Below are 56,224 nucleotides of genomic sequence, written 5' to 3'. Positions count from 1 at the left end.
GTTCGACATCCAGAAGCGGACCCAGCGCGCCCTGGTCGATCAGGCCGAGGCGAACGTCCATGGGCTGGAGGCCGAGGCATGGCGGGCGCGGCTGGAGGAAGCCCGGCAGCGTTCGCTGTCCGAACAGGGGGTGGCCGGAACGCTCCAGGCGCTGCAACAGGCCCAGGCGACCTCCCGCCGCGCCCAGGCGGCGCTGGAGGCCGGACAGGCCCAGGTCGACCAGCAGAAGGCGACGCTCGACGGCATCGACGTGCAGGTCCGTCAGGCCCGGGCCACCCGGCTGCAGCGGCAGGCCGACCTGGACCTCGCCCGCATCACGCTCGACCGCACGACGATCCGCGCGCCGGCCGACGGCATGGTCGGCCAGCGCCAGGTCCGCCCTGGCCAGTATGTCGGGCTGGGCAGCCAGATCGTTACGCTGGTGCCGCTGCCGGCGGTGTGGGTGATCGCCAATTTCAAGGAAACCCAGATGACCCGGATGCGGCCGGGCCTGCCGGCGACGGTCCGGGTCGACAGCTTTCCCGACGTGACGCTGACCGGCAGGGTCGCCGCCCAATCGCCGGCCAGCGGCAGCCAGTTCGCCCTGCTTCCGCCGGACAACGCCACCGGCAACTTCACCAAGATCGTCCAGCGCATCCCGGTGAAGATCGTCCTCGACGGCCCCAACCCGTTGCAGGACCGCTTGAGGCCGGGCATGTCCGTCGTCGTTTCCGTCGATACCGAGGGTGAAATCCAGGGGAGCGGGGAGGGAGGGCCGTGAGCGTCGGGCTGGCCGGCGGACGGCTGTCCCGGATCCCCTTGCTCCTGCGCGGTCCGGCCCAGCCGATCCTCACCCATCACCCGCTCATCGGCCTGCTCGGCGTCATGCTGGGGGCGCTGATCTCCACCCTGACCTCGCGGATCACCACCTTCGGGCTGGCCGATATCCGCGGCGCCATCGGCGCCGGCTTCGACGAGGGAGCCTGGATCACCACCGCCTACACGGTGGCGCAGATGCTGGTCGCCCCGGCCGCCGCCTTTCTCGGCGTTGTGTTCGGGCCGCGCCGCGTGCTGCTGGTGTCCTCCCTGACCTACGGGCTGGCGATGCTGGCCCTGCCGCTGACCGGCACGCTGACCGGGGTGCTGGCCTTCCAACTGCTGGCCGGCCTGTCGTCGGGCACCTTCATCCCGCTGACCATCGGCTTCATCGTCCGCAACCTGCCGCCGCGCTATGTCGTCTACGGCATCGCCGTCTACGCGATGAACGTGGAGCTGTCGCTGAACTTCGCCGCCTCGGTCGAAGGCTGGGTGATCGAGCATCTCGACTGGCGCTGGCTGTTTTGGGACACGGCGCTGCTGGCGCCGCTGATGGCGCTGTGCGTCCATTTCGGCATGCCGGCCGAGCCGGTCCGCCGCGACCTGCTGAAGGACGGCGACTGGTGGGGCATCGCCTATGCCAGCCTCGGCTTCGCCCTGCTCTATGCCGGGCTCGACCAGGGCAACCGGCTGGACTGGTTCAATTCCGGGCTGATCACCGGGCTGTTCCTGGCCGGCGGCCTGCTGGTCGCCGCCTTCGTCGTGCAGGAGCTGATCTGCCCCAAGCCCTGGATCACCTTCAGCGCGCTCTTCCGCGGCAACATCCCGCTGCTCTGCCTGCTGCTGGTGCTGCTGCGGCTGATCATGCTGTCCACCGCCTATCTCGTCCCGCAATTCCTCGTCACGGTGAACAATTACCGGGCGCTGGAGGTGGGGGACACGCTGCTGCTGATCGCGCTGCCGCAATTCCTGCTGGCGCCGTTGGTCGGCACCCTGCTGCGCCATGCCGATCCGCGGGTGGTGATGGCGGCCGGCTTCGCCGCGGTGGGGGGCGCCTGCTGGCTGGCCTCGCATTTGACGGCGGACTGGGTCGGCGCCGATTTCCTGCCGTCGCAGATGCTCCAGGCCTTCGGCCAGTCCTTCGCCATGACTTCGCTGATCTATTTCAACATCAAGAACCTGTCCCAGGCCCACATCCTGGCGCTGGGCGCCCTGTTGCAGACCTCGCGGCTGCTCGGCGGCGAGCTGGGCGCCGCCTTCATGCAGACCTTCGTCCGCATCCGCGAGCAGTTCCACAGCTTCCGGCTGGTGTCCGACGTGGTGGCGGGCGACACCGACACCGTCCGGCGGGTGGCCGGCACCGTCGCGCGGGTCGCCGCCCAGTCGACCGGGGTCGAGGAGGCGACGGGTCGCGCCCTGTCGCTGCTGTCGGCCGCGGTGCGCAAGCAGGCCTATGTGCTGGCCTATATCGACGGCTTCGTCGTCATCGCCTGGTTCATCGTCGTCGGCCTGCTGCTGATCGCCCTGCTTCGCCCGGCGCCGAAACAATAAGGGGTGGTCAGAATCTGACCACCCGGTTCGACGCTCAGGGCCGCAGCGACTTCAGCACCAGCTCCACCATATGGTCCAGCCGCTCCGTCTTCGCCGGCTCCGCCAGCAGGTCGCGGCCGAAGATGACCGACAGGGTGTGGACGTTGGACAGGTAGAAGTAGGACAGCCCGGCGATGGAGATGTAGAGCTGCACCGCGTCGACCCCGGCCCGGAACACCCCGTCCTTCACCCCGCGGGCCAGCACGTCGCCGATCATCTGCACGAAGGGGGAATGCATCGACTGGACTTGGCCGGAGGTCTTCAGCAGTTCGGCCCGGTGGAGGTTCTCGATGTTCAGCAGGGCCATGAATTCGGGACGGTCGATGAAATACTGCCAAGTGAAGCCGATCAGCCGGGCGATGGCCTCGGGCGGCGCCAGCTTGTCGAGGTTCAGCGTGCGTTCGGTCTCGCGGATATGGGCATAGGCATCCTCCAGCACCGCCAGATACAGCTCCTCCTTGTTGCCGACATGGTAATAGAGCATGCGCTTGTTGGTGCCCGCCTGTTCGGCGATGCGGTCGACGCGGGCGCCGCCCAGGCCGTAGCGCGCGAACTCTTCCGTCGCGGCGGCCATGATGCGGGCCCGTGTCCCTTCCGGGTCGCGGGTCGCCTTGACCGGCGCCGCGGCGCCTCTGGCGGGTGCGGGGGCGGGCGGCGCCGGTTCGGGCGTGTCGGTCAGGCTGTCCATGCGGGAAGCCGGCTCCTGCGGTCCGGGGGAGGGGGCTTGTTCTCCCCCATGGTAGAAGCGTCCGCCAGCGATTTCAAACCACGCTGCGGTGCCGCTCGATGCAGGTGTCCAGCACCTCGCCCATCGGCTTTTCCCACCAAGTGCTTTGCGAGAAGATCTCCACCTCCGAATAGCCGGCGAAGCCGCACTCCTCGACCCAGCCGCGGATGCGCGGGATGTCGATGACGCCGTCGCCCATCATGCCGCGGTCGAGCAGCAGGTCGCTGGTCGGCACCAGCCAGTCGCAGACATGGAAGGCCATCAGCCGCTCACTACCGGCGCGCGCGATCTGCGCCTCCAGATCCGGGTCCCACCAGACATGGTAGACGTCGACCGCCACCCCCAGCGATCCCGTCCGGCCCGGATCCAGCCGGTCGCAGAGGTCGAGCGCGTGGGCCATCGTGTTCACGCAGGCGCGGTCGGCGGCATACATCGGGTGCAGCGGCTCGATCGCCAGAGGCATGCCGGCGTTGCGGGCATAATCCAGCAGCTCGGCGATGCCGTCCTCGACCTGCGAGCGGGCCAGCGCGATGTCCTTGCTGGCGGCCGAGCCGGGCCGGGAGAATTGCGGCAGCCCGCCGACCACCAGCACCAGGCAGGCGGCCCCCAGCGCCGCCGCCTCGTCCACCGCGCGGCGATTGTCGTCGCGCACCTCCGCCGCCCTGGACGGATCGGCCGGGAACATGCCGCCGCGGCAATAGCCGGACAGCTCGAGCTCTCCCGCCCGCACCGCCCGCACCGCGGCGTCGAGTCCGACCGTCGCCACCTGGTCGCGCCAGGGCGCGACGGCACGGATGCCGCGGCGGGCGCAGGCGTCGAGGATCTCCACCAGATCGCCCTGCTTGCGCACCGTGGCGGTGTTGATCGACAGCCAGCGGTGGTCCGTGGAGAAGTCGCGCATCACGAAATCCCCCGCACCGCCATCACCGTCGCCATCCGCTGGGCCGCGCGGTCCGGATCGGACAGCAGCCCGGCCTTGTCGGCCAGCTGGAACAGCTCGGCCAGATGCAGGGTGGAGCGCGTGCTCTCCTGCCCGCCGACCATGGTGAAATGGTCCTGGTGGCCGTTCAGGTAGGCCATGAAGACGACGCCGGTCTTGTAGAAGCGGGTCGGCGCCTTGAAGATGTGGCGCGACAGCGGCACGGTCGGCGCCAGGATGTCGTGGAACCCCGCCTCGTCGCCCTCGGCCAGATGGGCCAGCGCGGCCGCTGCGGCCGGCGCGATGGCGTCGAAGATGCCGAGCAGCGCGTCGGACTTGTGCTGCCCGTCGCCGGCGATCAGCTCGGCGTAATTGAAGTCGTCGCCGGTGTACATGCGCACGCCGTCCGGAAGACGCCGCCGCATGACGATCTCCTTGTCCTTGTCGAGCAGCGAGATCTTGATGCCGTCCACCTTGGCGGCGTAGTCGCCGATGATCGACAGCGCGGTGTCCATCGCCGCATCGACGTCGGCCGTGCCCCAATAGCCGGCCAGCGCCGGGTCGAACATGTCGCCCAGCCAGTGCAGGATGACCGGCTGTTTCACCTGCGACAGGATGCGGCCATAGACGCGGACATAATCCTCCGGCCCCGTGGCGACGCGGGCCAGCGCGCGCGACGCCATCAGGATGATGCGGCCGTCGAGAGCCTCGATGGCCTCGATCTGCTCCTCATAGGCGCGGATGACGTCGTCGACGCTGCGGGCGTTCTCCGGCGCCAGATGGTCGGTGCCGGCGCCGCAGGCGATCACCCCGCCGCGCGCCTTGGCCGCCGACTGCGACCGCCGGATCAGCTCCAGCGAGGTCGGCCAGTCCAGCCCCATGCCGCGCTGCGCCGTGTCCATCGCCTCGGCGACGCCGAGGCCGAGGTCCCACAGATGCTCGCGGAAGGCGATGCTGCGGTCCCAGTCGATGGCCGGGGCCAGCCACGGATCGCACTCGGCCAACGGGTCGGCGACCATATGGGCGGCGGCGAAGGCGATGCGGGTCAGCGGCCGTTCGGTGCGGGCGGGAAAGCCGCGCGGCGGGGCCAGCGTGTAGCTTTCGATGCTGCGGTCGGCGCGGGGGAGGCGGATGGTCGGCATGGGCGGAGTTCCTGGAAAAGTCGTTGCCGCCTGCCCCCACCCCAACCCTCCCCCGCTCTCGGCGGACCGAAGGTCCGTCCGATCCGGGGGAGGGGGTAGGTGCTTGTTCGGGAGAGCAGCGGCAGTCCCTCCCCCGCTCAGCGGGGGAGGTTAGGTGGGGGCAATCGACGTCGACGCCTCAGCCCTCGATGGCCGGCACGTCGACCCAGCGGCGTTCGCGCCAGCTCTGCATCGCGCATTCCACCAGCTGGACGCCCTTGGCGCCTTCGATCAGGCCGTGATTGTAGGGGGTGTCCTCGACCACATGGCGGATGAAGGACTCCCACTGCACCTTGAAGCCGTTGTCGAACACGGCGTTGTCGGGCACCGGCTGCCAGGTGTCGTAGAAGTCGATGGTCTGCTTCTGGTCCGGGTTCCACACCGGGCGCGGCGTGCCCTGGCGCGGCTGGATCACGCAGTCGGTCAATCCTGCGACCGCCGAGCCGTTGGTGCCGTCGACATGGAAGGTCACCAGATCGTCGCGGTAGACGCGGGTGCACCAGGACGAGTTGATGGTGGCGATCACCCCGCCCTCAAGCTCGAACATCGCATAGGCGGCATCGTCGGCGGTCGCCTTGTAGGGCTTGCCCGTCTCGTCCCAGCGTTCCGGGATGTGGGTGGCGCCCAGGCAGGAGATGCTCTTCACCGTGCCGAACAGGTTGTCGAGCACATAGCGCCAGTGGCAGATCATGTCGAGGATGATGCCGCCGCCATCCTCTTCCCGATAATTCCACGAGGGACGCTGCGCCGGCTGCCAGTCGCCCTCGAACACCCAGTAGCCGAACTCGCCGCGCACCGACAGCATGCGGCCGAAGAAACCGCTGTCGCGCAGCATGCGCAGCTTCTCCAGGCCCGGCAGGAACAGCTTGTCCTGCACCGTGCCGTTCTTCACCCCGGCCTCGGCGGCCAGCCGGACGACGCGCAGCGCCTCGTCCAGGTTGGTGGCGATGGGCTTCTCGCAATAGACGTGCTTGCCGGCGCGGATCGCCTTTTCCAGCAGCGTCGGGCGCATCTGGGTGGTGCCGGCGTCGAAGAAGATCACGTCGTCCGGGTTTTCCAGCGCGGCGTCGATGTTGTCGCTCCAGCGCTCGATGCCGTGGCGGCGGGCCAGCTCCTGCATCTTCTCGGCGTTGCGGCCGACGATGATCGGGTCGGGCATGACGCGCGAGCCGTCCGACAGGGTGACGCCGCCCTGGGCGCGGATCGCCAGGATCGAGCGGATCAGGTGCTGGTTCATGCCCATCCGCCCGGTGACGCCGTGCATGATGAGGCCGAGGCGCTTGGTGCTCATGGGTGGACTCCTTCGGAATGCGCTGATGTCGGGTTTGAAAGGGGGGACAGGCCGGCCCAGTCGGGGTCGGAAAGATGTGCGTAGCCCGGTGCCGACAGCGGGGCGGTCGGCAGCCGGCCGGTGCCGGTGGCGAGCCGGACCGTCCCGTCGGCGTCGCGGGCGTAGAAGCCGGGATGGGCGGCGAGGAAGGCCGCGCCCTCCGCCGCGCTGCCGAAGCCGCCGCCATACTGGTGGCCGTTGCGCTCGGCATGCGGGATGCCGAGGAAGGCGACCAGGGCAGTGTCCTGCTGCACCGACAGCCCGGCCTGACAGGTCAGATCCTCGGCGGAGATGAAGTGCGGCGGCCCCCACGCCGCGCAGCGCGCGCGGTTGACCATCGCCTTGTACAGGCCCTTGCAGGATTTCGACGACACCCCGCGATAGCCCATCGCGCGGGCGCGCGGAAAGGCATCGTAGCCGTCGTCGGATTCGTCGATGATCACCGGCACCCGCTCCGCCACCGCGCCCAGCGGCCGGGCGAGCGCCGCCTCCCGCGTGATCGGCTGTTCCAGATAGGCCAGCGCCTTGCGGAAGCCGGCAAGGGTAGGGGAGGCGTCGATCCGGTCGAGCAGCTCGGCGACATGGCCGGCGTCGCGGTACTGTTCGTTGCCGTCCAGCGTGGCGCGGTAGCCGGGGGCGGCGGTTTCCAGCACGCCGGCCAGTTCCGCCAGCCGGTCGGCATCGGCGGCCACGTCGCCGCCCAGCTTGATCTTGAACCAACGCAGCGGCGAGCACTCCAGCAGGGCGCGCAAATCTTCCGCCTTGTCGAGCAGCCCGACGGTGTGGCGCAGCTCCACCTCGGCGAGCGGGGAAAGCCCGCGCAGGAACCCGTCCAGATCGAAGCCGCCGAGGTCGGGCGCCAGCCGCGCATCCAGCCCGCCGACATTGCCGCCCAGCCCGTCGAACGCGTTCAGGCCCAGCACCCGCAGAAGCCCGTCGAACACCGCCTTGTCGATCTGCGCCGGCCCGAAGGCGGCGGCCAGCTTCGGCTCCAGCGCCGGGCTGTAGGCGGCGTGATGGCCGAAGGCGGTGTCGAGCCGGCCGTCGGACAGATAGGCGTCGCGCGCTTCGATCAGCGAGCGGCGCAGCCCGTCCACCGTCTGGGCCGGGCTGCGGTCCGGGCGCTTGTCGAACCATTTCGGCATCATCATCTCGGCCGTCGCCCCCCAGGCCTCCCCCTGTCCCTCGACCGCGACCAGGGCGCGGACGAAGGATTGCGGGGCAGCCTCCACCGTCACCGCGCCGAAGCGGAACGGCTTCACGAAACGGACGGGCCGCTCGTACAGCTCGATGGCGCGGATGCGGAGACGGGGGGCGGACATGGTGAAATTCCTTCGAGTATTGCCCCCACCCTTCCCATGCTGACGCATGGGCCCCTTCCCTCCCCCGCTGGGCAGGGGAGGGAGACAGGAGCTTTGCAGAAGGGCTGCGGCAGTTCCCTCCCCCGCCCAGCGGGGGAGGGTTAGGGTGGGGGTCTAACGTTGCCGCTTAATCCAGATGCCCCTGCGCCGCGAAATGCTTGCGGATGGTCTGGGTCAGCTGGATGAAGACCGGATCGCCCATGACGTCCAGCGTCCGCGGGCGCGGCAGCGGGACCTCGTAGGTGGCGGCGATGGTGCCGGGCCGTTCCGACATCACCATCACCCGGTCGGCCAGGAACACCGCCTCGGGGATCGAGTGGGTGATCAGGATCACCGTCTTGCCGGTCTCGTGCTGGATGCGCTGCAGCTCGACATTCATCCGTTCCCGCGTCATGGCGTCGAGCGCGCCGAACGGCTCGTCCATCAGCAGGATCTTCGGGTCGTGCACCAGCGCCCGGCACAGGGCGGCGCGCTGCTGCATGCCGCCCGACAGCTGCCAGGGATATTTGTTCTCGAACCCCTTCAGCCCGGTCATCTCGACCAGCTTGTGGGCACGCTCCAGATAGCGCTCGCGCGGCAGCCGGCGGATTTCCACCGGCAGCATGATGTTGCGCAGAACCGAGCGCCAGGCCAGCAGGGTCGGGCTCTGGAAGACGATGCCGGTGTCGTCGTGCGGCTCGGTGACCGTGTCGCCTTCGATTTTGATGGTCCCGCTGCTGACCGGCAGCAGGCCGGCCAGCATCTTCAGCAGGGTGGACTTGCCGCAGCCGGACGGACCGACCACCACCAGGAACTCGCCCGGCCGCACGTCGAAGGTGATCGGGCGGAGCGACGGCACCTCGCCGTCGCGGGTGCGATAGGTCTTGGTCACGCCGTCGATGCGGATCAGCGGCTCGCCGGACAGGCGCTGCGTCGCCGCCTCGCCGACCAGTTTCAACTGAGGCTGTGCCATGCTCTCCTCGTCGCTCCCTGCTGTGGGCTGGGCGGTGGGTCGGTCGGTCACGTCTGGCTCGCGCTTACTTGGCGGCGGCGTTCATCGCCTGGGCGGCGGGGTCGGGCGGCAGGAACTCGCGGGTGTAGAAGCGCTTGGGGTTCTCCTTGGCCGCCGCGTCCAGCCCGCCATACTCGACCAGCAGATCGACCGTCTCCTTCATGTTGGCGTCGGTGACCTGGAAGGGCCGCATCTTCTCCGTCTCCTTGGTGCGGTAGAGCGGGATGGTCAGCTCGAAGCCTTCCTGCAGCGTGTCCGGCTTGCCGCCCTTCGGGTTGGCCTTCAGGATGGCGGCGGCTGCGTCCTTCGGCGCCTTCTCCGCCTCTTCCACCGCCTTGGTGGTGGCGGCCATGAAGCGGCGGACGAGGTCCGGGTTGCTCTTCATCACGTCGGTGTTGGCGATGATGCCGGAGGAGACCATGTTGACGCCGTAGTCGGCGAAGCGGATCGGCGTCACCGACTTGCCGGTGGCGTCCTTGATCTTCATGCTCTGGTCCATGACGTAGCCCAGCAGCAGGTCGGCCTGACCGTTGATGACGGCGTTCAGCTTGGTCTGCGCGTCGCCCGACACCACCTCGAAGTCGCGCTCCTTCAGGCCGGTCTTCTTCAGGAACAGCGGCCAGATCTGGGACATGCTGTCGCCCGGCGTCATGGCGACGATGCGGTTCTTGATGTCCTCCGGCTTGCGGATGTTCTTCTCGGTGAAGCCCATCGCCGACATCGGGCTGGTCTGCAGCAGCACGCCCGGCGAGGTCACCGGCGCGCCCTTCATGGCGGCCTTGATCATGGTCGGCACGTCGACATAGCCGAAGGTGACGCCCTTGCTGGCGACCAGCTGCGTCGTCACCGCCGAGCCGCGGCCTTCCTGGATTTCCAGGTCGATGCCCTCGGCCTCGTACAGCCCCTTGTCCTTGCCGTAGTAGAAGGGCGCATGCTCGCCGTAGACGTACCAGTTCAGCATCAGCGTCACCTTGTCGGCGGCCTGCGCCGGCAAGGTGGAGGCGGCAAAGGCGCAGAGCGCGGCGACGATGGTTTTCTTCATCACGACCGGTGACCTCCCATGGGTGGTGGATCGCCCCGTCGGCCGCATCATCGCGGCGTCGGGGTTCTTGTCGGCGAATTGAGGTTTTGACCGTAGGGCAGGCGACGGCGCGTCAGGCGCCGAGGCCGGCCTTGTGGCGCTGGCTGGCGTGCCAGGGAATGGTGTAGCGCTCGACCACGTCGATGACCCAGAACAGCACGACGCCCATCAGCGCCAGCACGGTCAGCGCCGCGAACATCAAGGGCAGTTCGAAATTGCCGATGGAGCGTTGCAGGACGAAGCCGATGCCGGAGTTGGAGCCGACGAATTCGCCGACCACCGCCCCGACCACGGCCAGGGTGATCGAAACCTTCAGCCCGGCGAAGATCGCCGGCAGCGCATGCGGCAGGCTGACCATCTGGAAGGTCTGGAGGCGCGACGCCTTCATCGAGCGGGCGAGATCCATCATCTCGTTGTCGACCGACTTGAAGCCCTGCACCGCCGACACCACGACCGGGAAGAAGCCCAGCAGGAAGGCGGCGATCACCTTCGGCATCAGGCCGAAGCCGAACCACACCACGAACAGCGGCGCGATGGCGACCTTGGGGATCGACTGCGAGAAGACCAGCAGCGGGTAGACATAGGCCTCGACCACGCGCGATCCGGCGATCAGCATCGCGATGGGAATGCCGAACAGCACCGACAGCGCGAAGCCGCCGAGCGTGGCCGTGAAGGTCGGGACGGATTCGGCCAGCAGGCGCGGCCATTCGTCGATCATCGCCAGCACGACGTCGCCGGGCTTCGGCACGAGATAGGCTGGAACGCCAAACACCCGGACCGACAGATCCCACAGAACCAGCAGGATGACCATCAGCAGGATGGGGCGGACCCAGTCGGAATTGAGCAGGCGCAATGCTGCGCCCGAGCGAGAGCGGGGTTCCATGCGTCTCCTCCGGCCGGCGGGCTCGGGGCGACCAGTGTGGCGGTCGCTATGTTTTAACCGGCTGGTTAAAAGTACGTCCGCATGCCCCCTGCGGTCAACACAGAAAATGGCGTGAACAGATAGTTTCATCTGTGAACGATGTGTCGTGCCTCCGAACGCCGAAGAGCCGCGTCTCCGGAGGGACGCGGCTCTTCGGTGTGGCGGGAAGGGGTGTGGGCGCGCTTATGCGGCCTTGCGAGGCCGGCCGCGCTTCTGCACCGGCTTATAGTGGGCCTGGAAAAGCACCGGGTCCTTTTCGATGGCCCGGCACGCGATCTTGACGACCGGCGGGATCGGCGCGCTGCCGTTCTTGTAGGTGTGGAAGGTGCTGACCCCCACGCCGAGCAGAGCGGCGGCAGCTTGGTTGGACAGGCCCATCCTCGATTGCCACGCGACAAGCTCGTCCGGTCCGAATGGCCTTTGCTCTGCGGCGATCAGCCTGAGGTGATGGTGGTCGATGCCGATGTCTCCGGACTCGTCCCATGCGACCACGGTTCCCCAATGGGCGACATGCGGTTTCGCCAGCACCTCCGGATCCTTCAGGATGTCAGCCTCCGCCGGGGCGGGGGTGGCGAGCCAACCGGCGATGTCGATGTCGTCGACGGTGCCGTCCTGCCATCCGACGGTCAGCACGGTGCCATCGATGGACACCGTTTCGATCCGGGGCGGGCTAGTCATTGGAGTCCTCCTGTGCCCTGAGCGTGTACTGGTGGGCCGGATTGCACCGGTTCCATTCGGCGACCATGGTCTGGCGGTTCTTTTCCGCCCAGGCCCTGACATCCTTCTCCACGGCGCGGGGCATGTCGCCGACGATGATCTCCAGGGTCTCGACATCGACCTGTGCCTCGAAGTCCTTGCCGATCACATGAAAATGGCAGGGAAAATGCTTTCGGATGCGCACTTCGAGAAACCAGTTAGGACCCGCCAGCAGTTTGCCCATCGTTGTCCCCCAGCGCGCATAAATATATCCAATTTCTGGATAGGCGACAATGGGAAACGCCATCCCGCCTCGGGACCGAATGCCAAAAAAATACCCCGCACCGGGGAGGTGCGGGGCAGTTCAGGGAGGAAACCAGAAGACGCTTGGCCGCGTCAGTCGCGGCCCTTGCCGACCAGCAGCCGTTCCAGCCCATAGACGCGGTCGAGCACCAGCATGGCGGCCACCGTCAGGAAGATCAGCACCGCCGACACCGCGGCGACCAGCGGGTCGATGTTGTCCTGGATGTAGAGGAACAGGCGGACGGGAAGGGTGGTGGTCTCCGGCGAGGCGATGAAGACGGTCATCGTCACCTCGTCGAAGCTGTTGATGAAGGCCAGCACCCAGCCGCTCGCCACGCCCGGCAGGATCAGCGGCAGCGTCACCCGGCGGAAGCAGGTCCAGGACGAGGCGCCCAGCGACGCGGCGGCATTCTCCACCGCGCGGTCCATGCCGGTGGATGCCGCCAGGATCAGCCGCAGCGCGAAGGGCAGGATGATGATGACGTGGCTCAGCACCAGCCCGGCGAAGGTGCCGCCCAGCCCGATCATGGTGAAGAAGCGCAGGAAGGCGATGCCCAGCACGATGTGCGGCACCATCAGCGGCGACAGGAACAGCGCCTGGATCGCCTCGCGCCCGAAGAACTGGTGGCGCGCGATGGCCAGCGCCGCCGGCACCGCCACCAGGATCGCCAGGGTCGACGACACCGCCCCTAGCAGCAGGCTGTCCTTGAAGGCGCGGATGAATTCCGGATTGTCGCCGATGGCGCGGAACCAGCGCAGCGACAGCCCCTCGGTCGGCAGCGACAGATAGCCCTGCGAGGTGAAGGCGACCGCGCAGACGATCAGGATCGGCGCCAGCAGGAAGCCTAAGAACAGGACGTGGAAGATCAGCGCGATCGGGCCGTTGCGGTTCATTCGAACACCTGTTTGTAGCGACGTTCGACCAGCCGGTTGCAGCCGACGATGATGACGACGTTGGCGATCAGCAGCAGCACCGCCACCGTGGCGCCCAACGGCCAGTTCAGCGTGTTCAGGAACTCGTCATAGGCGAGCGTCGCCGCCACCTTCAGCCGCCGTCCGCCGATGATCGCCGGGGTGGCGAAGGCGCTGGCCGCCAGCGCGAAGACGATGATCGACCCCGACAGGATGCCCGGCACGATCTGCGGCAGCACCACCCGGCGCATCACCGTCAGCGGCCCGGCGCCCAGCGACAGCGCCGCATTCTCCACCTGCGGGTCGAGCCGCTGGAGCGAGGCCCACACCGACAGCACCATGAAGGGCACCAGCACATGGGTCAGCGCGATGATGACGCCGGTCTCGGTGTACATGAACTCGATGGGCGTCGCGATCAGACCCAGCGCCATCAGCCCCTGGTTGACCAGCCCGGTCGAGCCGAACAGCAGTGCCCAGCCCAGCGTGCGCGACACCACCGAGATCAGCAGCGGCCCCAGCACGATCAGCAGGCAAAGCCCGCGCCACGGCGACTTCATCCGGCGCAGGATGTAGGCCTCCGGCGCGCCGAACACCGCACACAGCAGCGTCACCACCGCGGCGATGCGGAAGGTGCGCAGGAAGACCTCGTGGAAATAGCTGTCGGCGATGATGTCGGTGTAGTTGCCGAGCTGCCAGACATTCTCGATGCCGCCATAGAAGCTGAAGCTGTTCAGCGACAACAGGAAGGTCATCGCCAGCGGCACCAGCAGCAGCACTGCGAACAGGGCCAGTCCCGGCGCGCTCAGCAGATAGGGCGCCCAGTGCCGGCGGCGCGGCCTGCGTGGCGGCGGTGCGGCGGCAGAGGGTGCGGCGGACGCCTGCACTTGGGTATCGGTGGAGGCCGCCATGCTCATGCCGCCTCCCGGGACAGAGAAGTGGCCTCCGGGTCGGCGGGCATCACCGCCATGTCCTCGGCCCGCCAGCCGACCATCACCCGCTCGCGCTCCGCCGGCAGGGGCGAGCCGTCATGCTGGCGGATCACCATCAGCCGGCCGGCGGCGGTCTCGATCTCGAACAGCCACTGCGTGCCCTGGAAGACGCGGGCGAGCACGGTGCCGCTCAGACCTCCACCCGGGCCCCCGGCATCGACGAAGCCGATCTTCTCCGGCCGCACGGCCAGCGCCCCCGGCCCCGCCGCCATCGGCTGCGCCACCGGCCAGACGCTGTCCGCCACGGTGATGACCGTCCCCGCCGCACCGCTGCCCACCATGCCCGGCAGCAGATTGGTGCGGCCCAGGAAATTGGCGACGAAGGCGTTGGCCGGGTGGTCGTAGGCCTCCTGCGGGGTGGCGACCTGCTGGATGCGGCCCTTGTTCATCACCACCACGCGGTCGGACAGCGCCATCGCCTCCGACTGGTCGTGGGTGACCAGGATCATGGTGGTGCCGACGGTGCGCTGGATGCGGCGCAGCTCGATCTGCATCTCCTCGCGCATCTTGGCGTCCAGGTTCGACAGCGGCTCGTCCAGCAGCAGCAGGCTCGGCTTGATCACCAGCGCGCGCGCCAGCGCCACGCGCTGCTGCTGGCCGCCCGACATCCGGCGGGGGTGGCGGTCGCCATACTGCTCCAGCCCGACCAGCTTCAGCGCATCGGCGACCATGCGGTCGCGGTCGGCGCGGGCGATCTTGCGCATTTCCAGACCGAAGGCGACGTTCTCCGCCGCCGTCATGTGCGGGAACAGGGCATAGCTCTGGAAGACGATGCCGAGCCCGCGCTCGTTCGGCTTCTTCGCCAGCAAATCCTGGCCGTCCAGCATCACCCGGCCGCCGTCGGCGTCGAGGAAGCCGGCGATCATCTGCAAGGTGGTGGTCTTGCCGCAGCCCGACGGCCCCAGCAGCGAAATCAGCTCGCCCTTCTCGACGGTCAGCGAGACGTTGTCGACCGCCGTCCAGTTTCCGAAGCGCTTGGTCAGTTGGTCGAGAACCAGATAAGCCATGCCGTCGTCTCCCTTTCCCTTAAACTCCCTCTCCCGCCCCGGGAGAGGGAAGGGTGAGGGGTGGTGCAAGGATCAGAAATCCATGTCCGGAAAGCCCCTCACCCTCCCCACGTCGTGGGTCCCCTCCCTCTCCCGGGACGGGAGAGGGCATTTACTTCCTCAGCGCTCGATCTCGCGGGTCCAGCGCTTGTTCCACACTTCGCGGTTCTTGTTGATGGTGTCCCAATCCACCACCAGCAGCTTGCCGACCTGTTCCGGACCGTAGGGGATGCCGACCTGCTTCTCGGCGGGCAGTTCGACCGTCTTGTTCACCGGGCCGAAGCCGGCGCTGACGGCCAGCGCGGTCTGCGCCTCGACCCCCAGCATGTGCTGGATGAACTTCTGCGCCTCCGGGGCATTCTTGCTGCCGGCGACCTGGCAGGCGGCGGAACCCAGCACGATGCCGCCTTCCTTGGGATAGACGAAGGTGGCGGGGAAGCCGGTGTCGGCCAGCGCCTTGGCCCGGCCAGACCCCCAGACGGCGATGACGGCCTGGTTGCTCTGGAACAGCTCGGTCATCTTGCCCGGCGACGGCTCGTAGGCCAGCACGTTCGGGTTGATCTTGTCCTTGAACTCCTTGAAGCCCGGCTCGATGTTGGTCTCGCCGCCGCCGTTCAGCCGGGCCATCATCACCAGCGCGTGCAGGCCGTAGCTGTTGTTGATCGGCGGGATCGCCAGCTTCTTCTTGAAGCGCGGATCCTCGATGTCCTTCCACGAAGTCGGGGCCGGGATCTTGTTCTCGTCAAAATAGGCCTTGTTGTAGAGGATGCCGGTGCCGACGGCGCCGAAGTTGATCGCCTTGCCCGACGGCATCTTCGCCAGATCATAGAGCTGGTCGTAGACCGGCGCCTTCTCCAGGTCGGCGCAGAAATTCAGCGCCACCGCCTGGTACATCGGGCCGTCGTCGAGGATGACGACGTCGATCTGCTGGTTGCCCCGCTGGGCCTGCAGCTTGGCGAGGTTGTCGGTGGAATTGCCGGCGACATACTCGACCTTCACCCCGTTCGCCTTCTCGAAGGCCGGGATGATGTCCTTGCGCATGGTCTGCTCGAAGGAGCCGCCATAGGCGGCGACATAGAGCGTCTTTTCCTGGGCCTGGGCCGTCTGGACCGCGGCCATGCCGCACCACAGGGCTGCCGTCGCCATCAACCCGCACATCACGGAGCGCATCGTCATTCTCCTCTAGAGCCTTGATCCCTGTTGGCAGGGCCCTGTTGATCGGGTCCCTGTTTACGGCCTGTATGTTCATCTGGGGCTGATCTTCGGACCGCGTCTCGAACACGGGTCCGGATCGCCGCTATTACCGTCCGTCACCTTGCCGGCCGCCCTTTTGCGGGCTGTTCTTCCTGAAGGTTGGCAGCCAGGACATGGATCAAGGGTGATGGCGCAGTCACATAACCGTCAAATCGAATTCCCGCCACCATTCATCCGCTAATGTTATAATTCCGTGCTACGAACGAGTCCGCCGCCATTTGCGGTGCCGAAAAAATTGTCTCGGAAGCGTGTCGCCTCCTCCAGGAAGCCGGCGAGGAAATCCTCGGCGATCATCGACAGCGGCACCTGGGCGGAGCGCAGGATGGCGATGTCGAAGCCGATGCGCGGTTCGAACGGGCGGACGACCAGCCCGTGCGGGACATAGTCCTGCGCGGTGAAGGGATCGACGATCGACATGCCGTGGCCGGCCGCCACCATGGCGCAGGCGTTCATGGTCAGCTGGGTTTCCACCCGCATCACCCGCGTCACGTCATGGTCGGCGAAGATGGTGTCGATGCGGTAGCGCAGCAGGGTCGGCGGGGTGGTGGAGATGAAGCTCTCCCCCTCGAAATCCTTCGGGACCAGCACGTCCTTTGCCGCCAGCGGATGGCCCGGCGGCAGGATGGCGACGGCGGGAAGCCCGTGGATCTTCTCGGTCAGCACCGCCGCATGGTCGATCGGCGTGTGGGCGAATCCCAGCTCGCACTGGCCGGTCGCCACCCAGTCCAGGATGATCGGCGAGGTGCTGCCACGCAGGGCGATGTCCACCCGCGGCCGTTCGCCGAGGAAACGCGCGACGTAGCGCGGCAGGAACCCCACCCCCAGCGCCGGCATCGCCGCCACCCGCAAGGTGCCGCTGCGCCGCGAGGTCAGGTCGCGCGCCGTCTGTTCGATCAGCTCCAGCCCGACGAAGGCACGGTCGACCACCTGATAGAGCGAGATCGCCTCGCTGGTCGGCGCGATGCGGGGGCCGCGCCGTTCGAACAGGGTCAGCTTCAGCGCATATTGCAGGTCGCCGATCAGGCGGCTGACCGCCGGCTGCGAGATGTTCAGCAACTCCGCCGCCGCCGTGATGCCGCCGGTCAGCATCACGGCGCGGAAGGCCTCGATCTGGCGCGGATTGATCATGGCGCCCGCCCCATGGCCCAGATCGGCCGTAATCCCCTCTCCCCCCCGGGGAGAGGGTTAGGGTGAGGGGGACGCACAGCGAGGATTCTCTGGATAGCCACGCCATGCCTCCCCCTCACCCCGCCCCTCTCCCCGCTTTCGGCGGACCAAGGGTCCGCCTGTCGCGTCAGCGCAAACGAAGTTTGCGCGTGAGCGGGGGGGAGAGGGAGATCTCCGGGATGACCGCCTAAGATGCCTCTCCCAAACCGACCACCCCCACCCGAATCATAACATTCAGTCATGAAACACCCCTTCGATCTGATTTGACAGTTATAGGTTGGCTGCCGATGCTGTCGCAAGGATCACGGAATGGTCGGGTGTCGCCGGATGAAATCCCGTGATGCTTGGCAAAGAAAACACCGCAGTTTGCAATACATCCATGTGTAACGCCGGCAGATCCGGCGCGCTTTCAAAGATATGACGTGCATCGGCAAATATTCGACAATGTATACGGGTGTCGGATGCCGGAATACACGCCTCACGATAACGGCGGCGGCCGGCGCGCACGGAGCGTGCGGTTCCGGCAGCGGGAGTGGAGACGATGACGCAGCCCAGGCGGGGCGGAGAATACGACGTCGCCGTGATCGGCGGCGGGCTGGTCGGATCGGCGCTGGCCTGGGGCCTCGCCCGGTCGGGCCAGACGGTCGCGATGCTGGACGAGGGCGACATCGCCGTGCGCCCGTCGCGCGGCAACTTTGCCCTGGTCTGGGTCCAGGGCAAGGGTTTGGGCATGTCGGATTATGCCGGCTGGACCAAGAAATCCTCCGACGACTGGGGCGGTTTCGCCGACCTGCTGTACCAGCAGACCGGTCTGGACGTCGCCTATCGCCGCCCCGGCGGCTTCATGCCGATGCTGTCGGAAGAGGATCTGCAGGCCCGCGCCAATGCCATGATGCGCCTGCACAACCAGCCGGACATGATCCCCTACCCTTACGAGGTGATGGACCGCGAGACCCTGCGCAAGGAGTTGCCCTTCATCGGGCCCGAGGTGGTCGGCGGCACCTACTGCCCGCTGGACGGCCATTGCAACTCGCTGCGGCTGCTGCGCACCCTGCACAAGGGCATCGGCATGCTGGGCGTCGACTACCGCCCCAACCATCGGGTGGAGCGGATCGAGCATCGCGACGGCGGCTTCCGCATGGCGATAGCAGGCAATGGGGCCGGCGGCGAAATCCGCGCCGGCAAGGTCGTGATCGCCGCCGGCCATGACGGCGCCCGGCTGGCGCCGATGGTCGGGCTGTCGGCTCCCGTCCGCCCGCAGCGCGGCCATGTCATCGTCACCGAGAAGACCGCCCCTTTCCTGCACCATCCCACCGTCTACATCCGCCAGACCGACGAGGGTGGGGTGATGATCGGCGACAGCTTCGAGGAGGCCGGCTTCGACACCACGCTGCAGCCCGGCGTGTCGTCGGCCATCGCCGAGCGCGCTATCCGCTTCTTCCCGTTGCTGGGCAAGCTGAACGTGGTGCGGAGCTGGGCGGCGTTGCGCGTGCTGACGCCGGACGGCTTCCCGATCTACGAGGAATCGAAGACGGCGCCCGGCGCCTTCGTCGCCACCTGCCACAGCGGCGTCACTCTTGCCGCCAACCATGCGCTGACGCTGGCGCCGCTGATCGCGGCCGGCGGCCTCGGCGACCGCTTTACGCCCTTCAGCGCCCGGAGGTTCCATGTTCCGCAGGCTGCCTGAGATCGAAACCGCACTCAACGCCGCTGCCGAAGCGGTCGCCTTCACCATCGACGGCCGTCCGGCCAAGGCGCGGGCCGGCGACAGCGTCGCCGCCGCCTTGCTGGCGAATGGCGTCACCGCCTGCCGCAACACCCCCGTCAGCGGCGCGGCGCGCGGCCCCTACTGCATGATGGGCATCTGTTTCGACTGCCTCGTCACCATCGACGGCACCGGCAACCGCCAGGGCTGTCAGGTGCGGGTGTCTCCCGGCATGGCGGTGGAAACCCAGAACGGCAAGCGCGAGGTGGAGCGATGAGCAAGTTCGATTTCGAAATCGCCGTCGTCGGTGCCGGTCCGGCCGGCCTCGCCGCCGCCGCGCTGGCCGCGTCGAAGGGCGCCTCGGTCGTCCTGCTCGACGAACAGGCGGAACCGGGCGGCCAGATCTACCGTGCCGTCACCGAGACGCCGGTGCGCGACCGCAAGGTGCTGGGTCCCGACTATTGGCACGGCGCCGAGCTGATGGGGCCGCTGCGCGACAGCGGTGCCGCCCACTGGCCGGGTACCACGGTGTGGAGCGTCGCCCGCCCGCGCGAAGATGCGGCCGACGGACACCGCCCCCTCCAAATCGGCCTGTCGCGCAACGGTGCCGCGGCGATGCTGACCGTGCGCCACGTCATCCTGGCCACCGGCGCCCTGGAACGGCCCTTCCCGATCCCCGGCTGGACCCTGCCGGGCGTGCTGGGCGCCGGTGCGGCGCAGGTCCTGCTGAAGACCTCCGGCCTCGTGCCGTCGGGCGCCACGGTGATGGCGGGCAGCGGCCCGCTGCTTTGGCTGCTCGCCTGGCAGTATCTCCAGGCCGGCGCGCGGATCGACGCCATCCTCGACACCACGCCGAAACAGAACTGGCGCGCCGCCCTGCCGCTGCTGCCCGGTTTCCTGCGCTCGCCCTATCTCGGCAAGGGCATGAAGCTGATGCTCGACGTGCGGCGCAAGCTGACCGTCATCGGCAACGTCACCGCGCTGCGCGCGGAAGGTGCCATCGGGGGGGATAGCGCCTTGAAGAGCGTCGTCTACACCCGCAATGGCGCCGAGCACCGGCTGCCCGCCGATACGCTCCTGCTCCATCAGGGCGTCATCCCCAACCTGAACCTCGCCAACGCCACCGGCTGCGCCCAGCGCTGGGACGAGCAGCAGCGCTGCTGGCGCCCGACCACCGACGCGTGGGGCGCCACCTCGGTCGAGGGCGTGTCGCTGGCCGGCGACGGCGCCGGCATCGGCGGCGCCCGCGCGGCGGAGGAGGCCGGCCGCCTGGCCGCCCTCGACGCCCTGCACCGGCTGGGCCGCATCGGGCGCGAGCAGCGCGATCAGGCCGCCGTTCCGTTCCGCGCCGCGCTCGACCGCGCGCTGACCGGCCGCGCCTTCCTCGACACGCTCTACACCCCAGCGGAAGCCTTCCGCGTGCCGGCCGACGACACCATCGTCTGCCGCTGCGAGGAGATCACCGCCGGCGCGGTGCGCGAGGCGGTGCGGATGGGCTGCTCCGGCCCCAACCAGGCCAAGAGCTTCCTGCGCTGCGGCATGGGTCCCTGCCAGGGCCGGCTCTGCGGCCCGACGGTGACCGAGGTCATCGCGGTGGAGCGCGGCGTCTCCCCGGCGGAGGTCGGTTATTACCGGCTGCGCCCGCCGGTGAAGCCGATCACGCTGGCCGAGCTGGCCGCTTTGCCGAAGACCGACGCCGACATCGACGCCGTCTTCAAGCACTGACCGCAGGCGCCCGATGACCGCGACCGCCTCCTTCAAACCGGCCTCCCTTTGCCCCGACGTCATCGTCATCGGCGGCGGCCTGCACGGCTGCTCCGCCGCGCTGCACCTGTCGATGCGCGGCGTCCGCGTCCTGGTTCTGGAGAAGGACCATGTCGCCCGCCACGCCTCCGGCGTCAATGCGGGCGGGGTGCGCCAGCTCGGCCGCCATGTCGCCGAGGTGCCGCTCTCCGTCGCCTCGATGGCGCTGTGGCACCGCATCCAGGATCTGGTGGACGATGATTGCGGCTTCGAAAGCCACGGCCAGATCAAGGTGGCGGAGTCCGAGGCCGAGTTGGCCACCTCGCACGCCCGCGTCGCCGAGCTGAACGCGCTGGGCTTCACCCATGAGGAGGTGGTCGGACGGGACGAGCTGCGGTCGCTGGTGCCGGCCATCGCCGACCATTGCGTCGGCGCCCTGGTGTCGCGCGGCGACGGGGCGGCGATCCCCTTCCGCACCACCTTCGCCTTCCGCCGCAAGGCCATCGCGCTCGGCACCCGCTTTCAGGAAGGCGGCGCGGTGACGAGGCTGTCCCGCCAGGGCGGCCTGTGGACCGTCGAGACCGCCGATGGAGCCCGCTTCGAGGCCCCGGTGGTGGTGAACGCCGCCGGCGCCTGGGCCGACCGCATCGCGGCGCAGGTGGGGGAGCCGGTGCCGCTGGAGGTCATAGCACCCATGCTGATGATCACCGCCCGCGTCGCCCCCTTCATCAAGCCGGTGGTCGGCGCCACCGGCCGCACCCTGTCCTTCAAGCAGTTCCCCAACGGCACCGTGCTGATCGGCGGCGGTCTGCTCGGCCGGGCGGTGCGCGACGAGAACCGGACGGAGCTGGACTTCTCGCAGGTGTCGGTGAACGCCCGCACGGTGTGGGACTTGTTCCCGTGCATGCGCGGCGCCACCATCGTCCGCTCCTGGGCGGGGATCGAGGCGCGGATGCCGGACCAGATCCCGGTGATCGGCCCCAGCGGCACCGAGCCGGACCTCTACCATTCCTTCGGTTTCTCCGCGCACGGCTTCCAGCTTGGCCCTATTGTCGGGCGCATCACCGCCGACCTGATCACGGGCGGGTCCACCGACCTGCCCATCGCCCCCTTCCATGTCGGCCGCTTCGCCGCCTGACCCTTTGGAGCATCGACCCGTGACCATCCAGCGCTTCCACCTGACCCCGCGCCTCTGCGACATGGTCATCCACAAGGACACCGTCTATCTCGCCGGCCAGATCGTCGACGATGGCTCCACCACGGTCGAGGCGCAGACGCGCGACGTGCTGCGCCAGATCGACACCCTGCTGGCCGAGGCCGGCACGTCCAAGAGCGGCATCCTGACCGCCACGGTCTATCTCGCCGACATCGCCACCTTCCCCGAGATGAACGCCGCCTGGGACGCCTGGGTCGACAAGGCCAACCCGCCCGCCCGCGCGACGGTCGAGGCCCGCCTGGCCGACCCGTCGGTCCTGGTCGAGATCGTGGTCGTCGCGGGGCTCTGACTTAGAGTGTGATCGGTTCAAGCGGAATCGCTTGAAGCGTGAATCACACGGAAAACCAAAAGCTAAGAGTCTGTTCGGTGCTTACAGAAGCACCGAACAGACTCTGAACCTTCTTCGCCATTTCCGGAGTCTGCCATGAAGCGCCTCGTCACGGGCGTTGCCGCCCTCCTCTTGCTTGCGTCCGGCGGCGTCGCCGCTGCGCAGGAGATCCGCATCGCCACCGAAGGCGCCTATCCGCCCTTCAACTTCACCCAGCCCGACGGCAAGGTGGCGGGGCTGGAGGTCGATCTCGCCAACGCCTTGTGCGAGCGGATGAAGCGTCCCTGCACCGTCGTGGCGCAGGACTGGGACGGCATCATTCCGGGTCTGCTGGCGAAGAAGTACGACGCCATCATGGCGACGATGAACATCACGCCGGAGCGGGCGAAGGCCATCGGCTTCTCCACCCCCTACATGGTGGTGCCGGCCTATTTCGTGGCGCCGGCCAGCTCCGCCATCGACGGCTCGCCGGCCAGCCTGCGCGGCAAGACCATCGGCGCCCAGGTCTCCACCACCCATTCCCGCTATGTCGAGAAGCATCTCGGCAGCGATGCGACGCTGAAGACCTACGACACCGCCTCCAACCTGCTGGCCGACCTGAAGGCCGGGCGGATCGACGCCGCCATCACCACCGGTGCCACCGCGTCCGACTGGGTGAAGGGCGACGGCGGCAAGTCGGTCAAGCTGGTCGGCCAGCCGGTGATCGACGCCGAGGTGTTCGGCCCCGGCATCGGCGTCGGGCTGCGCAAGGAGGACACAAGCCTGAAGCAGTCCTTCGACGAGGCGATCCGCGCCGTCGTGCAGGACGGCACGCTGGCCCGCATCGCCGCCCGCTACGTCGATTTCTCCATCACCCCCTGAGTTCTTTCAAAAACCAAGGAGCAGTTCCCCGTGATCAAGCGCATCGAGAAGACCAAGATCATGCACCGCGTCGTCGTCAACAACGGCACGGCCTATCTCGGCGGCATCATCGCCGACGACGTCGGCGTCGGCATGGGCGGCCAGGTCACGCAGATCTGCGGCAAGCTCGACCAGGTGCTGGCGCTGGCCGGCAGCGACAAGACCAAGCTGCTGTCCGCTCAGCTCTTCATCACCAACATGGGCCTGAAGGACGAGATGAACGACGCGTGGCTGTCCTGGCTGGACGGCAACGACCTGCCGGCCCGCGCCACCATCGGCGTCGCCGATCTCGGCAAGCCGGAAATCCTGATCGAAGTGGTCGTCACCGCCGCGGTGTGATCCGTGATGTGACGCTTAAAACTCTCCCTCTCCCGCCCCGGGAGAGGGAAGGGGCCCAAGCAAAGCTTGGGAAGGGTGAGGGGTCATCCAAGGATAAGGGGATCCATGTCCGGATCGCCCCTCACCCTCCCCACGCCTGCGGCGTGGGTCCCCTCCCTCTCCCGGGGCGGGAGAGGGCTTCACCCCAGCAAGCGTTCGAACAGATCCTCGCCGCCCATCTGCCCGCCCTTCAGCATCAGCTCCAGCCCATCGACCGCCGGATCGTCGGCATGGGTGCGGCTGACGGTGACGCCCGGCGCCAGCGTGCAGCGGTAGGACAAGCCCCAGCACCCCAGCGCTCGCACCGCGAGGCTGGAGGTGTCGCCGCCGGCGATCCCGACCCGGCGCAAAGCCACCCGCCGCAGCATCGCCGCGACGAAATCCGCCGTCGCCGCCGCGACCCGCCCGGCCTGGGCGGTGTCTGCCGTTCCGGCGTCGGCCGGTGCCGTCCAGACCAGCGTGTGGCGCCCGGCCGCCAGCGAGGCCGCCACTTCGCCCAACAGCGTTTCCGCATAGCCGGGATCGCCGCACAGCGCCGCCGCATCGGCCTGGATGCGGGTGTAGGACGCCGCCGCCTCGATCTGCCGCCGCGTCACCGGCGACAGGCTGCCCGCCATCAGGAACACCGGCGAGTCCGCGGCCGCCAGCGCCACCTCATCCGCCGTGGCAGAGCCGGCGTTCCAATGCGCGACCAGCGCCTGGGCCACGCTGCTCGGCCCGACCGCCAGCAACGGCTCGCGCCCGGCCCGCTCCCAAATCAACCGTCCGACGGTGGCGAGATCTTCGGCACGCGCCACATCCAGCAGCAGCGCCGACGGCCCGTCCGCCAAAAGCCGCTCCAGCTGCCCGTCCAGCACATCGCCGTCCAGCCCGTAATCCGGGAAATGCAGCGCCGCCATTCCCTCCAGCCCCTGTGCGGCGAGGTGCCGGCGCAGGTCGGCTTCCGCCATCGGGGTGACGGGATGGACGCTCATCGTCGGGTGGCGGTCGATGCGATGGACCGCGCCGCCGGTGCCGGCTGCGGCGAACAGTGTGCTGAACAGGCAATAGCGCCCGATGTTCGGCTGCCCGCCCACCACCGGGCGGAAGCGGTTGCGGAAATGCGGAGCCAATGTCCGCACCGCTTCCCCGATGCTGCCGACGCCGGGCGCGCTGTCGAAGGTGGAGCAGCATTTGTAATGCATCACCGCCACGCCGAGCGCCGCGAAGAAGCGGCCGACCGGTTCCAGCTCCGCCCGCATGGCGTCGGGCGCCATGCTGCGCGCCGCCCCGGCGATGCCGACCGCATCGAGTGGTCCGGCTTCCCCCAACCGGGCGACGTCCGGCACGTCGAGGAACAGCAGCGCCCGCTGCCCGGCCTTCGCCAAGGCGGCCAGCGTGTCGGTCGCCCCGGTGAAGTCGTCGCCGTACCAGCCCAGTCGGGGAGTCGCCGCCATCGCCTTCAGCCCTTCTTGCCGAAGAAGTCGAGCGACCGCCGCAGCTCCGGCAGGTCCCTCGCCGCGTCATCCAGCGTGCGCCCGGCCCGCACCGCGTCCCAGGCCTGCCGGATGCTCAGCACGCCGGCCGCCGGTCCGTCGGGGTGGGCCATGATGCCGCCGCCGGACATGAACATCAGATCGGCGGTCCCCACCGCCTCCCAGGTGACCGGCACCGTGCCGGCCCATTGCCCGGAGGAGAAGGCCGGCATCACGGCGTCGCTCCTATCCGGCGCATCCTCTGCCAGCGGCGCCAGACAGGCCCGCGCCCCGTCGATCACCTCGTCGTCGGGCTGGGCGAACTTGCCGTTCAGCCCGTGGACATGCATGTGGTCCACCCCGGCCAGCCGCCACAGCGCCTGATAGGCGTCAAAGCCGATGCCCAGCAGCGGATGGCGGGAGAAGGCGCCGAAGCCGTTGCGGTGGCCGTGCAGCACCAGCCCGCTGTGCCGGCGCAGCGTCTGCACCGCCGAATAGCCGCACCAGTTCAGGCTGACCATGATGCAGGACCCGCCCTCGCGCTCCACCAGATCGGCGTGGCGGCGCATGGCGTCGGTCTCGTCGGTGATGTTGAAGGCGACCATCACAGGCTTGCCGGTGCGGTCCTGGTGGCGGCGCACCCGGTCCATCACCGCCGGGATGCGCTGGGCCAGCGGCGCGTCGGCCGGGTCGGCGCAGATCTCGTCGTCCTTGATGAAGTCCAGCCCGGCGGCGCACAGCGTGCCGACCAGCTCGCCGGTCTCTTCGGCCGACAGCCCGACATTCGGCTTGATGATCGAGCCGACCAGCGGCCCGTCCGTCACCCCGGTCAGCCGCCGCGTGCCGGCGACGCCGTGGCGCGGCAGGTCGAACTGCGCGCGGTAGGCCTGCGGGAGGCGCAAGGACTCCAGCCGCAGCCCCGTCACCTCGCCCAGGTCGTAGAGGTTGCCGGCGACCGTCGCCGCCAGCGTCGGCAGATTGGCGCCGATGTTGGCAGTGGGGAAGGAGATGGTGACGCGCGCCCGCTGCCAGGGACCGGGGTTGCGCTGCCGCTCCAGCCAGGTGTTGGGCAGGGCAGGGGTCTCGGCGACGTCCAGCTTCTCCACCGATTCGACGATGGCGCGGGCGCGGGCGCGCAGGTCGTCGGTTTCGCCATGGACGCGGGTGAAGGTGCCGCAGGACTGCTCCCCCGCCATCACCTCGGCCACCTTGCCCGGGGCGAGGGGGGTTTCGATCAGATAGGTTGCTTCGATGCGGTCGGCGTGCATGGGCGTGGCCTTGCGATGGCGTGAAGTACTGGTGCGACTTGCCCCCACCCCAACCCTCCCCCGCTGGGCGGGGGAGGGAACCAAGTGCTTAGGTGGGAGAGCGGCGGCAGTCCCTCCCCCGCCCGGCGGGGGAGGATAGGTGGGGGTCTAACCTTGCGGTCGAGGCAAAACGCCCCTTACAGCTTGCTCAGATCGGGGAAGGGCCGCACCGGGTCGCTGCCGTCCCAGCCCATCGACGCCTCGCGGATCAGGTCGAACATCTTGCCCTTCGGCCCGGCGACTTCCGACAGCTCGATCACCGTGCCGGGATGGTATTCGGTGTCGAAATAGATGAAGCGGCCCTTCTCGCCGACCTCGCCGCTCATCACCGGCTTGAAGCCCTGCGCCAGCAGACGCTCCAGATCGGCGTCGTAATCCTCGGTCCAGTAGGCGACATGCTGCAGCCCGGTGTTCCCGGCCTGGAGGAAGTCGCGGTACATCGACGGCGCATCGTTGCGGGTCTGGATCAGCTCCATCTGCAGCGGACCGGAATTGGCCAGCGCCACCGAATTGTGAACCTCGTAGGATTCGCCGCGGTAGCTGTAGTTCCGGATCGGAACCCGCTCGTTGTAGAACCAGGGACCGATGCCGAGCGTGCGGCTCCAATAATCCATGGCGGCTTCGATATCGCGCACGACGTAGCCAGCCTGACGGATCTGGCCGAAGAATCGGCTCATTGAAGGAACTCCGGATAAGAGGGGATTAGAGGAGAGCCGGTGGCGTCAGCGCGCCAGGAAGCCGGTCGAAATCCAGGGAATGGCGGCGACGATCACCAGCCCGACCAGCAGAGCGCCGACATAGCCCCAGATGTGCTTCAGGCCGTCGTCGGGATTGACCTTGCTGATGGCGCAGGCGCCGTAGTAACCGACGCCGAAGGGCGGGGCGAACAGGCCGATGCCCATGGCGAAGATGACGACCATCGCATAGTGGACCTCGTGCACCCCGGCCGCACGGGCGATGGGGAACAGCAGCGGTCCGAACAGGACGATGGCGGGGATGCCCTCCAAGACGCTGCCCAGGATGATGAAGGCGACGATGGAGATGGCGAGGAAGCCGTAGGCGCCGCCGGGGATGCCGGCCATGAAGCGCGCAAGGTCGGACGAGAAGCCGGACTGGGTCAGGCCCCAGGCCATCGAGGTGGCGCAGCCGACGATGAAGATGATGGCCCCGGTCAGCGACGCCGTCTCGATCAGCATCGGCTTCAGCCGGCGCCAGTCGAACTGGCGGTAGATCAGCAGCCCGACGACGGTGGAATAGGCGATGCCGATGGTCGACACCTCGGTCGCCGTCGCAATGCCCTCGACCACCGCGGCGCGGATGACGAAGGGCAGCAGGATGGCGGGCAGCGCCACCATGGCGAGCCGTCCGATCTCGCGGCCGGGGGTGCGCTCGACATGGCTCAGATCCTCGGCCCGGTAGCGCCGCCAGACGACGAAGCACAGGCAGGCGCCCAGGACCACGCCCGGCAGCATGCCGCCGGTGAACAGCGCCGCGATGGAGACGCCGGTGACCGAGCCGATGGTGATCAGCACGATGCTGGGCGGGATGGTCTCGGTCTGCGCGCCGGTGGCGGACAAGAGCGCCACCAGATCGCCCGGAGGGGCGCCGCGCTTCTTCATCTCCGGGAACAGCACCGGGGCGATGGCCGCCATGTCGGCGATCTTCGAGCCGGAGATGCCCGACACCAGATACATGGCGCCGATCAGCACATAGGACAGGCCGCCGCGCACATGGCCGAGCATGCTGGCGAGGAACTGGATCATGGCGCGGGCCATGCCGGTCATCTCGATCAGCAAGCCCAGGAAGACGAACAGCGGCACTGCCAGCAGGATCAGGTGGCTCATCCCCTCGTCCAGCCGGCCGACCATCACCAGCAGCGGCGTCGAGGTGGTCAGCGCCAGGTAGGAGAAGGTGGCAAGCGCGAAGGAGAAGGCGATCGGCACGCCGGCGAAGACGTTGGCGGCGACCAGCCCGACGAAGAAGATGACGAGGTTCAACTGCCCCAGCGGCTTCAGCATCGGCCCGGCAACCCAGAAGCCGGCGACGATGGCGCCGGTCACCAGCGCCGCCGCCAGCACGGTCAAAGGCTTGGCGACCCGCAGCAGCCGGAACAGCGCCGCCACCAGCATCAGCCCGAGCCCGACCGGCAGGGCCGACGCCCGCCAGGCGTTGGAGACCTCCATCGCCGGGGTGGTGATGAACTGCTCCTCCATCGCGTAGTCGACGGCGTGGTAGAGCACCAGCGTCAGGAAGGCGATCGGGGCGGTGATGGCGATGCATTCCAGCAGGCTGCGCGCCTGCGGGCCGACGCGGCTGACCAGCCCGGTCATCCGCATATGCTCGCCCCGGCGCAGCGCCACCACGGCGCCCAGCATCGACAGCCAGAGGAACAGGATCGAGGCCAGCTCGTCCGACCACACCAGCGGGGTGTGGAACAGGTAGCGGGCGGTGACGCCGGCCAGCAGGACGACGATCTCGACCAGCACCAGAAGGCCCGCCACGGCCTCGACCCCGACGGACAGACCGTGGTCGATCCTGCGCAGCAGCGAGCCTCCGCCGGCACCCAGAGCGCCGGGAGCCTCGGCAAAGCCGTGGACCGGCTCGGACATGTGGGACATGGCGGGATGTTCCTTCATGGAAGAGGACCTGAATGGACTGCTGCGACGGTCAGGCGAGCTTGCCGACCGCCTCTTCCAGCAGGCCCCAGGCCTCGTCGCCGAAACGGCCCTTCCATTCGCCGTAGAAGCCGCTGTCGCGCAGCTTGGCGCGGAAGCTGTCGGGCGCCGGCTGGTTGAAGGTCAGCCCCTTCGATTCCAGGTCGGCCTTGACCGACTGGTTCAGCGCCTTGATGTCGCCGCGCTGCGCCACGCCGGCGTCGTTGATGGCGTTGGCGACGATGGTCTGCAGGTCCGCCGGCAGGCCCTTCCAGGCGCGGCCGTTGGCGATGAACCAGAAGCCGTCCCAGATGTGGTTCGACAGCGAGCAGTATTTCTGCACCTCGAACAGCTTGGCGACCTGGATGATCGGCAGCGGGTTCTCCTGCGCGTCGACGATGCGGGTCTGCAGCGACGAATAGACCTCGCTGAACTGCAGGCTGGTCGGCGAGGCGCCGAGACCCTTGAACATGGCGATGCTGAGCGGGCTGACCGGCACGCGGATCTTCAGCCCGCCCATGTCGGCGGCCGAAGTGATCGGCTTGTCGCCGCTGGTCATCTGGCGGAAGCCGTTGTCCCACATCTTGTCGAAGGCATAGAGCCCGACCTTGGAGATCGCCTCGCGGACATGGGCGCCCAGCTTGCCGTCCATCGCCTTCCAGACCTGGTCGTAGTCGGAGAAGGCGAAGCCGACCGCGTTGATCGCGGCGACCGGGACCAGCGTGGCGATCACCAGCGCCGACGGCGTGAAGAAGGTCAGGCCGCCGCTGCGCACCTGGGACAGCATGTCGGTGTCGCCGCCTAGCTGGTTGTTCGGGAAGATCTTGACCTGGACCTTGCCGTTGGATTCCTTGGCGATCCGCTCCGCCGCCTCGTTGGCGCGGACGTTCAGCGGATGGCTCAGCGGCAGGTTGTTGCCGTATTTCAGATCGAACTCGGCGGCACGCGCGATGTGCGGCATGCCGATGACGGCGCCGGCCGCCCCGATCGCCGGCGCGGTTGCGATGGCCTTCAGCATCGTGCGGCGGGTCAGACTGGTCATCGAAAAACCTCCCATGTGTTCCGGCCGACGTTGCTGTTTCCGGCCTTGCGTTTCTGATGTGATCTGATGTCAATTGATGATTGTTGGATGGACGGTATGTCCAGCGCCGACAAGTGTCAAACGACAAAGATGATGGTTTTTGATGGTTTCTGTGAAAGATGATCCGGAAGCCGGCGCAGCTGTCCGCGGCCTGCCGCGGGTGGCCGACATCGCCCAGGCGGCGGGCGTGTCCACCGCCACGGTCGACCGCGTGCTGAACAACCGGCCGGGGGTGCGCGCCGCCACCGTGCAGCGGGTGCTGAAGGCCGCCGCCGAGCTGGATTATTTGCCCGACAGCGACCTCTATGCCGCGGCCGGGCAGAAGCCGATGCGGCTGTCCTTCCTGCTGCCTGCCGGCAACAACCGCTTTCTGACCGGACTGGGCGAGATGATCCGGCGCGCGGAAGCCTCGCTCGCCCCGCACGGGGTCAAGGCGCAGGTCGAGTTCATCAAGAGCTTCAATCCGGATTTGCTGGCACGCAGCCTGTTCCAGCACGGCCGCCGCGCCGACGGCGTCGCCTTCATGGCGCTGGAGCATCCGGCGGTGCGCGAGGCGGTGGACGCGCTGGCCGAGCGCAACGTGCCGAGCGTGACGCTGATCTCCGACATCCTGAACTGCCGGCGCGCTGGTTATGTCGGGCTGGACAACCGCGCGGCCGGCCGCACCGCCGGCTACCTGATCGCGCGCTTTTTGAAACACCGCCCGGCCAAGGTGGCGATGATCGCCGGCAGCCTCAGCTACCGCGCCCACGAGGACCGCGAGATGGGCTTCCTCCATGTCCTGAAGGAGACCGCCCCCGACATCGAGGTGGTCGGCCTGCGCGAAGGCCATGACGACGAGGGGAAGAGCTACCGCCAGACCCGCATGCTGCTGGGCCTGCATCCCGACCTTGCCGGGGTCTACAACATCGGCGGCGGGGCGGAGGGGGTGGCCCGCGCGCTGAAGGAGACGCGGCGCGAACGCGAGATGGTCTTCATCGGCCACGGCCTGACCAACGAGACCAGGGGCCTGCTGATCGACGGGGCGCTGGACGCGGTGATCACCCAGGATCCGCGCAACACCCTGTCGGCCTGCGTCGGCATCTTCACCAACCTGCGCGCCGGCCGCCCGGCGATGCAGGGCGTTGAAAGCCCGAGAGCGGAAGTGATCTTCCGCGAGAACCTGCCGAAGAACATGCTGCCGGACGAATGAGGGGGGCCGACAAGCGCCCTCTCCCATCCCGGGAATAGTCCCCTCTCCCCCCCGGGGAGAGGGTTAGGGTGAGGGGGACGCACAGCGAGGATTTTCAAAGAAAACGGAGCGCCGGCACTGTCACCGGCGCTCCGCAATGCATCCCCCTCACCCCGACCCTCTCCCCGGGGGGGAGAGGGGGATATTCGCACCTATCGTCATTCACCCCATCTTCCACTCGGCCGGCGGCACGCCGCCTTCCGCCGGCGCGTCCACCCGACGCTCCGCTCCGGCCAGCTTGCGCAGCAGCACGTAGAACACCGGGGTCAGCACCAGACCGAACAGCGTCACGCCGATCATGCCGGCGAACACCGCCACACCCATGGCGTGCCGCATCTCGGCGCCGGCGCCGGTGGAGGTGACCAGCGGCACCACGCCCATGATGAAGGCGATGGAGGTCATCAGGATCGGCCGCAGCCGCAGCCGGCTGGCCTCGATCGCCGCCTGCACCACGCCGCGCCCCTCATGCTCCAGCTCGCGGGCGAACTCGACGATCAGGATGGCGTTCTTCGCCGACAGCCCGACCAGCACCATGAAGCCGATCTGCGTGAAGATGTTGTTGTCGCCCCCGGTCAGCCACACCCCGAACAGGGCGGACAGCACGCTCATCGGCACGATCAGCAGGATGGCGAGCGGCAGGGTCAGGCTCTCGTACTGCGCCGCCAGCACCAGGAACACCAGCAGTACGCTGATCGGGAAGACCCAGAGGCCCGCATTGCCGACCAGGATCTTCTGATAGGTCAGGTCGGTCCATTCCAGCTTGACGCCGCGCGGCAGCACTTCGGCCGCGATGCGCTCCGCCGCCGCTTCCGCCTGTCCCGACGAGAAGCCGGGCGCCGGCCCGCCATTGACGTCGGCGGCGGTGAAGCCGTTGTAGCGCACCACCATCTCCGGCCCGTAGCCCGGCTGCACCGTGACCAGCGACGACAGCGGCACCATGGTTCCCGCCGCGTTGCGGGTCTTCAAGAGTCCGATGTCGTCGGCGGTGTCGCGGAACGGCGCGTCGGCCTGCACCCGCACCTGGTAGACGCGGCCGAAGGCGTTGAAGTCGTTGACGTAGAGCGACCCCAGATAGATCTGCATGGTGTCGAACACCTCGGCGACATTCACGCCCAGCTGCTTGGCCTTCACCCGGTCGAGATCGACGTCCAGCTGCGGCACGTTGATCTGGTAGGCGGAGAAGGTCGGCCCCAGCTCCGGCGTCTGCGCCGCGCGCTTGACGAAGGCGTTCACCGCCTCGCTCAGCGCCTCATACCCAAGGTTCCCGCGGTCCTCCAGCTGCATCTTGAAGCCGCCGAGCTGCCCCAGCCCCATCACCGGCGGCGGCGGGAAGATGGCGACGAAGGCCTCCTTCAGCCCGGCATAGCGCTGCTGCAGGTCCATGGCGATGGCGCCGGCCGACAGCGACGGATCCTTGCGCTCGGCGAACGGCTTCAGCGTGACGAAGACGATGCCGGCGCTGGAGCTGTTGGTGAAGCCGTTGACCGACAGGCCGGGGAAGGCCACCGCGCTCTGCACGCCGGGGCGCTTCAGCGCGATGTCGGTCATCTCGCGGATCACCGCTTCCGTGCGGTCGAGCGAGGCGCCGTTGGGAAGCTGGGCGAAGCTGATCAGATACTCCTTGTCCTGCATCGGCACGAAGCCCGACGGCACCGAACGGCCGAGCAGAACCGTGGCGCCGATCAGCAGCGCATAGACCGCCAGCATCACGCCCTTGCGCCGCACCACCCCGCCGACGCCGCGGCCGTAGCCCTCCGACGCCCGGTGGAACACCCGGTTGAACAGCCGGAAGAAGCCGCCGAACACCTTATTCATCGCCCGGGTCAGCCAGTCCTGCGGCTGGTCGTGGCCGCGCAGCAGCACCGCCGCCAGGGCCGGCGACAGGGTCAGCGAGTTGAAGGCGGAGATCACGGTGGAGATCGCGATGGTCATCGCGAACTGCTTGTAGAACTCGCCGGTCAGGCCGGTCATCGCCGCCAGCGGCACGAAGACGGCGACCAGCGTCAGGGCAATGGCGATGATCGGTCCGCTGACCTCCTGCATGGCGCGGATGGTGGCGTCGCGGGCCGACAGGCCGGACTCGATGTTGCGCTCGACATTCTCGACCACGACGATGGCGTCGTCGACGACGATGCCGATGGCCAGCACCATGCCGAACAGCGACAGCGCGTTGATCGAGAAGCCGAAGGCCAGCAGCAGCGAGAAGGTGCCGACGATGGAGATCGGCACCGCCAGCAGCGGGATGATCGACGCCCGCCAGGTCTGCAGGAAGATGATGACCACCAGCACCACCAGCGCCACCGCCTCCAGCAGCGTGTGCACCACCGCCTCGATCGAGGAGCGGACGAACTGCGTCGGGTCGTAGACGATGGAATAGTCGACGCCGTCGGGCATGTCGCCCTTCAGCTCCGCCATCAGCTTGCGCACCTCGTCGGAGATGGCGAGCGCGTTGGCGTCCGGCGTCTGGGTGATGCCGAGCGCCACCGCCGGCTTGTTGTCGAGCAGCGAGCGCAGGCCGTACTGCGCGGCGGCCAGCTCCACCCGCGCCACGTCGCGCAGGCGGGTGACGCCGCCGTCGGTGCCGGTCTTCAGCACGATGTCGCCGAACTCGTCGGCGGTCTTCAGCCGGCCGCGCGCGTTGATCGACAGCTGCATCGGCACGTCGGGCAGCGAGGGCGAGGCGCCGATGACGCCGGCCGCCACCTGGACGTTCTGTTCGCGGATGGCGTTGACCACGTCGGTGGCGGTCAGCCCGCGCTGCGCCACCTTGCCGGGGTCGAGCCACACCCGCATGGCATAGTCGCCGGCCCCCCAGACCTGGACCTCGCCGACGCCGGAGATGCGGGTCAGCCGGTCCTTGACGTTCAGCACCGCGTAGTTGCGCAGATACGTCATATCATAGCGGTCGTTGGGCGAGAGCAGATGCACGACCATGGTCAGCGTCGGCGAGCTCTTGACCGTGGCGACGCCCAGCCGCTGCACGTCGGCCGGCAGCCGCGGCATCGCCTGGGCGACGCGGTTCTGCACCAGCTGCTGCGCCTTGTCCGGGTCGGTGCCCAGCTTGAAGGTGACGGTCAGCGCCAAATTGCCGTCGCTGTTGGCCTGCGACTGCATGTAGAGCATGTCTTCGACGCCGTTGATCTGCTCTTCCAGCGGCGAGGCGACGGTTTCGGCGATGACCTTGGGGTTGGCGCCGGGGAACTGCGCGCGCACCACGACGGACGGCGGGACGACCTCCGGATATTCGGAGATCGGCAGGCGGAACACGGCGATGGCCCCCGCCAGGAACAGCGCCACCGACAGCACGCCGGCGAAGATCGGCCGGTCGATGAAGAATTTCGAGATGTTCATCTGGTGTCTCCGAAGCCGCGCGCTTCCGATCGTTCCGACGCCAATCCGCCCCCCGGGAAAAATCCCCCTCTCCCCCCCGGGGAGAGGGTCGGGGTGAGGGGGGATGCACCGCGTGGCTTCCCCAAAGGTCCCGCCACGCGCCCCCCTCACCCTAACCCTCTCCCGGGGGGGGAGAGGGGACCCTCCCGCCACGCGGCGCCGGGCCAAAAAACGCGCAAGCCCTTGTTGTGTCCTACCGTGCCGCGGTCTGGGTCTTCTCGACCCCCATGGCGACCGTCTTCGGCGTCACCGCCATGCCCGGCCGGGCGTGCTGGGTGCCGTTGACGACGACGCGCTCGCCGGCCGACAGGCCGTCGCTCACCACGCGCAGCCCGTTCTGCAGCGTGCCGAGCTTCACCGGCCGGTACTCGACCTTGTTCTCCGCCGTCACCACCAGGACGAACTTCTTGTCCTGGTCGGTGCCGATGGCGCGGTCGTCGACCAGCAGCGCGTCATAGGGTTTGGTGCCCCCCACCTTCACCCGGGCATACAGCCCCGGCACCAGGATGCCGTCGTCATTGTCGAAGCGGGCGCGCACGCGGATGGTGCCGGACACGCTGTCCAGCCGGTTGTCGACATGCTCCACCATGCCCGACCGCGAGTAATCCTCTTCGTTGGCGAGGCCGAGCCGGACCGGGATCGTCCCGGAATCGCGCATCGGCGCGATGTGGCGCAGATAGGTCTGCTCGTCGACGTCGAAGGAGGCGTAGATCGGCGACTGCGACACCAGGGTGGTCAGCGGCTCCGCCGCCGCCCCGGCGGCCACCACGTTGCCGACCGTGCGTTCCGCCCGCGACACCCGGCCGGACACCGGCGCCGTCACCCGGGTATAGCCGAGATTGAGCCGGGCCAGCTCCAGCGCCGCCTGTGCCGCCTTCAAATTGGCGGTCGCCTCGCGGGCGGCGTTGTCGCGCTGGTCCATGGTACTGCGCGAGATGGTGTCGTCGCGCACCAGCTTCTGCGCGCGGTCGAGATCGGACGCGGTCAGGCGCAGGCGGGCCTGGGCCGCGGCGACCTGGGCCTCGGCCCGCGCCACCTCCGCCTCATAGGGGCGGGGATCGATGGTGAACAGCACGTCGCCCTGCTTCACCAGCGCGCCGTTGCGGAAATGCACGGCGACGATGGTTCCGGGGACCTGCGGGCGGATGTCGACGCGGTCGACCGCCTCCAGCCGGCCGGAATAGGACTGCCAGTCCGTCACCGGCCGGGCGAGCACGGTGGCGACGTCGACCTCGGCCGGCGGCGGGGCGGGCGATGCCGTCTGGGCTTCGGCCGGGCTGCGCAGGGTGACGGCGCCGGTCAGCGCCGCCGCGGAGACGCCGGCCGCGATGAGAAGGGAGAGGGTCTTGCGGGACTTCGTGCTGGACATGGGCTTTACCTGTGGCTCGAAGGATGGGACGGGGCGCCGGTCAGGCGGCGCCGGAAGAAATCGGCGGTGGCGGCCAGCGCCGGCGGGTGGCGGGCGAGGCCGGCATGGGTGACCCCGGCGAAGCGGGTGACCTCGGTCGGCACCCCGGCGTCGATCAGCCGGGCGGCGTAGCTTTCCGCCTCCGGCCGCAGCACGTCGTTCTGCGCCGTGGCGATCAGCACCGGCGGCAGCCGGCCGAGCCGGCGCGATTCCAGGGGTGCGGCATAGGGATGCAGGCGCAGCGCCGCCTCCGGCAGATAGGCGCGGTAACAGCGGGCGCATTCGGTGGCGCTGCCGGCATCCTCCGCCTCGCCATGGGCGAGCCGCGTCAGGCTGGGGTCGAGCATCGGCCCGAGCAGCGCCTGCGCCGCGATCTCCGGCCCGCCGCGGTCGCGGGCGAGCAGGGTGAGCGACACCGCGACATGCCCGCCGGCATCATGGCCGACGATACCGATCGGCCCGGCCCGCTCGGCCAGCCAGAGCGCCGCGGCGTGGGCATCCTCGATCGCGGCGGGGAAGGGATGGGCGGGAGCCAGCGCATAGCCGACCGCCACCACCAGCGCCGGGATGCTCTCGGCCAGCGTCGCGGCGGCGATCGCCGCTTCCTCGGGCGAACCGGAGGTGAAGCCGCCGCCGTGGAAATACAGCAGGCCGGGCAGCGGCCCGGGAACCGCAGGCCTGAACAGGCACAGCGGAACCTCGCGGCCTTCCACCTTCAGCGACGTGCGTGAACGATCCATCCCGATCCGGCGACCAGCGCCCCTCCTGCTGCAATGCGGTAGGAGCGATAATGTGCGCGCGTCCGGGTGGGATAAAGCCGCCGCGGCTGGGAACAGAATTCAGCCGGGATGAACAATCGAGGCGGGCTGGCGGCGGCTGTTTGGGGAAGACGGGCCAGTCGGGTTGGGCAGGAGAGGGACCATGGGAGGGGTGGAGATATCCGAGGGCGTTGCCTTTGCCCGGCGGAGTTTGTCGCTGCTCACTACTGGCGTGCGCCCGCCAATTCCGGTTGCGGACAATGGCGGCGTGCAGCCGGCCCGGGGCCGCTCACAGCAGGGGGAACCCAAGCCGATCAGCCCGGGCTCTGGAGACTTGGTCCTGGAATGTCCGCTTTCAATCCGCCTCGGCCAGGGCGTCGAGTTGCAGGGCCTGATTCTAGACGGCGGTCAATGCTCTGGCAGAGCCGATTTCCGCTATCGTCCGATCCATGTGTCTGGCGCTTTCTGGAAATCATGCACGGTGCGGCGATGCGCCGCGCAGCAGCGTCACGGCGTCAGGTCCGGCCCGTTCTGCAAAGGCTTGGTCGAACGTGACCAGATTGGCGACCTTGGCTTTCTCGGCCTCGAACAGGATAACGCCATCAGCGAAGTCCCCACCGGCTTCGAGCATCCGGAGTCCAGCCTCGGCCGCGGCACGGTTAGTTTCGACTGTCCGGCTTTCGATCAGGGGCCGGAGAGCATCGACGATCTCCCCGGCCTTGTAGCGGTAGGCCCGTTTGAGGACCCAGACGACCTCGCACAGTACGACAGTTGAGATGACGACCGTATCGGCGCCTTCGATCACGCGCGCCGCCTCGGTGGCTTGGTCGTCATCGTCCCAGGTCAGGAACCGGATCAGGACGTTGGTGTCAGTCGCGATCCTCACTGCTCGTCAACCGCTTCGATGGCGTCCTGCATCTCCTGCAGCGATACCGGCTTCCGGCCGGGCCGGTGCAGGATACCGCGCAAGCCCGCCAAGTCGGGGCGCACGCCGGCTTGCCGCAACTCGGCCCGGCCATCCGGCAGTAATTCGACATCGACCCGCCCGCCAGGCTTGACGCCAAGATGGTCAAGCACCGCCTGTCGCAGCGTGACCTGTCCCTTCGCTGTTACCGTTAGTTCTACTCTCATGACACATCCCCAGTAAGGACTGACATGCCTTACGGTAAGGAATAAACTGCCTTACGTCAAGGTTGGCTTTTTTGGCCGGCGATTTGTGGAAATGCTGGAGGGCGTTAGCTGCTGCTCCAGGGGTTGAACAACGGAACGCCCATCGGCTCAAAATCACGCACGTTGCGGGTCACAACGGTCAAGCGGTGAACCAGCGCGGTGGCCGCGATCAGGCTGTCGCCCTGTGGTCGAGGATCAGGAACGTGGAGCGTCGCGCAGCGCTGCGCCACATCCGCATCGACCGGCAGGATACGGCCTTTGAAGGCCGGCAACACCTGGGTGTCGATCCAGTTGCGCAGCACTGCCCCTTGCGCGGCGTCCCTACGGCCGATCTGCCCAGCACCCAGTTCAATCTCGAACAGGGTGATAGCGGAGATGAACAGGTCAGCCGGCGGCACGCCGCCCGCCCAGGCGAGAAGGCCGGCATTGGCCCGCGCCGGCCGCCTCAGTTCAGAAATGGCGTTGGTATCGAGCAGGAACATCAGTCCAGCACCGCCGGCCGGGCAATGTCGCTGATCCGGGGCGGCTCGAAGTCGAAATCGGGCCCGGCGTCATCTTGACGCAGCATCTCGACGATGGAACCACCCTGTTCGCCCGACAAGCGCCGATAGGTGTCGTAACGCAGAAGCACATAGGCTGGCTCGCCGCGATCTGTGACGATCACCGGGCCATCCTCGGCTGCACGCTTCGCTTCGCTGGGATTCTGGTTGAACTCTCTGCTGGACATCATTCGGCCCATGCTATGCACCCCAGCCATTATGATGATGCTACAATACTACATCAAAGCGAGAACGGCAAATCGATATGTAGGCACAATTCTACAAAGCGGGCGTTTCGTGGATGCATTGTACCCCGGCTTGCGTCACCCGCGTCAGGCTACGACCGGGGGCGGCATTACCGGAGCGCATGGATCAGCTGGCGCATCTATTGATGATCGGGGGTTTGGCTGGACGGATCAGCGATGGCCATCGATCTCTTCGTCTTCCAGCTCGTGGATCTCCGCGAGGTGGGCGCGGTAGCCATCATCCCATGCCCAGCCGCAGTCGCCGGCATCGCGACCTTGCATGCGCCCTGCCTCAGGCTCCTGGCACCACACTCCCCGCACTGCTTCTTCATGGTGCAGAGCCGTCAACCCTTTAGCGGCAAACGTTTGTTAACGATGCCGTAGATGCCGATAAGGATGGTCGTACACCAGACGCCCATGCCCACACCCCCAACGGCAGACAACCAGGGCGCGATCTTGCCTGACATGGCGAATTCTACGAAGGTTCCACCGCCGTAGAACATATAATGCCACAAGACGTATAATGTGAACGGCAATAGGGCGTGCCAGTCTACAAATAGTCGTCGCAGTAGGCGTTCAAGTTCTGACCTAAATACGCCGCGAGGATCCCCGCTTCCTACAACGCGAGCATCTGATACAATGAGAACCTTGTGTCTTGTTCTGTACGGGTGAATTAAGAATTTCCAGGGGCTACCATCGGCGTTGACGCAGCATAGACGTGCATTGCGTGATTCCCACTGAAGGATGCCATCCTTGGTTACAAACTGATTTAGCGCCCATTTGTAGCCTGAGAACAAGCCTTCGAAGGGGTGTGGTCTAAAAAGTGCAGCAGCTCGCCCCTCAAACACGATTACTCCAGGATCTTTCAATGGGTTGAGCAGATGCCGGTTAGGGTCGAGAGGATGAAGTAATGCGCCGAAATCGGTGTGGCATCGTTCCCTGGATGTCCAGGCACGAGGCCATTCCTGAATTGTCGTTGCATAGGTGCGTCCTCCAGTATTAGAGCGGAATTGGCCACTAGTTCTTATTCTATCAAAGTTATCACAGAAATTGACCAGCGCTCCATGAGCATAGGTGGACGAACTGAGTTTCGGATGTTGGATCGGGCGTGACATGCTGCGCCTTAGTCCTTTATCTGGACGGTAAATTGGGGGTTATGCAGACGGTCAATCTGCGAGCCATGTGGTGGCGTTCATCAGGTCGCGTGCAGCGTTCGACTCCGAGATGACGGAGGACAGTGCCTGACGCTGCCGCGACGGGTCGGCGTAGACGCCGTGGCCATTGACGATGCGACTACTGAAATCCTGCTGAAGACGGTACATGACGCGCGCAACACGCTCCTGCACGGTCTCGGTTGCTGCGGCGGCCTTGCTGATCGCGGTGGACAAGGGCAGGCTCCTCTCGTAGATGACCGGACGGTTTGCATACCTATCAGTGCGTGCTCCGGCCGCAAGTCGTTCCATTTCTTGTACCGTATCGAAAACAGTGATACGCTGCAAGCGCATTGAGTTTCGCGACAGTAAGATACCAATGGCTTTTGACCGCGCGTACTATCGTCTGACCAAGCGAGGCCCTGTTGATGAGGAGTTGCGTGCACTGGTGCTGCCGCGGATCGAAGAGGCGCGATTACTCTACGTCGATCCTGTGCCAGAAGTTCGCCCGCGGGTGATGACGGCCGGGATGCTGACCAAACGCACTAAGGCCCTTGCCCATCTGAGGGAAGGCGCCGTGCTGTGGGTGCCCGGGCTGGCCCGGCTGGGCTTCTCAGCTTTGGACATTCGCGGGGTGCTTGATCTGCTGTTTGACACCGGCCGGCGTGCGGGTGATGCGATCAATGGGGTGATCCTGACCGCAGACACGCCACGCCTCGATGTCGCAGCGCTGGTCGAGGAAGCTGAGCGGACGCTGAAGCGAGAAGCATTCGGCCGCGCACGGGCCGAACAGGCGAAACACGGCGCCAAGCTTGGTCGCCCGTCAGCTCGGTCAGACGCTGATCGCCGTCAGGCGGTGAAGGAGCTTCTTGAACGCGACCCGCGCCGCACCAGCGCTGCGGAGGTTGCTTCACGGTGGGGCGTGGACAAGGCAACTATCTATGCTTGGGCGCGGCAGATGCGCCCCGATCTTGAATAGGAGAGATATCATAATGATCAACAATAATCTGAGTGAATTGGCGCAATATGGTATAGCGGGCGTGTGCATATACTTTGCGGGAGTAGCGTCAATATATCTTGGGATGGGCGCTAAATCATTGACGTCATTCGTCATTTTCTTGGGATTTCTGGTATTCCTCATTTCAGCCTTTTTAGTGCAATCTTTCGTAGAGTCAACAAATGATAAAGAAAAGAGTATTTTAGTTGTAGAAGTGAATAGACTTACAAATGAGCTTGCTACAATCAGAGCCCACGAGAAATGGGAAATGCCCATGGAGCAGAATATACCATTGGATGTATGTGTAGCAAATGACGATAATTGCATAAAGTTGGGGATCGACCATGGAAAAGTGACTGCACTAAATTGGTGCAATAAGCACGGCTATAAAAGCGTAAAAGATTATGCTTTCACCAATTCAATACAAAAAGTAGATACGTGGAGATCGGGTGGGACTCATTTTAATAAATGCGTTGGTTCGTGTTTGTATTTCACGTCAATTTCTTGTGAGCGCATCTAGCGCGTAATCGTCTCAATAGAGAAAGTCCGAAGCGGTCGGCCCCGCTTGGTCGACCGCCGTTCCGACGATGAAATGTCCAGGCAGGTATTGGCCCGACGCTATCTATCAATGAAGGCTCAATGACACCATACGCTGTTCACTTTGCTTTTCCTTGGTGGAGAAGCAGTTCATGGATAAATGAAAAGCTGAAGGCCTGCGTGCCTCCTGATACGGCTCTAAATATTGTTGTTCGAAGCCCTCGGGACATCTCAGTGACCGGGGCGGAAAGTGATGTCATCGCCTTTGTGCTCAATCTTCCGCCGGGGATCGCTGCTCAGCGTTGCTCCAAGTAGGGACGATACTACCTAATCAGAAAAGGAGGAGCAGCGTGATATCCGGCGACTGCAAGCAAGCTCGTGACCTTCCGCTCCTGCTTTCGTCTGTGGGTTGGAACTGGACGCGAGGATGTGGCCACGGCATCTGGATCGGAACCGACCGTGAGGGCACGCGCTGGATGGTGAAGCCCAGAGGCTCCTTAAACGCCGCCCGGGAGCGCGCCTTCGCTATAGTCGCCCAATCCCTTGGAATTTCCTGCCAAAGTTCGACCTTTGTGGAGCTGTCTTCGGGATGCCCACCCTACAGGTCAGAACGATGCAGTTCGCAGGTGCATTCCGCCATCCTGTTCCTCGACGAACACCCTCACTGCGCGTGCGGCCCGGACTGTCCAATCGAGGCATTGCGGGCAGAATTCAACAAGGCCCCGGTCGTTGAGACGCTGCGCGCCTCAAGCGTGCTCGGCGCGGAAGATTGGGCACGCGGAGAAATGCTGGGTTCCCTATGTGATATGCACGAACCACCAGGGACCTTGTTCACTGCTGATCACCGCTTCGTCCAGATCGACAACGAGCTGATGTTCTCGTCCCACGCCGATGCCGACCTCTGGCAGCTACACTGGCTGGCGACCGACACGGGTGTCGACCTTGCGGTGAAGCTGTGCCAGCAAGTCCTGGACCTCCCTGACGCAGTGTTCGACGAAGCGCTGAAATTCCCTCAAGGGGTGGAGGTGGCATGGGACCTTTGCGCAGAACTCGATCGAGTGCGTTTAAGGGCGCGGACGTTCCTGGAACAAGTACAGTAATCCATCGCTAAACATCCATCAAAGGAGAAAGAGATGAGAGGATTGCTAGATTTATTTGGGAACATGAAGCTGCTTGCAGCTATTTATCCGCTATAATACTTGAAATGCTAGTTATTTCATCTTGCTTTATAATTGGGAATGATCTTACCGATAAGGTTATAAATATTTCGATCTTTTCTCTTGGGAATGCAATCGGATGGCTCGTTGGAATAGCTATAGCGCCATACGATCAAAAGGAAAAGACCACGTTTGCAACATATGCTGGAGCAATTTCAGCATTCCTTTCCGGGTATGTATTGTCAAAGGCAGACCCTGTGTTGGCGACGTTGCTTCTCCCAGAGAATTTTCTGGCTATGACGAACGTGTCAGGTTTCCGTTTAAGCATATTTGTGACGTGCTTTGTTGTTTCTTTAATTGTCAGTTACGCTTCGCGTAAGTATGCATAGTTATTACAACCAATCTAGCGTATCCAAAAAAGGAGACGTCTACCGATGGCTCAAAATCCTCAGAATTCTACTAAGTGTAAAAACTGAGTGCGATGAAATAGTGGCAGCAGACGGCGTTGGTCGCCTGAACTATGCAGGGGGGCAGTATGAGCGAGTGCCTGACTATCTCTGAAAGCCTGAAGGCGGCGTCGAAGCTGCCAGACGGGGCGAATTTCTATCGCTGCGCCTTGCAGGTCAACCCATTCGCTTATCTCGCCCGGCAGAATAAGAGCACATCCTTCCAGGACGAGGCCTCCTACAACGCGGCCATTATTGCCGCCTGCCAGGACCAGGATATCAAGGTCATTGGTGTGACGGACCATTACCGGGTGGACGGCTCAGCCAGCCTCGTGAAGGCGGCCCGTGAAGCCGGCCTGTTCGCCTTCTGCGGCTTCGAGGCTGTCACCAAGGACGGGGTGCATATTCTCTGCCTGTTCAATCAGGATAAGGACAGCGTTCTGGAACGGTATATCGGGCAATGTGGCATCCACAATCTGGATGATGTCTCGCCAACCGGAACGCTGGACTGCCTGGAACTGCTTTCTCAGGCAAAAGAGTGGGGGGCTGTCAGCATTGCGGCTCATGTAGCGGCGGACGGCGGCGGACTGCTGAAAAAGCTGTCTGGCCAGACCCGGATCAATGCCTGGAAATCCTCTGGCCTGCTAGCCTGCGCTCTTGCAGGTCCGGTCGGCGATGCCCCGCAGAGTCTTAAAGCCATCCTCGAAAACAAGGACGCTCCGCACCGCCGGGACCGCCCCATTGCAATTATCAATGCACAGGATGTCAATTCCCCGGAAGATCTGCGCAAACCGGGGGCAAGCTGCCTCATCAAGATGTCGGAAATCTCGGTTGAGGGTCTGCGGCAGGCCTTCCTTGATCCGTTGTCGCGGGTCCGGCTGAACACCGATGCCCCGGCCGAATCTCACGCAGAGTTTGTAGCTATGGCCTGGGAGGGAGGGTTTCTACGGGACACCGCCATTCATTTCAACGAGAATCTGAATGTACTGGTCGGCGGGCGGGGGACCGGCAAATCCACCGTGATCGAGAGTCTGCGTTACGTCCTCGACCTTAATCCGCTAGGCGACGATGCCCGCAAGGCTCATGAGGGCGTGATCCGCCAAGTCCTCCGGAGCGGGACGAAGATTTCCCTGCTGGTGCGCTCGTACAAGCCCTCGCTGCGCTGTTACACGATTGAGCGAACGATTCCGAATCCGCCGGTAGTGAAGGATGAATCCGGCGCAGTGCTGACACTCAGCCCGTCGGATGTCATGCCCGGTGTCGAAATCTTTGGTCAGCATGAGATTTCCGAACTCACGAAAAGCCGGGAGAAACTGACTCTGCTGCTGGACCGGTTCATTGAGAATGAGCCATCCCATGCCAGCCGGAAAAGCCACCTGCGGCTTGAGCTGGAGCGATCGCGGAGCCGGATCGGCGACGTGAAGCGCGAGGTCAAATCCATTGATGACCGGCTGGCGGCGCTGCCCGGCCTGGAAGAAACGCTGAAACGGTTTCAGGAAGCCGGCCTGGAAGAGCGGCTGAAGGAAAAGAGTCAGCTTGTGAAGGAAGAGCGGCTGCTTGACTCTATCACCGAAAGGCTGGTGCCGTTCCGCACCCTGCACGGTACGTTGACTGAAAGCCTGCCGGTCGATACCGCCTTTGTAGCGGCGAAGGCCCTGGATGGCCTTCCGAATGCCGATGTACTGAGTGAGGCGGAGGGCATTTACGCCCGCCTGAACGGCCGGCTCTTGGCCGCGGCCGGTGAGATTGGCGCTGCGCTGAAGGAAGCGGATGCAGACCTTACCGGGATGCGCCAGTGCTGGACAGAACGGCAGAAAGTCGTTGAGGCTAATTATCAAGAATTGCTGCGTGACCTTCAGAAATCAAACATAGACGGGGCGGAGTTCATCAAGCTTCGGCGACAGATTGAAGAGCTGCGGCCCCTGCGCGAGCGCCGGGACAGCCTCGTACGTGATCTGGCAGCCAATGAAGCCAACCGCCGTCAGCTTTTGTCCGACTGGGAGGATGCGAAAGCAGCGGAATATCGTCGGATTGCACAGGCGGCGAAGAAAGTTTCCAAGAAGCTAAATGAGCGGGTTCGGGTTGAGGTTGCCAATGCCGGCAACCGGGATCCCCTGGAAAAGCTCATCAGAGAGGAAATCGGCGGCAATCTGACTGCGGCTCTGGAGCGACTGCGCGAACGCACGGACCTGTCTCTACCGGATTTTGCGGCTCGGTGCAGGGAAGGAAAGGACGCCCTGACCCAGCATTACAACCTGCCGCAGGGGGCTGCTGACAGGATCGCACAGGCCCCCCCTGATTTGTTCATGCGGATCGAGGAGCTGGAGCTGACAGCGACAACGAAGATCGAGCTGAACACCGCATCGGAAGATCAGCCGGCGAGCTGGCAGTCGCTTGAAGAGCTTTCCACCGGCCAGAAGGCGACGGCGGTTTTGCTCCTGCTGCTGCTAGAATCGGAAGCACCCCTGGTGGTCGATCAACCCGAGGATGATCTTGATAACCGCTTCATCACCGAAGGCGTCGTTCCAATCATGCGGGACGAGAAGCGCCGTCGGCAATTTGTGTTTTCAACGCACAATGCCAACATCCCGGTTCTCGGTGATGCCGAACTGATCCTTGGCCTAGGGGCTTCGGGAGAGGGCAAGGATAAGGAGGGTCAGGCCCGGATCAGGCCAGAAAACATGGGTTCCATTGACAGCCGGCCGGTGAGGGAATTGGTCGAAGAGATCTTGGAAGGCGGTAAGACGGCCTTCGAGATGCGCCGGCTGAAATACGGCTTCTAAACGGTGAGGCCGCATCGGTGCTCCTCGCTACTACAGCTTTCCCGTTCATGAGCGTCCAGAAAAGGAGCGAATACCGGACCGCTCCTTCATGAACGAGATCACCCGGAACCCCGACGACGCGGCGATCGCCGCCACCATCATCGCCATGGCCCACCGGCCGCCGGCAGCCTCACCGTGCAGGTCTGAGCGCTCAGGCCTGCTTGAGGAACAGCGGCGCCGACGGGTTGTTGAGCGGAGCTCCGACCACCGTCCAGTGGCCGGCGCGGTACTGGAACAGCTCGAAGCGCACGGTCGGCCGGCCGCTGCGGTGCAGGAGGACGATCCCGTCGTCCTTGGTCCGCCAGGAGGCCTCGGTCTCGCGGCCGCCCTCGACCCGTCCGTCCGGCTGGAGGCGCAGGACGGACAGGCGGTTCCCGCCGGCATCCTCCAGCACCCAGTCGCCGACGGTCACGTCCACCGGCAGTGCGGCCGCGGCGGCGGGGGTCGGGGCGGCGGGGTCCGGCCGATGGGTCGCCGGCGCGCGCAGGACATAGGCCTGCGCCGGATCGGCCGGGGCGTGGCCGCGCAGCACCCCGTCGTCGGCGGCGGCGGGGAACAGCAGGGCGGTGCGGCCGTCGGCATCGTAGAAGGTCAGGCCGTCGTCCTCGACCGACCAGAAGCGCGCCTGCGCGTCGTTGCCGCCGGCGATGACGCCGTCCGCCGCCAGGGTGAGCGTGCCGGTCGGCGCACCGTCCGCCGGGCCGAACGACCAGACGCTGTCCTCCAGCCCGCCGGGGGCCGGGGCGGGCTGCACCGATGCAGGGGCGGGTGTCGGGATCGGGGCCGCGGGGGGCGGTGCCGACGTGAAGGTGGGCGCCGGTGCCGGAAGGGGATCGGGCTGGCTGCCGTTGCCATCGACGACGCGCAGCGAGGAGACCGGCACGGTGCCGTACTGGCTGGTGAAGGTCAGCGTCCAGCCGTTGCCCTGCTGCTGCGAGACTCCGGAGATCTGGTGGTCGCCAGTGTCGTAGACGGTCAGCGACCCGGCGACCTCGACCGCCAGCCGGCTGGTGCCGCCGAAATAGGCGTAGCGCAGGTCGTTCTGCGAGCCGCTGGAGTTCGGCATGCCGAGATCCGCCGGCCACCAGTTGCCGCCGCCGAACCCCATGCTCATCCCGGAGGAGAGGGAGGCGCCCTGGCCCTGCTGCTGGTGCTGCCACGGGGTTGCCGGCGCCGCGGCGTCCTGCCACAGGCCCTGCTGCGGGTTCAGCACCAGGCCGGCGAGGTCGTTGCACAGATTGTCGACGGTGGCCTTCAGCGCGTTGTTGAACAGGTCGCTGACCATCGTCATGCCGCCCTGCATCCACTGTCCCGAGCCACCGAACTCCGGATGGCTGAACTGCGCCATGGTGCCGCCGCCGTTCAGAAGTGCTGTCAGCATGGACTGCGCGGCGTCGGTGCTGACGCCCTGGCGGCGGGCGATCTCCGCAAGGCGGTCCTGGCCGGCCGCCGTCAGAACCCGCATTGCCATGGCCCGTCTCCCGTCTTTGCACCGCATCTCCGCCACGTCGCGGAGCGTCTCGCGTCTCCTTATCATGGCGGACATCCGGCGTCACCCGCGCACGGGAGCGCTGGCACCGGGGCAGGAATGCCTCGGCGTTGCAGCAACGGTGGCCGGGACGCGCCGCGGATGAGACGAATGGGACAGTATGGAACATGGAACGTCGTCATGTTCGATCCGGCGCGGGTGGCAAGCGGGACGGGAAAGGGCCTTGCAAGTCCTTTTCCCCCTGCGGCAGGGCAATCGCATTTGGAAACTACATTCCTTGGAAAGGACCTCCGTCATCCCCGCGAAGGCGCCAACCGCCATTATGCACCGCGCTTCGGCGGGGTGACTGTCCTGTGGCAGTCACTCCCCTTAACGTTGTCGTCGGGCACGCCCTTCCGTCGCCTGCCGAGAACGGCGCGGCTTGGGGCGATTGGTTTGTCGGGTTGAGGAGGAGGGTTTTCTTGGGGGGCAGGTTGCCCCTGTGGTCAGGTGACCAATCGCGGCAGGCGGCCGAGGACGAGCCGCAGGATGTCCTGATAAGGCGCGGCGGAGGGCAGATGCAGCTTGATCTGCGTCTTCATCTCGATGACGCGGGCAGCGATCTTGCTCAAGCGCAGGCGCAAGGTGTCGAATTGGGCGACGCGCCAGGATGAGCGCTTGGGCATCATCGAGCGCAAGGACCACATCAGCCAATAAGCTCCGGCGTGCAGGAACAGGCGAAACTGGTTGGTGGTGGCCGTGCAACAAGAGGTGCGGTCGGCGGCCAGATGGGTTTTCCAGGATTTGATGTGGTTCTCAGCCTGACCGCGCCGACAGTCAATGTCCTGATAGAGCGTGCGGGCGTTGCCGCTTTTCAGGCTGGTGACGACGAAGCGGCTGTCGGTGCCGCCCGGCCCGGCTTCGACACGGGCGACGATGCGCTCGACCCGGCTCCAACTGGCGGCACCGTCGTGGAATTCCTTGAAGCGGCGCAGCTTTCCGCCAGCGGCGGCGGCGTCGAACCGGGCTTGGGTGCTGGCCTCCAGGGTTTCGACATGGCGGCCAAGGTGGTGGTCGGGGCCACGCCGAAACTGAAGTCGATGCCGTTGGCGCGGCACCAGTCCAGCACCTCCGGGCAGCAATAATGGCTGTCGGCGCGCAACAGGATGGTGGTCTTGGGCCAATTGGCGCGGATCGCGCGCAGCAGACGGCGCAGGAAGGCGCGGATTTCCACGCCCTTTGGCCGCTTGGCAGGACGCAGCACGGCGGCGACGAAGCGGCCTTCGCCATCGAACACCGTCCTCGCGAAGGCGGGGATGGGTTGGAAACCGTATTCGTCGTAATGGGCGTTGAACAGGCGCAACTGCTGCCCGCCATGCACCGCGTCGAAGGTGTCGTCGATGTCGAGCGTGATCCGCTTGGGCACTTGGCGGAACGACGCGCAGTAAAGATCGCCATGGCCCGGCCCATGCGCAGCAGCGCCCGGACATCGGACAGGTTCTCCAGCCGCGAGATGGTCGATTGCGAGCACGCCGCCCGGCCCGAACCGGGCTGCTGGCCGAGCGCCATTTTGAACACCGGATCGTGGCGCAGGCCGGTGGCGTCGTTGCCGTCCTCGTATTCATGCCGGCGCCCAGACCGGTATCAGGAGGCTTCTGCCCTTCCGGCCCTCCCAATCGGCCATGCGTCAGTCCTTTACCAGGAGCGACCGCGTCAGGATGAATTCGCGGCAGCGGGCGAGCCCAGGCCAAACCACCAGCGAAGCCTTCTCGTGGACTCCGAAGCCGGGCGCCAGCGTCAGCACTTCGGCATGCAGCCCTGGATAGGGGCCGGGACCCGGACGGAGCAGGGCATCGAGGCGGCCGGCGAGAAGATCGGCCAGATCGTCGGTCGCCACCGTCCGCACATAATCGGGCGGGCGCTTCGAACCGGCAAGGCGGGCGAGCAGGCGGTCGGGCTCGTCGCTCAGAGTTGGCGAGATGCCGAGGCGGAGCGGCTTCGTCTTCAGAGCCTTCGCGACGGTGTCGCTGGCCTTCGACAGCCGTTCGAATGCGTCCGCCACTTCCGGCAGCAGGGCCTCGCCTTGCGCGGTCAGGATCAGGCTGCGGTGCAGGCGCTGGAACAGCGGTACGCCCAGCGCCTGCTCCAGATGCTTTACCTGCTGGCTGACGGCACCGGGGGTAACGGAGAGTTCCGTTGCGGCGGCCTTGAAGCTCAGATGGCGACCGGCGGCCTCGAAGGCACGCAATCCGTTCAGGGGTGGCAGGCGATGGCTCATGGGCGCGATCCGGGCATGAAGGCAACGGCTTCAGAATAGAAAAACTCTTCCAGATAGCCAGAAACAATCGGTTGAGCAGAACCCGGCCTTACGGGAAAACCTGTGCATCGATCACGCCTTCGGGACGATCACCCTGCGGCCGCGAGCATCCCTGCCGAACCGCTTTCGGCCAAATATGCCAGAGAGGTGTCCAATGGTTGAGGTCATCCATCCTTTTTATGAGTCGCACCGTGGTGCCATGGAGGCTGCCATGCGCCATCGCCTCGAACTTGCCGGATCGATGCTGCGGGAGCGCGCGCATCTTTCCGACATTGATGGGATTGGGCAGGAGGTGATGGACGAATTCGGGATCGTGCTCACCCAGATCCCCTATGTCGGTGGTGCGGCAAGCCGCATGACTGACTTCTTCATGCGTCTCCTGGGCTTTATTGCCATCAGCCGGGTGCTTCGGCGACACGGGGTGCCGGTGGCCGTGATCGGCGAAATCGAGCGGGAAGCCTATAAGGCACAATTGCTCACCATTCCCGAAGCGGAACGCCTCGCTTCGGGGCGTCAATTCATGTCGTCGGAGAATCAGCGCTTGCTGCGCGAGCAGGCAGCGAAAAGCCATCGGGAAGAATTTCCGGATGATTTCGTCTACGATTTCGTCGAGCCCGGCCCGGGAGACGAGTTTGAATTCGGTATCGATTACAAGGCTTGCGGCTTCTGCAAATTCGCAGCCCGACATGGAGACGACGAGATACTGCCGAACATCTGTGGGCTTGATTTCGACGCTTATGCGGCTCGAGGTATTCACCTGGAAAGGACGCAAACATTGGCGGGCGGCGCGAGTCACTGCAACTTCCGATTCTCCTCTCTTTCATTGGATTAGGTCCATCTGCCTGTCCGCCCTCGACGACTGGTATCGCCCCGACACTGACACCTCCTTTCATCGGAAAGCAAAGGCAACCGTACATCCCAAGCGGCCTTGGCAGGTAACGGCATCCGTAGCGGCGCGAAAGCCACTTGCCGCGCCCACACTCATGACGTAAATAGCGATTGCGCGAAAAGCGACCGCTTTCCTTGATCCGCTCAGTGGCGGAGTAAACAGGTGGACGAATAGTCGTCCAGGCGGTCAAGCACACGCCATCCATGCGGTCTCAGGCGTGGATCGGCCAGCGTTCCCGATAAATCAATTCTCTGGCCCCATTCGGGCCGATCGCGAGCTGTCGGCGCTTGGCGGTGCCGCAGGCTCGCGTCCATAGGAGTTCGTCATGGACAGACGGCTTGTCGTCATCTTTGCCGCCATCGTTCTCGATGCCGTCGGCATCGGTCTCATTTTTCCAATTCTGCCCTCCCTGCTGCAGGACGTGACCCGATCCGACGATGTGGCGCTCTACATCGGCCTGTTGACCGCCCTCTACGCGGTGATGCAGTTCTTCTTCGCCCCCGTCCTCGGTTCGCTGAGCGACCGGCTCGGCCGCCGCCCGGTGCTGCTGATTTCGCTGGCCGGGGCGGCCGTCAACTATGTGTTCCTGGCCTTCGCCTCCAGCCTCTGGATGCTGCTGCTCGGACGCGCCATCGCCGGCCTGACCAGCGCCAACGTCTCCGTGGCGACCGCCTACATCACCGACATTTCTCGCGAACAGATGCGCGCCCGCCGCTTCGGTCTGTTCAACGCCATGTTCGGCATCGGTTTCATCGTCGGGCCGGTGCTCGGCGGCCTGCTCGGCGATCATTGGCTGCGCCTGCCGTTCGTCGCGGCGGCCGCACTCAACGCCGGCAATTTTCTGCTGGCGCTCCTCATCCTTCCGGAGTCGCACACGCCCACCCGGGAGACGGTCGATCTGGCCGCGCTCAATCCCCTGAGGCCGCTGCGCTGGGTTGTCTCGGTCAAGCGGTTGCTCCCCGTCATCCTCATCTTTTTCCTCTTCAGCGCCACCGGCGAGGCCTATGGCACCTCCTGGGCCCTGTGGGGAAACGACATGTTCCAGTGGAGCGGGGTCTGGATCGGCCTGTCCCTCGGCGCCTTCGGCATTTGCCAGACCCTCGCCCAGGCCTTCCTTCCGGGGCCGGCCGTACGGCTTCTGGGCGAGCGCGCCGCCATTCTGTTGGGCATCGCCGGTGCTTGCACGGCGCTGGTCGTCATGGCCTTCGCCACCCGGGGCTGGATGGTCTTCGCGATCATGCCGGTCTTCGCCCTTGGCGGCATCGGCGTGCCGGCCTTGCAATCCCTGGCGACCCGGCAAGTCGATGACAGCCAGCAGGGGCAATTCCAGGGCGTGCTGGCGTCGGCATTGAGTTTGGCGTCGATCGTCGCGCCGCTCGCCTTCTCCGGCGTCTATCTCGCGGTCCGGTCGCAATGGCCGGGGGCGATCTGGCTGTCGGTGGTCGCCGTCTACGCGGTCAGCGTGCCGCTGGTGCTCGGCCTGGAATTCGGGAAGCCCACCGCGGCACCGGCGCCGTAGAGCGCCGTTTTCCCGGTGCCGCCGAGGTTGTCGCATTTGGATCTTGTTTGGTGACGAAGCCCCTCTTCCCTTGCGGGCTACGGCATTCACAGATCTCACAGGTCATTGAGACAATGGAATCAAGTGACTTACTCGGCCGTCATTCCCGCGAAGGCGGGAATCCAGCCGTTTCAGCCGCTTTATTGCGGAGTTTCTGGCTCCCCGCTTTCGACCCTGTGAAGAAATCGAACTTATATAAGAAAGCCACGATCTGGCAGGCGTCACATTTCCCACTCGTCATCCCCGCGGAGGCAGGGAACCAGGATTTTCAACACAAGTGCTTGTGAAGACTGGATTCCCGCCTTCGCGGGAATGACGGTCGAGGAAAGCGCACGATGCGATCCAACGCGACGTGGTTCGAACTTGTGGCTTCTCTCAGCGAGTCACCGATTTCTTCACAAAATCCTTCGCGGGGATGACGGAGAGTTCCTTTGATTTCAGAGGCTTAATGTTGCTTTGAGTTGTGTGAATCCGCCAGCCCGCAAGGAGTGAAGGGCATTCGAAGCGGATCGGTGTCGCTCCAATCTCAAATGCGATTGCCCTGCTGGTGCCCCCGGACCAGCCTGCGACAGGGGCGACCCTCGGTTCGGCCGCCACATCTGGCAGCGCCTTGCGGGTGACGCCGTCGAGGCGCCGTTTCAGGTCGTTGAACCGCGCCGGCGGCTGCGGGCACGGGACGCCGAGGATCGGCACCGTCCATTCGTTGGCGATCCGTTTGAGGATGGGCCGCGTCGCGGCCATGTCGAGCGGCGGTTCGAGCGCATCGCTGGGCACGGGTATACGCCGCCATATCTAGGCACTGACAGGTGCGTTCTTGCGCTTAGATATACAAGTGATACCTGAATGTCATCACCAGCGATGTGAGGACATATGAGCAGGCTTTCAGGAAAGATCGCGGTCGTCGTCGGCGGCCAGGGCGGCATCGGCGGCGCCATTGCAGAGCGCTTCGCAGCGGAGGGCGCCGCCGTCTATGCGACCAGTCGCCGTGCCGAAGAGGGCGACGTGGGCCACGGGGCCGGCACGCTGCGCACGCGCCGCGTCGACGCGTCCGACGTGGCGGCGCTCGCCGCCTTCTTCGAGGCGGTGCGCCGCGAGGCCGGACGGGTGGACGTGCTCGCCGTCAGCGCCGGCATCGCCGAGTTCGCGACCCTCGACGCCATCGGCGAGGATCATTTCGACCGGACCTTCGGCCTCAACGTGCGCGCGCTTCTGTTCGCCACCAAGGCCGCGACGGCGATCATGCCGGACGGCGGCTCCGTGGTGCTGGTGGGCTCGATCGCCGGTGGGATCGGCACCAAGGGCTATGGCGTCTACGGGGCGACCAAGGCGGCGGTGCGCTCCTTCGCGCGCACCTGGGCCAACGAGCTTGCCCCCCGCAACATCCGCGTCAACGTCGTGGCGCCGGGTCCGACCGACACCGCCATGATGGCGGCGGCGTCCGACGAGGTGCGCCAGACGCTGAAGACGCTGATCCCGCTCGGCCGCATGGGCCGGGTCGACGACGTGGCCGCCGCCGCGCTGTTCCTCGCCAGCGAGGAGGCCAGCTTCATCACCGGAGCCGAGTTGCCGGTCGATGGCGGCATGGCGCAGGTCTGATCGCCGCCAGGAAGAGAAAGACCCACCATGACCCTTTCCCTATCGCGGATGGCCCGGCCCCTCGCGACGGCCTTCCTCGCCCTCGCGCTCGGCGTCATCGGCCTGTCTCCGGTTGCGGCGGCCGATGCCGGCCCGTCGCCGATCGCGCTACGGTCGGTGACGGCGCAGCCGGCGGTCCCTGGCGTCGACGCCGATATCCGGCTCCTCCACCACACCATGCTCGGGGTCGGTGGACAGCCGGTGCCGGCCACCACGCTGCTGCTGACGCCGAAGGGCGCGCCCCCGGCGGGTGGCTGGCCGATCGTCGCCTGGGAACACGGCACGACCACGCCGGGACAGAAGACCTGCGCGCCGAGCCAGACCGCCGAACTGGACGGTGGCCTGACCCGCGACGGCTTCAAGAGCGACTACGCCTGGCAGATCGGCCGCTTCATCGGCGCGGGCTATGCCGTGGTCGCGCCCGACCTCGAAGGGCTTGGCCCCGACGCGACCACCCCGTACCCCTATTACAGCCTGTCGAGCCTCGCCCGCTCGCTGATCGCGGGCGTCGTGGCGGCGCGCGCGGCGGAACCGCGCCTGTCGGACCGCTGGGCGGTCGTCGGCCATTCCGATGGCGGCCACGGCGTCCTGGGCGTCGAGGCCCTGGCGAGCGAGGCGACCGGTCTTGCCTTCGTCGGCACGGTCGCGTCGGCGCCCTATGTCGCGATCGAAGCCCACGCGGCGCGCTTCGGCGCGGACGGCAAGGCGGCGTCGGACGAAGCGGCGGCGCATCGGGGCCTGATGATGCGGCAGTTCCAGGGTGCGCTGATGGCGACCGGCCTGAAGGCCACACAGCCATCCTTCGATGAGGCGTCGATCATGGGACCGGAGCTTGCCGCGACGCTTCCGCGCTTCCGCTCGCTCTGCTCGGTTGCGGCGATCGGGACGATCGACGCGGCGGTCAAGGCGAAAGGCAAAGGCTTCGACGGGTTGAAGGCCGATTGGGCCAGCCAGCCGCAGATGCACGCCTTCCTGGCCGCCAACGATCCCGCGGTGACGCCGGGCTACACGCTGCGCCAGCCCGTCCTGATCGTCCAGGGCACTGCCGACCCGTTCGTTCTCGAAACGCTGCAGACGCGGTTCGCGGACAAGCTGAAGGCCGGCGGTGCGCCGCTTGCCTACAAGGTCTACGACGGCGCCGACCATTTCAGCATCATCCGCCGGGCCGATTCCGACGTGCTGGACTTCCTGCGCCAGCAGTTCGCCCGTTGATCCGCAGCGCGCCGGCCCCTTGGGGCCGGCGCATCGACCCATCCTCACGGAGGTCCTCCATGACCACAATCCTCAACCGGCAGGTCCACCTCGTCAGGAGGCCGCAGGGCGCACCGGTGCCCGGCGACTTCCGCATCGTCGACCGCCCTGTGCCGGTGCCGGGCGAAGGTGAATTGCTGCTGCGCAACCTCTACCTGTCTCTCGACCCTTATATGCGGGGCCGGATGAACGACAGCCACGGCTCCTACGCGCCACCCTATGCGCTGGACGCGCCGCCGGGGGGCGGGACGGTGGCGCGGGTGGTGCGGTCGCGTCTCGACGGCTTCGCCGAAGGCGACTTGGTGGTCGCGCCCGACGGTGGCTGGCAGAGCTTCGCGCTATCGGATGGAACCGGTCTGCGCCGCCTTCCCAACGACATGGCGCAGCCGTCGCAGGCGCTGGGCGTCCTGGGCATGACCGGCTTCACGGCTTGGTGGGGGCTGACGGCGATCGGGCGGCCACAGGCCGGTGAAACGCTGGTGGTGTCGGCGGCGGGGGGCGCCGTCGGCTCCGTGGCCGGACAGATCGGCCGTCTCCTGGGTTGCCGCGTCGTCGGCATCGCGGGCGGAGCCGGCAAATGCCGTCAGGTGGTGGAGGACCTGGGCTTCGACGCCTGCCTGGACCATCGCGCGCCCGACCTTGCCGGCCGGCTGGGCGAGGCTGCGCCCGATGGGATCGACATCTACTTCGAGAATGTCGGCGGCGCCGTCCGCGAAGCCGTCTGGCCGCGTCTCAACACCGACGCGCGCGTGCCGGTCTGCGGGCTGGTGTCGGGCTACAACGGCGTCACGGAGGACGCCGGCGGTATCCACGCCCTGCTCCTGTCGCTGATCGTCAAACGCATCCGTCTCCAAGGCTTTCTGAACGCCGATCACCTCGACAGCTTTCCGGATTTCGAGCGGCAGATGCGGGGCTGGCTCGATACCGGACAACTCCATGCGCCCGAAACCATCGTGGACGGGCTGGATCAGGCAGCCGCCGCCTTCGTCGGGCTGTTCGAAGGACACAATACCGGCAAGCTGGTGGTCAGGCTGTCGGACTAAGCCGGCAGGGCAATCGGGCGAAGCCTTGAGTTCCCTATATCAGGAAACTCGTCATCCCCGCGAAGGCGCTACGGGACGCACAGATCTCGCATCCGCGAAGAAAATACATCCTCTGGTAGCGAGTGGCCCTTCTCCCCTTGCGGGGCGGGATCGGCCAAACGCCAACGGCATTTTGCCGACCC

At 66.3% G+C, this 56,224-nt stretch carries 51 protein-coding genes and 1 pseudogene (1 of these 52 cut by a window edge); 19 read left to right on the top strand and 33 right to left on the bottom strand.

Annotated features, from left to right (window positions below; all coding sequences use genetic code 11):
* Positions 1-760: the 3' portion of an HlyD family secretion protein gene (locus JHL17_RS17025; protein ID WP_211113448.1), read on the top strand. It extends 392 nt beyond the left edge of the window; 760 of the gene's 1,152 nt are visible here — the last part of the coding sequence; the start codon falls outside the window, past its left edge; it ends in the stop codon at positions 758-760.
* Complete coding sequence (locus tag JHL17_RS17020) at positions 757-2,346, top strand: MFS transporter (RefSeq protein ID WP_200194808.1); 1,590 nt, start codon at positions 757-759, stop codon at positions 2,344-2,346. Before JHL17_RS17025 ends, JHL17_RS17020 begins: the two co-directional genes overlap by 4 nt.
* Positions 2,347-2,380: 34 nt before the next feature.
* Here the strand turns inward: JHL17_RS17020 and JHL17_RS17015 are convergent, their stop codons facing one another.
* From JHL17_RS17015 to JHL17_RS16945, 15 genes are all read right to left on the bottom strand, one after another.
* Positions 2,381-3,073 carry a TetR/AcrR family transcriptional regulator gene (locus tag JHL17_RS17015; protein WP_200194807.1) on the bottom strand — a complete coding sequence of 231 codons (693 nt, stop codon included), beginning with the start codon at positions 3,071-3,073 and terminating at the stop codon, positions 2,381-2,383.
* A gap of 73 nt (positions 3,074-3,146) precedes the next feature.
* Entirely contained in the window at positions 3,147-4,013 is an 867-nt protein-coding gene (locus tag JHL17_RS17010; RefSeq protein WP_200194806.1) for a sugar phosphate isomerase/epimerase family protein, read from the bottom strand.
* Positions 4,013-5,173, bottom strand: coding sequence for a dihydrodipicolinate synthase family protein (locus JHL17_RS17005; protein WP_200194805.1), 1,161 nt, complete (start codon positions 5,171-5,173; stop codon positions 4,013-4,015). Before JHL17_RS17005 ends, JHL17_RS17010 begins: the two co-directional genes overlap by 1 nt.
* 178 nt (positions 5,174-5,351) lie before the next feature.
* On the bottom strand, positions 5,352-6,503 hold the full coding sequence (locus JHL17_RS17000) for a Gfo/Idh/MocA family protein (RefSeq protein ID WP_200194804.1): 1,152 nt from the start codon (positions 6,501-6,503) through the stop codon (positions 5,352-5,354).
* Positions 6,500-7,864, bottom strand: a complete 1,365-nt coding sequence (locus JHL17_RS16995) for an enolase-like domain-containing protein (RefSeq protein ID WP_200194803.1) — start codon at positions 7,862-7,864, stop codon at positions 6,500-6,502. The genes JHL17_RS17000 and JHL17_RS16995 overlap by 4 nt, the downstream gene beginning before the upstream one ends.
* 166 nt (positions 7,865-8,030) lie before the next feature.
* Positions 8,031-8,855 (bottom strand): ABC transporter ATP-binding protein, encoded by an 825-nt coding sequence (locus JHL17_RS16990; RefSeq protein ID WP_200194802.1) that lies wholly within the window; start codon positions 8,853-8,855, stop codon positions 8,031-8,033.
* A 64-nt stretch (positions 8,856-8,919) separates the two neighbouring features.
* Positions 8,920-9,936 (bottom strand): ABC transporter substrate-binding protein, encoded by a 1,017-nt coding sequence (locus JHL17_RS16985; protein WP_200194891.1) that lies wholly within the window; start codon positions 9,934-9,936, stop codon positions 8,920-8,922.
* A 112-nt stretch (positions 9,937-10,048) separates the two neighbouring features.
* Positions 10,049-10,858, bottom strand: a complete 810-nt coding sequence (locus JHL17_RS16980) for an ABC transporter permease (RefSeq protein ID WP_200194801.1) — start codon at positions 10,856-10,858, stop codon at positions 10,049-10,051.
* Between the two features lie 222 nt (positions 10,859-11,080).
* Positions 11,081-11,575, bottom strand: a complete 495-nt coding sequence (locus JHL17_RS16975; protein ID WP_200194800.1) for a helix-turn-helix domain-containing protein — start codon at positions 11,573-11,575, stop codon at positions 11,081-11,083.
* Complete coding sequence (locus JHL17_RS16970; RefSeq protein ID WP_247893605.1) at positions 11,568-11,900, bottom strand: DUF4160 domain-containing protein; 333 nt, start codon at positions 11,898-11,900, stop codon at positions 11,568-11,570. The genes JHL17_RS16975 and JHL17_RS16970 overlap by 8 nt, the downstream gene beginning before the upstream one ends.
* A gap of 89 nt (positions 11,901-11,989) precedes the next feature.
* Positions 11,990-12,790 (bottom strand): ABC transporter permease, encoded by an 801-nt coding sequence (locus JHL17_RS16965; RefSeq protein ID WP_109049671.1) that lies wholly within the window; start codon positions 12,788-12,790, stop codon positions 11,990-11,992.
* Positions 12,787-13,722 carry an ABC transporter permease gene (locus JHL17_RS16960; protein ID WP_200194799.1) on the bottom strand — a complete coding sequence of 312 codons (936 nt, stop codon included), beginning with the start codon at positions 13,720-13,722 and terminating at the stop codon, positions 12,787-12,789. The genes JHL17_RS16965 and JHL17_RS16960 overlap by 4 nt, the downstream gene beginning before the upstream one ends.
* Complete coding sequence (locus JHL17_RS16955; RefSeq protein ID WP_200194797.1) at positions 13,719-14,804, bottom strand: ABC transporter ATP-binding protein; 1,086 nt, start codon at positions 14,802-14,804, stop codon at positions 13,719-13,721. Before JHL17_RS16955 ends, JHL17_RS16960 begins: the two co-directional genes overlap by 4 nt.
* Positions 14,805-14,963: 159 nt before the next feature.
* A complete protein-coding gene (locus JHL17_RS16950) occupies positions 14,964-16,013 on the bottom strand; it encodes an ABC transporter substrate-binding protein (protein WP_200194796.1) in 1,050 nt (349 codons plus the stop codon).
* Between the two features lie 267 nt (positions 16,014-16,280).
* On the bottom strand, positions 16,281-17,225 hold the full coding sequence (locus JHL17_RS16945) for a LysR family transcriptional regulator (protein WP_200194795.1): 945 nt from the start codon (positions 17,223-17,225) through the stop codon (positions 16,281-16,283).
* Between the two features lie 580 nt (positions 17,226-17,805).
* Here JHL17_RS16945 and JHL17_RS16940 point away from each other — a divergent pair.
* The 7 genes from JHL17_RS16940 (at position 17,806) to JHL17_RS16910 (ending at position 23,495) form a co-directional block, all read left to right on the top strand.
* On the top strand, positions 17,806-18,951 hold the full coding sequence (locus tag JHL17_RS16940; protein WP_200194794.1) for an NAD(P)/FAD-dependent oxidoreductase: 1,146 nt from the start codon (positions 17,806-17,808) through the stop codon (positions 18,949-18,951).
* Positions 18,932-19,246 carry a (2Fe-2S)-binding protein gene (locus JHL17_RS16935; RefSeq protein ID WP_200194793.1) on the top strand — a complete coding sequence of 105 codons (315 nt, stop codon included), beginning with the start codon at positions 18,932-18,934 and terminating at the stop codon, positions 19,244-19,246. The genes JHL17_RS16940 and JHL17_RS16935 overlap by 20 nt, the downstream gene beginning before the upstream one ends.
* Positions 19,243-20,694, top strand: coding sequence for an FAD/NAD(P)-dependent oxidoreductase (locus JHL17_RS16930; RefSeq protein WP_200194792.1), 1,452 nt, complete (start codon positions 19,243-19,245; stop codon positions 20,692-20,694). The genes JHL17_RS16935 and JHL17_RS16930 overlap by 4 nt, the downstream gene beginning before the upstream one ends.
* 13 nt (positions 20,695-20,707) lie before the next feature.
* On the top strand, positions 20,708-21,850 hold the full coding sequence (locus JHL17_RS16925) for an NAD(P)/FAD-dependent oxidoreductase (RefSeq protein WP_200194791.1): 1,143 nt from the start codon (positions 20,708-20,710) through the stop codon (positions 21,848-21,850).
* 19 nt (positions 21,851-21,869) lie between these two features.
* Positions 21,870-22,217 carry a Rid family hydrolase gene (locus JHL17_RS16920; RefSeq protein WP_200194790.1) on the top strand — a complete coding sequence of 116 codons (348 nt, stop codon included), beginning with the start codon at positions 21,870-21,872 and terminating at the stop codon, positions 22,215-22,217.
* Between the two features lie 135 nt (positions 22,218-22,352).
* Entirely contained in the window at positions 22,353-23,117 is a 765-nt protein-coding gene (locus JHL17_RS16915) for a transporter substrate-binding domain-containing protein (RefSeq protein WP_200194788.1), read from the top strand.
* 30 nt (positions 23,118-23,147) lie between these two features.
* Positions 23,148-23,495 carry a Rid family hydrolase gene (locus JHL17_RS16910; protein ID WP_200194787.1) on the top strand — a complete coding sequence of 116 codons (348 nt, stop codon included), beginning with the start codon at positions 23,148-23,150 and terminating at the stop codon, positions 23,493-23,495.
* 179 nt (positions 23,496-23,674) lie between these two features.
* Here the strand turns inward: JHL17_RS16910 and JHL17_RS16905 are convergent, their stop codons facing one another.
* The 5 genes from JHL17_RS16905 to JHL17_RS16885 all read right to left on the bottom strand — a co-directional run bounded on the left by JHL17_RS16905 (position 23,675) and on the right by JHL17_RS16885 (position 29,991).
* Positions 23,675-24,970, bottom strand: coding sequence for a four-carbon acid sugar kinase family protein (locus tag JHL17_RS16905; protein ID WP_200194786.1), 1,296 nt, complete (start codon positions 24,968-24,970; stop codon positions 23,675-23,677).
* A gap of 5 nt (positions 24,971-24,975) precedes the next feature.
* Complete coding sequence (locus JHL17_RS16900) at positions 24,976-26,256, bottom strand: ribulose-bisphosphate carboxylase large subunit family protein (RefSeq protein ID WP_200194785.1); 1,281 nt, start codon at positions 26,254-26,256, stop codon at positions 24,976-24,978.
* 176 nt (positions 26,257-26,432) lie between these two features.
* Complete coding sequence (locus tag JHL17_RS16895; protein ID WP_174469651.1) at positions 26,433-26,972, bottom strand: VOC family protein; 540 nt, start codon at positions 26,970-26,972, stop codon at positions 26,433-26,435.
* 45 nt (positions 26,973-27,017) lie between these two features.
* Positions 27,018-28,913, bottom strand: coding sequence for a TRAP transporter large permease (locus tag JHL17_RS16890; protein WP_247893604.1), 1,896 nt, complete (start codon positions 28,911-28,913; stop codon positions 27,018-27,020).
* Between the two features lie 49 nt (positions 28,914-28,962).
* Positions 28,963-29,991 carry a TRAP transporter substrate-binding protein gene (locus JHL17_RS16885; protein ID WP_200194784.1) on the bottom strand — a complete coding sequence of 343 codons (1,029 nt, stop codon included), beginning with the start codon at positions 29,989-29,991 and terminating at the stop codon, positions 28,963-28,965.
* A gap of 142 nt (positions 29,992-30,133) precedes the next feature.
* Here JHL17_RS16885 and JHL17_RS16880 point away from each other — a divergent pair, with 142 nt between their 5' ends.
* Positions 30,134-31,222, top strand: a complete 1,089-nt coding sequence (locus JHL17_RS16880) for a LacI family DNA-binding transcriptional regulator (RefSeq protein ID WP_211113447.1) — start codon at positions 30,134-30,136, stop codon at positions 31,220-31,222.
* A gap of 201 nt (positions 31,223-31,423) precedes the next feature.
* On the opposite strand, the gene JHL17_RS16875 is transcribed toward JHL17_RS16880, so the two are convergent.
* The 9 genes from JHL17_RS16875 to JHL17_RS16835 form a co-directional block, all read right to left on the bottom strand.
* Complete coding sequence (locus tag JHL17_RS16875; RefSeq protein WP_200194782.1) at positions 31,424-34,612, bottom strand: efflux RND transporter permease subunit; 3,189 nt, start codon at positions 34,610-34,612, stop codon at positions 31,424-31,426.
* A 232-nt stretch (positions 34,613-34,844) separates the two neighbouring features.
* Positions 34,845-36,020 (bottom strand): efflux RND transporter periplasmic adaptor subunit, encoded by a 1,176-nt coding sequence (locus tag JHL17_RS16870; protein ID WP_200194781.1) that lies wholly within the window; start codon positions 36,018-36,020, stop codon positions 34,845-34,847.
* A gap of 5 nt (positions 36,021-36,025) precedes the next feature.
* On the bottom strand, positions 36,026-36,799 hold the full coding sequence (locus JHL17_RS16865) for an alpha/beta hydrolase (protein WP_200194780.1): 774 nt from the start codon (positions 36,797-36,799) through the stop codon (positions 36,026-36,028).
* A gap of 490 nt (positions 36,800-37,289) precedes the next feature.
* Positions 37,290-37,703, bottom strand: coding sequence for a PIN domain-containing protein (locus tag JHL17_RS16860; RefSeq protein ID WP_200194779.1), 414 nt, complete (start codon positions 37,701-37,703; stop codon positions 37,290-37,292).
* Complete coding sequence (locus tag JHL17_RS37090; RefSeq protein ID WP_247893603.1) at positions 37,700-37,948, bottom strand: AbrB/MazE/SpoVT family DNA-binding domain-containing protein; 249 nt, start codon at positions 37,946-37,948, stop codon at positions 37,700-37,702. Before JHL17_RS37090 ends, JHL17_RS16860 begins: the two co-directional genes overlap by 4 nt.
* Before the next feature lie 104 nt (positions 37,949-38,052).
* Positions 38,053-38,469 (bottom strand): type II toxin-antitoxin system VapC family toxin, encoded by a 417-nt coding sequence (locus tag JHL17_RS16850; RefSeq protein ID WP_200194778.1) that lies wholly within the window; start codon positions 38,467-38,469, stop codon positions 38,053-38,055.
* A complete protein-coding gene (locus JHL17_RS16845) occupies positions 38,469-38,726 on the bottom strand; it encodes a type II toxin-antitoxin system Phd/YefM family antitoxin (RefSeq protein ID WP_200194777.1) in 258 nt (85 codons plus the stop codon). The genes JHL17_RS16850 and JHL17_RS16845 overlap by 1 nt, the downstream gene beginning before the upstream one ends.
* A gap of 389 nt (positions 38,727-39,115) precedes the next feature.
* Entirely contained in the window at positions 39,116-39,886 is a 771-nt protein-coding gene (locus JHL17_RS16840) for a hypothetical protein (RefSeq protein ID WP_200194776.1), read from the bottom strand.
* Between the two features lie 51 nt (positions 39,887-39,937).
* Positions 39,938-40,159, bottom strand: coding sequence for a hypothetical protein (locus JHL17_RS16835; protein WP_200194775.1), 222 nt, complete (start codon positions 40,157-40,159; stop codon positions 39,938-39,940).
* 142 nt (positions 40,160-40,301) lie between these two features.
* Between JHL17_RS16835 and JHL17_RS16830 the strand changes: the two genes are divergently transcribed.
* The 4 genes from JHL17_RS16830 to JHL17_RS16815 all read left to right on the top strand — a co-directional run bounded on the left by JHL17_RS16830 (position 40,302) and on the right by JHL17_RS16815 (position 45,842).
* Positions 40,302-40,901 carry a hypothetical protein gene (locus JHL17_RS16830; RefSeq protein ID WP_200194774.1) on the top strand — a complete coding sequence of 200 codons (600 nt, stop codon included), beginning with the start codon at positions 40,302-40,304 and terminating at the stop codon, positions 40,899-40,901.
* A 13-nt stretch (positions 40,902-40,914) separates the two neighbouring features.
* Positions 40,915-41,439 carry a hypothetical protein gene (locus JHL17_RS16825; protein WP_200194773.1) on the top strand — a complete coding sequence of 175 codons (525 nt, stop codon included), beginning with the start codon at positions 40,915-40,917 and terminating at the stop codon, positions 41,437-41,439.
* A gap of 643 nt (positions 41,440-42,082) precedes the next feature.
* A complete protein-coding gene (locus JHL17_RS16820) occupies positions 42,083-42,556 on the top strand; it encodes a hypothetical protein (protein ID WP_200194772.1) in 474 nt (157 codons plus the stop codon).
* Between the two features lie 592 nt (positions 42,557-43,148).
* On the top strand, positions 43,149-45,842 hold the full coding sequence (locus JHL17_RS16815; RefSeq protein ID WP_200194771.1) for a TrlF family AAA-like ATPase: 2,694 nt from the start codon (positions 43,149-43,151) through the stop codon (positions 45,840-45,842).
* 190 nt (positions 45,843-46,032) lie between these two features.
* On the opposite strand, the gene JHL17_RS37650 is transcribed toward JHL17_RS16815, so the two are convergent.
* The 3 genes and pseudogenes from JHL17_RS37650 to JHL17_RS37645 form a co-directional block, all read right to left on the bottom strand.
* Positions 46,033-47,352, bottom strand: a complete 1,320-nt coding sequence (locus JHL17_RS37650; protein WP_200194769.1) for a hypothetical protein — start codon at positions 47,350-47,352, stop codon at positions 46,033-46,035.
* A 503-nt stretch (positions 47,353-47,855) separates the two neighbouring features.
* Positions 47,856-48,969, bottom strand: a pseudogene (locus JHL17_RS16805) (IS1380 family transposase); the annotation flags it as partial.
* Between the two features lie 67 nt (positions 48,970-49,036).
* The gene (locus JHL17_RS37645) at positions 49,037-49,627 is read right to left on the bottom strand and encodes a LysR family transcriptional regulator (protein WP_200194768.1); all 591 of its coding nucleotides are present in this window, start codon (positions 49,625-49,627) and stop codon (positions 49,037-49,039) included.
* 193 nt (positions 49,628-49,820) lie between these two features.
* Here JHL17_RS37645 and JHL17_RS16795 point away from each other — a divergent pair, with 193 nt between their 5' ends.
* Complete coding sequence (locus JHL17_RS16795; protein ID WP_200194767.1) at positions 49,821-50,498, top strand: L-2-amino-thiazoline-4-carboxylic acid hydrolase; 678 nt, start codon at positions 49,821-49,823, stop codon at positions 50,496-50,498.
* A 382-nt stretch (positions 50,499-50,880) separates the two neighbouring features.
* Positions 50,881-52,074 (top strand): TCR/Tet family MFS transporter, encoded by a 1,194-nt coding sequence (locus tag JHL17_RS16790; RefSeq protein WP_200194766.1) that lies wholly within the window; start codon positions 50,881-50,883, stop codon positions 52,072-52,074.
* 414 nt (positions 52,075-52,488) lie between these two features.
* Here the strand turns inward: JHL17_RS16790 and JHL17_RS16785 are convergent, their stop codons facing one another.
* Positions 52,489-52,887 carry a hypothetical protein gene (locus JHL17_RS16785; RefSeq protein WP_200194765.1) on the bottom strand — a complete coding sequence of 133 codons (399 nt, stop codon included), beginning with the start codon at positions 52,885-52,887 and terminating at the stop codon, positions 52,489-52,491.
* Between the two features lie 96 nt (positions 52,888-52,983).
* Here JHL17_RS16785 and JHL17_RS16780 point away from each other — a divergent pair, with 96 nt between their 5' ends.
* The 3 genes from JHL17_RS16780 to JHL17_RS16770 are packed head-to-tail and all read left to right on the top strand — an operon-like array spanning position 52,984 to position 56,042.
* Entirely contained in the window at positions 52,984-53,709 is a 726-nt protein-coding gene (locus tag JHL17_RS16780) for an SDR family NAD(P)-dependent oxidoreductase (protein WP_200194763.1), read from the top strand.
* A gap of 27 nt (positions 53,710-53,736) precedes the next feature.
* Positions 53,737-54,960: an alpha/beta hydrolase gene (locus JHL17_RS16775; RefSeq protein WP_200194762.1), complete on the top strand. Its 1,224-nt coding sequence runs from the start codon at positions 53,737-53,739 to the stop codon at positions 54,958-54,960.
* A 59-nt stretch (positions 54,961-55,019) separates the two neighbouring features.
* On the top strand, positions 55,020-56,042 hold the full coding sequence (locus JHL17_RS16770; RefSeq protein ID WP_200194761.1) for an NADP-dependent oxidoreductase: 1,023 nt from the start codon (positions 55,020-55,022) through the stop codon (positions 56,040-56,042).
* The last annotated feature ends 182 nt before the right edge of the window (positions 56,043-56,224 follow it).

It is taken from the genome of Azospirillum endophyticum, assembly GCF_016595245.1.
Lineage (GTDB): Bacteria > Pseudomonadota > Alphaproteobacteria > Azospirillales > Azospirillaceae > Azospirillum > Azospirillum endophyticum.
The sequence above is the reverse complement of the archived record's forward strand: the minus strand, read 5'-3'. Positions and strand labels throughout refer to the sequence as shown.

What these genes read in the sequence shown, in the direction of transcription:
- JHL17_RS17015 (WP_200194807.1), bottom strand. Translation starts at nt 3,073, where the DNA reads ATGGACAGCCTGACCGACACGCCCGAACCGGCGCCGCCCGCCCCCGCA.
- JHL17_RS17010 (WP_200194806.1), bottom strand. Translation starts at nt 4,013, where the DNA reads ATGCGCGACTTCTCCACGGACCACCGCTGGCTGTCGATCAACACCGCC.
- JHL17_RS17005 (WP_200194805.1), bottom strand. Translation starts at nt 5,173, where the DNA reads ATGCCGACCATCCGCCTCCCCCGCGCCGACCGCAGCATCGAAAGCTAC.
- JHL17_RS17000 (WP_200194804.1), bottom strand. Translation starts at nt 6,503, where the DNA reads ATGAGCACCAAGCGCCTCGGCCTCATCATGCACGGCGTCACCGGGCGG.
- JHL17_RS16995 (WP_200194803.1), bottom strand. Translation starts at nt 7,864, where the DNA reads ATGTCCGCCCCCCGTCTCCGCATCCGCGCCATCGAGCTGTACGAGCGG.
- JHL17_RS16990 (WP_200194802.1), bottom strand. Translation starts at nt 8,855, where the DNA reads ATGGCACAGCCTCAGTTGAAACTGGTCGGCGAGGCGGCGACGCAGCGC.
- JHL17_RS16985 (WP_200194891.1), bottom strand. Translation starts at nt 9,936, where the DNA reads ATGAAGAAAACCATCGTCGCCGCGCTCTGCGCCTTTGCCGCCTCCACC.
- JHL17_RS16980 (WP_200194801.1), bottom strand. Translation starts at nt 10,858, where the DNA reads ATGGAACCCCGCTCTCGCTCGGGCGCAGCATTGCGCCTGCTCAATTCC.
- JHL17_RS16975 (WP_200194800.1), bottom strand. Translation starts at nt 11,575, where the DNA reads ATGACTAGCCCGCCCCGGATCGAAACGGTGTCCATCGATGGCACCGTG.
- JHL17_RS16970 (WP_247893605.1), bottom strand. Translation starts at nt 11,900, where the DNA reads ATGGCGTTTCCCATTGTCGCCTATCCAGAAATTGGATATATTTATGCG.
- JHL17_RS16965 (WP_109049671.1), bottom strand. Translation starts at nt 12,790, where the DNA reads ATGAACCGCAACGGCCCGATCGCGCTGATCTTCCACGTCCTGTTCTTA.
- JHL17_RS16960 (WP_200194799.1), bottom strand. Translation starts at nt 13,722, where the DNA reads ATGAGCATGGCGGCCTCCACCGATACCCAAGTGCAGGCGTCCGCCGCA.
- JHL17_RS16955 (WP_200194797.1), bottom strand. Translation starts at nt 14,804, where the DNA reads ATGGCTTATCTGGTTCTCGACCAACTGACCAAGCGCTTCGGAAACTGG.
- JHL17_RS16950 (WP_200194796.1), bottom strand. Translation starts at nt 16,013, where the DNA reads ATGCGCTCCGTGATGTGCGGGTTGATGGCGACGGCAGCCCTGTGGTGC.
- JHL17_RS16945 (WP_200194795.1), bottom strand. Translation starts at nt 17,225, where the DNA reads ATGATCAATCCGCGCCAGATCGAGGCCTTCCGCGCCGTGATGCTGACC.
- JHL17_RS16940 (WP_200194794.1), top strand. Translation starts at nt 17,806, where the DNA reads ATGACGCAGCCCAGGCGGGGCGGAGAATACGACGTCGCCGTGATCGGC.
- JHL17_RS16935 (WP_200194793.1), top strand. Translation starts at nt 18,932, where the DNA reads ATGTTCCGCAGGCTGCCTGAGATCGAAACCGCACTCAACGCCGCTGCC.
- JHL17_RS16930 (WP_200194792.1), top strand. Translation starts at nt 19,243, where the DNA reads ATGAGCAAGTTCGATTTCGAAATCGCCGTCGTCGGTGCCGGTCCGGCC.
- JHL17_RS16925 (WP_200194791.1), top strand. Translation starts at nt 20,708, where the DNA reads ATGACCGCGACCGCCTCCTTCAAACCGGCCTCCCTTTGCCCCGACGTC.
- JHL17_RS16915 (WP_200194788.1), top strand. Translation starts at nt 22,353, where the DNA reads ATGAAGCGCCTCGTCACGGGCGTTGCCGCCCTCCTCTTGCTTGCGTCC.
- JHL17_RS16905 (WP_200194786.1), bottom strand. Translation starts at nt 24,970, where the DNA reads ATGGCGGCGACTCCCCGACTGGGCTGGTACGGCGACGACTTCACCGGG.
- JHL17_RS16900 (WP_200194785.1), bottom strand. Translation starts at nt 26,256, where the DNA reads ATGCACGCCGACCGCATCGAAGCAACCTATCTGATCGAAACCCCCCTC.
- JHL17_RS16895 (WP_174469651.1), bottom strand. Translation starts at nt 26,972, where the DNA reads ATGAGCCGATTCTTCGGCCAGATCCGTCAGGCTGGCTACGTCGTGCGC.
- JHL17_RS16890 (WP_247893604.1), bottom strand. Translation starts at nt 28,913, where the DNA reads ATGTCCCACATGTCCGAGCCGGTCCACGGCTTTGCCGAGGCTCCCGGC.
- JHL17_RS16885 (WP_200194784.1), bottom strand. Translation starts at nt 29,991, where the DNA reads ATGACCAGTCTGACCCGCCGCACGATGCTGAAGGCCATCGCAACCGCG.
- JHL17_RS16880 (WP_211113447.1), top strand. Translation starts at nt 30,134, where the DNA reads ATGGTTTCTGTGAAAGATGATCCGGAAGCCGGCGCAGCTGTCCGCGGC.
- JHL17_RS16875 (WP_200194782.1), bottom strand. Translation starts at nt 34,612, where the DNA reads ATGAACATCTCGAAATTCTTCATCGACCGGCCGATCTTCGCCGGCGTG.
- JHL17_RS16870 (WP_200194781.1), bottom strand. Translation starts at nt 36,020, where the DNA reads ATGTCCAGCACGAAGTCCCGCAAGACCCTCTCCCTTCTCATCGCGGCC.
- JHL17_RS16865 (WP_200194780.1), bottom strand. Translation starts at nt 36,799, where the DNA reads ATGGATCGTTCACGCACGTCGCTGAAGGTGGAAGGCCGCGAGGTTCCG.
- JHL17_RS37090 (WP_247893603.1), bottom strand. Translation starts at nt 37,948, where the DNA reads ATGAGAGTAGAACTAACGGTAACAGCGAAGGGACAGGTCACGCTGCGA.
- JHL17_RS16850 (WP_200194778.1), bottom strand. Translation starts at nt 38,469, where the DNA reads ATGTTCCTGCTCGATACCAACGCCATTTCTGAACTGAGGCGGCCGGCG.
- JHL17_RS16845 (WP_200194777.1), bottom strand. Translation starts at nt 38,726, where the DNA reads ATGGGCCGAATGATGTCCAGCAGAGAGTTCAACCAGAATCCCAGCGAA.
- JHL17_RS16840 (WP_200194776.1), bottom strand. Translation starts at nt 39,886, where the DNA reads ATGTCACGCCCGATCCAACATCCGAAACTCAGTTCGTCCACCTATGCT.
- JHL17_RS16830 (WP_200194774.1), top strand. Translation starts at nt 40,302, where the DNA reads ATGGCTTTTGACCGCGCGTACTATCGTCTGACCAAGCGAGGCCCTGTT.
- JHL17_RS16825 (WP_200194773.1), top strand. Translation starts at nt 40,915, where the DNA reads ATGATCAACAATAATCTGAGTGAATTGGCGCAATATGGTATAGCGGGC.
- JHL17_RS16815 (WP_200194771.1), top strand. Translation starts at nt 43,149, where the DNA reads ATGAGCGAGTGCCTGACTATCTCTGAAAGCCTGAAGGCGGCGTCGAAG.
- JHL17_RS37650 (WP_200194769.1), bottom strand. Translation starts at nt 47,352, where the DNA reads ATGGCAATGCGGGTTCTGACGGCGGCCGGCCAGGACCGCCTTGCGGAG.
- JHL17_RS37645 (WP_200194768.1), bottom strand. Translation starts at nt 49,627, where the DNA reads ATGAGCCATCGCCTGCCACCCCTGAACGGATTGCGTGCCTTCGAGGCC.
- JHL17_RS16795 (WP_200194767.1), top strand. Translation starts at nt 49,821, where the DNA reads ATGGTTGAGGTCATCCATCCTTTTTATGAGTCGCACCGTGGTGCCATG.
- JHL17_RS16790 (WP_200194766.1), top strand. Translation starts at nt 50,881, where the DNA reads ATGGACAGACGGCTTGTCGTCATCTTTGCCGCCATCGTTCTCGATGCC.
- JHL17_RS16780 (WP_200194763.1), top strand. Translation starts at nt 52,984, where the DNA reads ATGAGCAGGCTTTCAGGAAAGATCGCGGTCGTCGTCGGCGGCCAGGGC.
- JHL17_RS16775 (WP_200194762.1), top strand. Translation starts at nt 53,737, where the DNA reads ATGACCCTTTCCCTATCGCGGATGGCCCGGCCCCTCGCGACGGCCTTC.
- JHL17_RS16770 (WP_200194761.1), top strand. Translation starts at nt 55,020, where the DNA reads ATGACCACAATCCTCAACCGGCAGGTCCACCTCGTCAGGAGGCCGCAG.